The sequence below is a fragment of the Phocaeicola faecalis genome (assembly GCF_021730445.1).
In the GTDB taxonomy this organism is placed as follows: domain Bacteria; phylum Bacteroidota; class Bacteroidia; order Bacteroidales; family Bacteroidaceae; genus Phocaeicola; species Phocaeicola faecalis.
Genome location: NZ_JADNRM010000008.1, coordinates 1 through 57,671 on the forward strand (window position 1 = coordinate 1; position 57,671 = coordinate 57,671).

At 42.1% G+C, this 57,671-nt stretch carries 42 protein-coding genes, 5 tRNA genes and 2 pseudogenes; 29 read left to right on the top strand and 20 right to left on the bottom strand.

Annotated features, from left to right (window positions below; all coding sequences use genetic code 11):
* The first annotated feature begins 481 nt into the window (after positions 1 to 481).
* The 4 genes and pseudogenes from IR173_RS09475 to IR173_RS09490 all read left to right on the top strand — a co-directional run bounded on the left by IR173_RS09475 (position 482) and on the right by IR173_RS09490 (position 4,319).
* Entirely contained in the window at positions 482 to 721 is a 240-nt protein-coding gene (locus IR173_RS09475; protein ID WP_237039400.1) for a hypothetical protein, read from the top strand.
* A gap of 34 nt (positions 722 to 755) precedes the next feature.
* A pseudogene (locus IR173_RS09480) lies at positions 756 to 893 on the top strand (RagB/SusD family nutrient uptake outer membrane protein); the annotation flags it as partial.
* A gap of 162 nt (positions 894 to 1,055) precedes the next feature.
* Positions 1,056 to 2,840 carry a right-handed parallel beta-helix repeat-containing protein gene (locus tag IR173_RS09485; RefSeq protein WP_237039402.1) on the top strand — a complete coding sequence of 595 codons (1,785 nt, stop codon included), beginning with the start codon at positions 1,056 to 1,058 and terminating at the stop codon, positions 2,838 to 2,840.
* A 60-nt stretch (positions 2,841 to 2,900) separates the two neighbouring features.
* Entirely contained in the window at positions 2,901 to 4,319 is a 1,419-nt protein-coding gene (locus tag IR173_RS09490; RefSeq protein ID WP_237039403.1) for a Gfo/Idh/MocA family protein, read from the top strand.
* A gap of 105 nt (positions 4,320 to 4,424) precedes the next feature.
* On the opposite strand, the gene IR173_RS09495 is transcribed toward IR173_RS09490, so the two are convergent.
* The gene (locus tag IR173_RS09495; protein WP_237039404.1) at positions 4,425 to 5,864 is read right to left on the bottom strand and encodes a bifunctional metallophosphatase/5'-nucleotidase; all 1,440 of its coding nucleotides are present in this window, start codon (positions 5,862 to 5,864) and stop codon (positions 4,425 to 4,427) included.
* Positions 5,865 to 6,132: 268 nt separating this feature from the next.
* Here IR173_RS09495 and IR173_RS09500 point away from each other — a divergent pair, with 268 nt between their 5' ends.
* The 3 genes from IR173_RS09500 to IR173_RS09510 are packed head-to-tail and all read left to right on the top strand — an operon-like array spanning position 6,133 to position 11,054.
* Positions 6,133 to 8,529: a TonB-dependent receptor gene (locus IR173_RS09500; RefSeq protein WP_394800659.1), complete on the top strand. Its 2,397-nt coding sequence runs from the start codon at positions 6,133 to 6,135 to the stop codon at positions 8,527 to 8,529.
* Between the two features lie 30 nt (positions 8,530 to 8,559).
* On the top strand, positions 8,560 to 9,951 hold the full coding sequence (locus IR173_RS09505; RefSeq protein ID WP_237039518.1) for a DUF4374 domain-containing protein: 1,392 nt from the start codon (positions 8,560 to 8,562) through the stop codon (positions 9,949 to 9,951).
* Entirely contained in the window at positions 9,948 to 11,054 is a 1,107-nt protein-coding gene (locus IR173_RS09510; protein ID WP_237039405.1) for a PepSY-associated TM helix domain-containing protein, read from the top strand. Before IR173_RS09505 ends, IR173_RS09510 begins: the two co-directional genes overlap by 4 nt.
* 82 nt (positions 11,055 to 11,136) lie before the next feature.
* Here IR173_RS09510 and IR173_RS09515 read toward each other — a convergent pair whose 3' ends face one another.
* A complete protein-coding gene (locus IR173_RS09515) occupies positions 11,137 to 12,060 on the bottom strand; it encodes a magnesium transporter CorA family protein (protein WP_237039406.1) in 924 nt (307 codons plus the stop codon).
* Between the two features lie 317 nt (positions 12,061 to 12,377).
* Here IR173_RS09515 and ahpC point away from each other — a divergent pair, with 317 nt between their 5' ends.
* The 3 genes from ahpC (at position 12,378) to IR173_RS09530 (ending at position 16,299) form a co-directional block, all read left to right on the top strand.
* Positions 12,378 to 12,944 carry an alkyl hydroperoxide reductase subunit C gene (gene ahpC, locus IR173_RS09520; protein WP_237039407.1) on the top strand — a complete coding sequence of 189 codons (567 nt, stop codon included), beginning with the start codon at positions 12,378 to 12,380 and terminating at the stop codon, positions 12,942 to 12,944.
* 14 nt (positions 12,945 to 12,958) lie between these two features.
* Positions 12,959 to 14,509, top strand: coding sequence for an alkyl hydroperoxide reductase subunit F (ahpF, locus tag IR173_RS09525; protein ID WP_237039408.1), 1,551 nt, complete (start codon positions 12,959 to 12,961; stop codon positions 14,507 to 14,509).
* 242 nt (positions 14,510 to 14,751) lie between these two features.
* Positions 14,752 to 16,299: a sulfatase family protein gene (locus IR173_RS09530; protein WP_237039409.1), complete on the top strand. Its 1,548-nt coding sequence runs from the start codon at positions 14,752 to 14,754 to the stop codon at positions 16,297 to 16,299.
* A gap of 101 nt (positions 16,300 to 16,400) precedes the next feature.
* Here IR173_RS09530 and IR173_RS09535 read toward each other — a convergent pair.
* The 4 genes from IR173_RS09535 to IR173_RS09550 form a co-directional block, all read right to left on the bottom strand.
* Positions 16,401 to 16,474: transfer RNA gene (locus IR173_RS09535), tRNA-Asn, on the bottom strand.
* 21 nt (positions 16,475 to 16,495) lie between these two features.
* Positions 16,496 to 16,569, bottom strand: a tRNA-Asn gene (locus IR173_RS09540).
* 21 nt (positions 16,570 to 16,590) lie between these two features.
* A tRNA-Asn gene (locus IR173_RS09545) sits at positions 16,591 to 16,664 on the bottom strand.
* Between the two features lie 21 nt (positions 16,665 to 16,685).
* Positions 16,686 to 16,759: transfer RNA gene (locus IR173_RS09550), tRNA-Asn, on the bottom strand.
* An 80-nt stretch (positions 16,760 to 16,839) separates the two neighbouring features.
* Between IR173_RS09550 and IR173_RS09555 the strand changes: the two genes are divergently transcribed.
* The 6 genes from IR173_RS09555 to IR173_RS09580 all read left to right on the top strand — a co-directional run bounded on the left by IR173_RS09555 (position 16,840) and on the right by IR173_RS09580 (position 28,694).
* Positions 16,840 to 17,826 (top strand): adenosine kinase, encoded by a 987-nt coding sequence (locus tag IR173_RS09555; RefSeq protein ID WP_237039410.1) that lies wholly within the window; start codon positions 16,840 to 16,842, stop codon positions 17,824 to 17,826.
* Positions 17,827 to 17,869: 43 nt separating this feature from the next.
* A complete protein-coding gene (locus IR173_RS09560) occupies positions 17,870 to 19,570 on the top strand; it encodes a S41 family peptidase (RefSeq protein ID WP_237039411.1) in 1,701 nt (566 codons plus the stop codon).
* 416 nt (positions 19,571 to 19,986) lie between these two features.
* On the top strand, positions 19,987 to 20,484 hold the full coding sequence (locus IR173_RS09565; RefSeq protein WP_237039412.1) for a helix-turn-helix domain-containing protein: 498 nt from the start codon (positions 19,987 to 19,989) through the stop codon (positions 20,482 to 20,484).
* A 44-nt stretch (positions 20,485 to 20,528) separates the two neighbouring features.
* A complete protein-coding gene (locus IR173_RS09570) occupies positions 20,529 to 23,792 on the top strand; it encodes a coiled-coil domain-containing protein (protein ID WP_237039413.1) in 3,264 nt (1,087 codons plus the stop codon).
* 1,546 nt (positions 23,793 to 25,338) lie between these two features.
* A complete protein-coding gene (locus IR173_RS09575) occupies positions 25,339 to 25,839 on the top strand; it encodes a helix-turn-helix domain-containing protein (RefSeq protein ID WP_237039414.1) in 501 nt (166 codons plus the stop codon).
* A gap of 44 nt (positions 25,840 to 25,883) precedes the next feature.
* Positions 25,884 to 28,694, top strand: a complete 2,811-nt coding sequence (locus IR173_RS09580) for a hypothetical protein (protein ID WP_237039415.1) — start codon at positions 25,884 to 25,886, stop codon at positions 28,692 to 28,694.
* 68 nt (positions 28,695 to 28,762) lie between these two features.
* Here the strand turns inward: IR173_RS09580 and IR173_RS09585 are convergent, their stop codons facing one another.
* Positions 28,763 to 29,815 carry a putative phage abortive infection protein gene (locus IR173_RS09585; protein WP_237039416.1) on the bottom strand — a complete coding sequence of 351 codons (1,053 nt, stop codon included), beginning with the start codon at positions 29,813 to 29,815 and terminating at the stop codon, positions 28,763 to 28,765.
* A gap of 641 nt (positions 29,816 to 30,456) precedes the next feature.
* Between IR173_RS09585 and IR173_RS09590 the strand changes: the two genes are divergently transcribed.
* The 3 genes from IR173_RS09590 to IR173_RS09600 all read left to right on the top strand — a co-directional run bounded on the left by IR173_RS09590 (position 30,457) and on the right by IR173_RS09600 (position 34,601).
* On the top strand, positions 30,457 to 30,954 hold the full coding sequence (locus IR173_RS09590) for a helix-turn-helix domain-containing protein (RefSeq protein ID WP_237039417.1): 498 nt from the start codon (positions 30,457 to 30,459) through the stop codon (positions 30,952 to 30,954).
* A gap of 44 nt (positions 30,955 to 30,998) precedes the next feature.
* Entirely contained in the window at positions 30,999 to 33,950 is a 2,952-nt protein-coding gene (locus tag IR173_RS09595; protein ID WP_237039418.1) for a hypothetical protein, read from the top strand.
* A 180-nt stretch (positions 33,951 to 34,130) separates the two neighbouring features.
* A complete protein-coding gene (locus IR173_RS09600) occupies positions 34,131 to 34,601 on the top strand; it encodes a hypothetical protein (protein ID WP_237039419.1) in 471 nt (156 codons plus the stop codon).
* A gap of 105 nt (positions 34,602 to 34,706) precedes the next feature.
* On the opposite strand, the gene IR173_RS09605 is transcribed toward IR173_RS09600, so the two are convergent.
* From IR173_RS09605 to IR173_RS09635, 7 genes are all read right to left on the bottom strand, one after another.
* The gene (locus IR173_RS09605; protein WP_237039420.1) at positions 34,707 to 35,621 is read right to left on the bottom strand and encodes a glutaminase; all 915 of its coding nucleotides are present in this window, start codon (positions 35,619 to 35,621) and stop codon (positions 34,707 to 34,709) included.
* A gap of 12 nt (positions 35,622 to 35,633) precedes the next feature.
* On the bottom strand, positions 35,634 to 37,481 hold the full coding sequence (locus IR173_RS09610) for a 4-hydroxy-3-methylbut-2-en-1-yl diphosphate synthase (protein ID WP_237039421.1): 1,848 nt from the start codon (positions 37,479 to 37,481) through the stop codon (positions 35,634 to 35,636).
* Positions 37,482 to 37,624: 143 nt separating this feature from the next.
* Complete coding sequence (gene purE, locus IR173_RS09615) at positions 37,625 to 38,134, bottom strand: 5-(carboxyamino)imidazole ribonucleotide mutase (RefSeq protein ID WP_237039422.1); 510 nt, start codon at positions 38,132 to 38,134, stop codon at positions 37,625 to 37,627.
* Between the two features lie 18 nt (positions 38,135 to 38,152).
* Positions 38,153 to 38,533 (bottom strand): glycine cleavage system protein GcvH, encoded by a 381-nt coding sequence (gcvH, locus tag IR173_RS09620; protein WP_237039423.1) that lies wholly within the window; start codon positions 38,531 to 38,533, stop codon positions 38,153 to 38,155.
* Positions 38,534 to 38,572: 39 nt separating this feature from the next.
* Positions 38,573 to 39,229, bottom strand: coding sequence for a phosphatase PAP2 family protein (locus IR173_RS09625; protein WP_237039424.1), 657 nt, complete (start codon positions 39,227 to 39,229; stop codon positions 38,573 to 38,575).
* A 4-nt stretch (positions 39,230 to 39,233) separates the two neighbouring features.
* Positions 39,234 to 40,712 (bottom strand): RNA polymerase factor sigma-54, encoded by a 1,479-nt coding sequence (gene rpoN / locus IR173_RS09630; protein WP_237039425.1) that lies wholly within the window; start codon positions 40,710 to 40,712, stop codon positions 39,234 to 39,236.
* A 95-nt stretch (positions 40,713 to 40,807) separates the two neighbouring features.
* Positions 40,808 to 42,481 carry a nucleoside kinase gene (locus IR173_RS09635; protein ID WP_237039519.1) on the bottom strand — a complete coding sequence of 558 codons (1,674 nt, stop codon included), beginning with the start codon at positions 42,479 to 42,481 and terminating at the stop codon, positions 40,808 to 40,810.
* An 82-nt stretch (positions 42,482 to 42,563) separates the two neighbouring features.
* Between IR173_RS09635 and IR173_RS09640 the strand changes: the two genes are divergently transcribed.
* Positions 42,564 to 44,255, top strand: coding sequence for a Na/Pi cotransporter family protein (locus IR173_RS09640; RefSeq protein WP_237039520.1), 1,692 nt, complete (start codon positions 42,564 to 42,566; stop codon positions 44,253 to 44,255).
* A gap of 84 nt (positions 44,256 to 44,339) precedes the next feature.
* Complete coding sequence (locus IR173_RS09645) at positions 44,340 to 46,031, top strand: Na/Pi cotransporter family protein (RefSeq protein ID WP_237039426.1); 1,692 nt, start codon at positions 44,340 to 44,342, stop codon at positions 46,029 to 46,031.
* Positions 46,032 to 46,126: 95 nt separating this feature from the next.
* Here IR173_RS09645 and IR173_RS09650 read toward each other — a convergent pair whose 3' ends face one another.
* Entirely contained in the window at positions 46,127 to 46,987 is an 861-nt protein-coding gene (locus tag IR173_RS09650) for an FKBP-type peptidyl-prolyl cis-trans isomerase (RefSeq protein WP_237039427.1), read from the bottom strand.
* 20 nt (positions 46,988 to 47,007) lie between these two features.
* Positions 47,008 to 47,592, bottom strand: a complete 585-nt coding sequence (locus IR173_RS09655) for an FKBP-type peptidyl-prolyl cis-trans isomerase (RefSeq protein WP_237039428.1) — start codon at positions 47,590 to 47,592, stop codon at positions 47,008 to 47,010.
* A 128-nt stretch (positions 47,593 to 47,720) separates the two neighbouring features.
* Between IR173_RS09655 and IR173_RS09660 the strand changes: the two genes are divergently transcribed.
* Positions 47,721 to 48,419: an SIR2 family NAD-dependent protein deacylase gene (locus tag IR173_RS09660; protein ID WP_237039429.1), complete on the top strand. Its 699-nt coding sequence runs from the start codon at positions 47,721 to 47,723 to the stop codon at positions 48,417 to 48,419.
* A gap of 75 nt (positions 48,420 to 48,494) precedes the next feature.
* Entirely contained in the window at positions 48,495 to 48,659 is a 165-nt protein-coding gene (rd, locus tag IR173_RS09665; protein ID WP_005944308.1) for a rubredoxin, read from the top strand.
* Between the two features lie 175 nt (positions 48,660 to 48,834).
* Here rd and pnp read toward each other — a convergent pair whose 3' ends face one another.
* Complete coding sequence (gene pnp, locus IR173_RS09670; RefSeq protein WP_237039430.1) at positions 48,835 to 50,970, bottom strand: polyribonucleotide nucleotidyltransferase; 2,136 nt, start codon at positions 50,968 to 50,970, stop codon at positions 48,835 to 48,837.
* 214 nt (positions 50,971 to 51,184) lie between these two features.
* On the opposite strand from pnp, the gene IR173_RS09675 reads away from it, so the two are divergent.
* From IR173_RS09675 to IR173_RS09685, 3 genes are all read left to right on the top strand, one after another.
* Positions 51,185 to 52,333: a DUF4369 domain-containing protein gene (locus tag IR173_RS09675; RefSeq protein WP_237039431.1), complete on the top strand. Its 1,149-nt coding sequence runs from the start codon at positions 51,185 to 51,187 to the stop codon at positions 52,331 to 52,333.
* A 204-nt stretch (positions 52,334 to 52,537) separates the two neighbouring features.
* Positions 52,538 to 53,002: a transcription elongation factor GreA gene (greA, locus tag IR173_RS09680; protein ID WP_237039432.1), complete on the top strand. Its 465-nt coding sequence runs from the start codon at positions 52,538 to 52,540 to the stop codon at positions 53,000 to 53,002.
* Between the two features lie 53 nt (positions 53,003 to 53,055).
* Complete coding sequence (locus IR173_RS09685; protein WP_237039433.1) at positions 53,056 to 53,460, top strand: HIT family protein; 405 nt, start codon at positions 53,056 to 53,058, stop codon at positions 53,458 to 53,460.
* A gap of 94 nt (positions 53,461 to 53,554) precedes the next feature.
* On the opposite strand, the gene IR173_RS09690 is transcribed toward IR173_RS09685, so the two are convergent.
* The gene (locus IR173_RS09690) at positions 53,555 to 54,598 is read right to left on the bottom strand and encodes a mannose-1-phosphate guanylyltransferase (protein ID WP_237039434.1); all 1,044 of its coding nucleotides are present in this window, start codon (positions 54,596 to 54,598) and stop codon (positions 53,555 to 53,557) included.
* Positions 54,599 to 54,782: 184 nt separating this feature from the next.
* Between IR173_RS09690 and IR173_RS09695 the strand changes: the two genes are divergently transcribed.
* The 3 genes from IR173_RS09695 to IR173_RS09705 all read left to right on the top strand — a co-directional run bounded on the left by IR173_RS09695 (position 54,783) and on the right by IR173_RS09705 (position 56,107).
* Positions 54,783 to 54,866, top strand: a tRNA-Leu gene (locus tag IR173_RS09695).
* A 164-nt stretch (positions 54,867 to 55,030) separates the two neighbouring features.
* Positions 55,031 to 55,840, top strand: coding sequence for a Fic family protein (locus IR173_RS09700; RefSeq protein WP_237039435.1), 810 nt, complete (start codon positions 55,031 to 55,033; stop codon positions 55,838 to 55,840).
* A 90-nt stretch (positions 55,841 to 55,930) separates the two neighbouring features.
* The gene (locus IR173_RS09705) at positions 55,931 to 56,107 is read left to right on the top strand and encodes a hypothetical protein (protein WP_237039436.1); all 177 of its coding nucleotides are present in this window, start codon (positions 55,931 to 55,933) and stop codon (positions 56,105 to 56,107) included.
* A 90-nt stretch (positions 56,108 to 56,197) separates the two neighbouring features.
* On the opposite strand, the gene IR173_RS09710 is transcribed toward IR173_RS09705, so the two are convergent.
* Both IR173_RS09710 and IR173_RS09715 read right to left on the bottom strand, forming a co-directional pair.
* On the bottom strand, positions 56,198 to 56,788 hold the full coding sequence (locus tag IR173_RS09710) for an ORF6N domain-containing protein (protein ID WP_237039437.1): 591 nt from the start codon (positions 56,786 to 56,788) through the stop codon (positions 56,198 to 56,200).
* Positions 56,789 to 57,056: 268 nt separating this feature from the next.
* Positions 57,057 to 57,581: pseudogene (locus IR173_RS09715) on the bottom strand (site-specific integrase); the annotation flags it as partial.
* Between the last annotated feature and the right edge of the window lie 90 nt (positions 57,582 to 57,671).

The window sequence follows — 57,671 nt, forward strand, 5'->3', positions numbered from 1 at the left end:
CTTCTTTTCCGTTCATCCTTACATTTTAATTAAAACACTCACATAATCAGTCGGTTAAGAATGACAGCACATCCCCTCATCCTCCCTTCAGCCGCGCTTTCCGAGTCCCTTCACAATCTGCCGTCAGTAATTCCCTTATGTACTCATCTTTTTAGCCTGCCGTTTTCTGTAGGGGCAGACCCGTGTGTCTGCCCGAGAACAGTTCACTTTAAGTTATTGGGGTCATTGGGCGGACACATGGGTCCGCCCCTACCGTAAAGCGCTATTGAAAAAGTTCAAAAGCCGGAAGAAACTTCACAAAATGAAAGGAGGCTGAAGGGGCGGTGACGGGATGCCCGTTCACTACCGGAACCCCCATCAACAGGGAGTTTCAATGGCTTATGAAAGGAGGAAGGGAGAAACAACGCAATCATTGGTAGATGTCGGGATTCGGGTAAATGTCTTTTAGTCTGGTTATTTGGAAGAAAAATAAAATGTAAAAATGAGCAAAAATCGGGATGATGTAATAAAGAAACTGTTTGAACGTTCTCTGGAACCCAAGGAAAGAGGGGAATTGAATAATTATGAGTTTATTAATGATGCTCTTCGCAAACAATGGGAAGAGGTACCTGCTACTATTGATTCGGTAAGAGAAGAACGTATTTTGCATAGTGTATTGAAGAGTATTAGAAGAAAGAAAAATCATTTCACTTATTCTGAAAGAATATGCCTATATGGATGAGTTCCGTAATCGTGACAGTCGTCTTTATGTTTCGCCGTCTAAGGAGGCTGCTTTGGATTTTGTGCGTAACGAACGTCGTATAGAACTGGCTGCTGAAGGACAACGTTATGATGATATACGTCGTTATGGAGCTGCATATTGCAACAAGGTAATGAATCGAGATGAATTTTAGGTGTTAGGATTATGCACGGGATGTGTATGACATTTGTCTTCACATCCCGTTTTTTATCATTAATGTGTTAAAAAAACATAAGCAAATACAGAGTATATAAGGGAAACTTCCTTTCTTTGTACTTTAATACAGCGATTGGTTAATTCATTAAATCTAATAAGTATGAAATTACTTTCGATTTTAGCGTTAAGTGCGGTCTTTGCGCTCACTTCAATAAATTTGTATGCTCAAAAAGTATATGATATTTCCACGTTTGGCTTAAAACCCAATACTCATAAAAATGCTTCTCCTGTTTTACAAAAGGCATTGTCGAAAATAAAGGCGGAGTGTAAGGATGGTGAGGCGGTTATTCTTCGTTTTCCTGAAGGCCGTTATGACTTTCATGAAAAAGGGGCTGCCGTACGCGAATATTATATTTCGAACCACGACCAGGACAATCCCAAGAAAGTAGGTATTGCACTGGAGGATATGAAGAATCTCACTCTTGACGGACAAGGGGCACAGTTTGTCTTTCATGGGAGAATGTTACCGGTATCACTCCTTCGTTCGGAGAACTGTAGTTTGAAGAATTTCAGTATTGATTTTGAAAACCCTCATATTGCACAAATAAAGATATTGGAGAATACTCCTCAAGAAGGAATCGTTTTTGAACCGGCTTCATGGGTGAAATATCGTATAGCCAAAGACTCAATCTTTGAAGCTTATGGAGAAGGGTGGACTTTAAAACATTCTTGGGGTATTGCTTTTGATGGGGATACCAAACATTTGGTATACAATACCAGCGATATTGCTTGCCCGACGAAAGGGGCAAGTGAGATTGCGCCGCGCCGCATCCGTGCTCCTCATTGGAAAGATGCACGTCTTGTTCCCGGAACTGTTGTTGCCATGCGTGGCTGGGGACGTCCCACTCCCGGTATCTTTCTTTCACATGATTTAAATACGGCCTTGGAAAACATAAAAGTCCATTATGCCGAAGGAATGGGATTACTGGCACAATTCAGTGACAATATTACGCTAGAGAAGTTCTGTGTTTGTTTGAAGGGGGAGGATGATCCGCGTTATTTTACCACACAGGCAGATGCAACTCACTTTTCCGGTTGCAAAGGAAAGATTACTTCGTGCAACGGACTGTATGAGGGCATGATGGATGATGCCATTAATGTGCATGGAACGTATCTAAAAGTGGTGAAAAGGGTAGATGACCGTACATTGGTCGGACGTTATATGCACGGTCAGTCATGGGGATTTGAATGGGGACGCGCCGGAGATGAGGTGCAGTTCGTACAATCCGCTACTATGGAATTGATTGGCAAGCAGAATAAGATTGCAAGCATTCGTCCGTATGATAAAGAACAAATAGATGGAGCACGTGAGTTCATCATTGCTTTTGATGAGGCTATAGATTCGGCTATCAATGAACAGAGTGGATTTGGTATTGAGAATCTTACTTGGACTCCGGAAGTCTTGTTTGCCGGAAATACGATTCGCAATAATCGGGCGAGAGGTACGTTGTTCAGTACTCCGCGTAAAACAGTTGTCGAGAATAACTTATTCGACCATACTTCAGGGGCTGCTATTTTATTGTGTGGAGACTGTAACGGTTGGTTTGAAACCGGAGCGTGCCGTAATGTAATTATTCGCAAGAATCGTTTTGTGAATGCACTTACCAATTTATTTCAGTTTACGAATGCTGTGATTTCGATTTATCCGGAAATACCCGACCTGAAGAATCAGCAGAAGTATTTTCATGGAGGACCGGAAGGGGGTATTGTGATAGAAGATAATGAATTCGATACTTTTGACGCTCCTATCCTGTATGCCAAATCTGTAGATGGATTGATATTCCGCAATAATGTTATAAAGAAGAACACGGACTATAAACCGTTCCATTTTAATCAGAACCGTTTTTGGTTGGAGCGGGTGACGAATGTGACGATTGCCGAATAAGGCGTTGGTTTATAAATGAATACTAACTATTATATTTTAAATATTTATTTTTGAAAAGACATGAAGATTAAGAATCTATTGACTGTGATGACCGGCTTGGCATTGTTCTGCTTGGTCGGATGCGCTTCTCCTCAGAAGGAAGCTGCTGCAAAGGAGTATGCTCCTATCGAAGTCGCTGTGCCCGAGCGTCCTGCCGGACAGCAAGATGTAATTCAACTGACCACTCCGAAACTGGATACGGTTCGTGTTGGTTTTATTGGCTTGGGTATGCGTGGTCCCGGTGCTGTTGCACGTTGGACTCATATTCCCGGTACAAAAATTGTAGCTTTGTGTGACCTTCGTCCCAAATGTGTAGAAAGAGCACAAGGTATTTTGGAAAAGGCCGGTCTTCCTAAAGCTGCCGAATATTCAGGTTCTGAAGATGCATGGAAGCAATTGTGTGAACGTGATGATATTGATGTGGTATATATTGCTTCAGACTGGAAACATCATGCCGAAATGGGTATTTACGCTATGGAACACGGCAAGCATGTTGCCATTGAAGTTCCGTCTGCTATGACACTGGATGAAATCTGGGCGTTAATCAATACTTCAGAAAAAACTCGCAAGCACTGTATGCAGTTGGAAAACTGTGTATACGACTTCTTCGAACTGACTACATTGAACATGGCTCAGCAGGGATTGTTCGGTGAAGTGCTGCACGTAGAAGGTTCTTATATCCACAACCTTGAAGAGTTCTGGGGTGAATATTGGAACAACTGGCGTTTGGATTACAACAACGAATTCCGTGGTGACGTTTATGCCACTCACGGCCTTGGCCCGGCCTGCCAATTGCTGGACATTCACCGTGGTGACCGCATGAAGACTTTGGTGGCTATGGATACTAAAGCTGTAACCGGTCCTGAACTGGGTAAGAGATATGGTTTGGCAAATGATTCTATTGAATTCCAAAACGGTGACCACACCATGACTTTCATCCGCACTGAAAACGGTAAAACTATCCACATTCAGCATGATGTAATGAATCCTCGTCCTTACAGCCGTATGTATCAGCTGACAGGTACGAATGGTTTCGCCAACAAATATCCTATCGAACAATACTGCTTGCGTCCCGACCAGGTTGACGCTAAAGAAGTGCCTAACCACGAAAACCTGAATATGCACGCTGCTGTTCCCGAAAACGTGAAAGAAGCCTTGATGCAGAAATACAAACACCCGATTCACCAGGAACTGGAAGAAACTGCCAAGAAGGTAGGTGGTCACGGTGGTATGGACTACATCATGGACTATCGTCTGGTTTACTGTCTGCGCAACGGTTTGCCTTTGGATATGGATGTATACGACTTGGCTGAATGGTGCTGTATGGCAGACCTTACCCGCCTTTCTATCGAAAACGGTAATGCTCCGGTAGCTGTACCCGACTTTACCCGCGGTAGCTGGAACAAGGTGAAAGGTTATCGCCACGCATTTGCCAAATAATTCTTAAAATCTCGTTTTTTAAACTGAGATAATTTCAACATAAAATGAAAGAAGAGGTTGTTACCGATACCGGTAACAACCTCTTTCTGATATATATATCCTGTTTTATTCTTCTACGATACTTGTACGCGGCCGTTGGGGTGTGATTTCCTTTTGCTGTTTCAGATATTCTATCAGAGCGTCTGATGAGGTGGCAGTCGTTTCATGTCCCGGGTCGGCATGGTCAAATCGGTAGCTGGAGGCGATGTAGCTGTTCATTCCTACTTTATACTGTTTATTCTCGTCCAGCGGGTTACCGTTCATATCTTTTAGGGTGACACTCACGGCTTTGCCGTCATGGGTATGAATGGTATAGGTCATGCCCGAAACCAATAAATCGGCACGTTTGCTGGCTTTGCGGTAGGAGTTCATTAATAAGGTGCGAATCTCTGCCGGAGTCATCCGGTAGATAACTACGCTGTTGCCGAAGGGATCCAGTTGATAAATCTCGGCCATGGTGATTTCTCCTTTGGCTATTTGTCCGATGCGCACGCCGCCGGCATTCTGGAAAGCAAAGTCGAGATTATGCACGCTGGTTACGGCATCCGTCATCAGTGAGCCGAGAGGTTCTTTACCGTTGAACTGTGCTGTGGCGTGTGCTATTACTTGGTCTAAGTGGCAATCCTCGCGGAATTTCTGAATCAGTTGCTTGATATCTGTATCTTCGTCTTTGAGTTTCGCGATATTAATCAGCTCGAATTTCTTATCTTTTACTTTATTGTCATCTAAGGTTATGGTGGTCTTGCCCAGATAATGGAGATTACTTTGTGCCTGATTAATCAGGACACCATTCACGATAATGGTGGAGTCAATGCGTGTATGTGAGTGCCCTCCAATGATAACGTCCAGCTCGGGCATCGCTTCGGCTATTTCACAGTCTTTGGTATAACCGGTATGGGTGAGACCGACAAACAAGTCACATTGAGTGCGTAAGTTCTTGTATTTAAGGGCTGTTGAGACTGGCTCTGTGAATGTGACACCTTTCAGGCGTGCAGGATGGGTGGCGGGAAGCAGTTCGCCTGTTCTTCGCTTACTCACTTCGATGAGGCTCAGGATGCATATCTTGGTGTCACCGATTTGGAGGAAAGCATAAGGTTGAGGTTGTTTGATTTTGGCTGTTTCTTCATCGACAATCATGTTGGCACACAGGAATTGGAAGTTGGCCTGCTCCATTCGTTGGTTCAACACTTCCTGTCCATAGTCGAATTCATGGTTCCCGAATATCTCATACCGATAGCCTATCCGGTTCATTAAGTCAATCATGGGGAAGCCTTTCTCGGGATATTGGTCTACTACCGGATTCCCCGAAAACATATCTCCTCCACTTAGAATCAAGATATTGGGGTTCTTGGCACGTTCTTTCTGTATATAGCTTGCTATTTTGGCAAAGTTATCAATACTGCCGTGCATGTCATTGGTAGAAAAGAGGATGATTTGCGTTTCTTTTGCTGACAGTGAGCAGCATAGAAAGACAAATAACAATAGAAAACTAGATAGCTTTTTCATTTATTACTGGTGTTTAATAGGTTGGTTTAATGCTGCAAAGATAGGTTATTAATATTTCAAATGCTTTGCAGCATACAGAAAAGTTTGTTTCCGGGCAATGGTATATTTGTCTTCTAATGGGGAGAATACTTATAAATGGTGATTGTAGGAAAGAAATGACTGCTGAGACGGCTTTCTAAATTACCTATAAAAAGCGATTGCGGCGCGTCGGTTTTATTAGGAATTTTGCATCCGAATAAAGAATGTAATTACTTAGCAAGAGAAAAACGTGAGAACAGCAATTCGGAAAGTGAGTATTTTAATTATCGTTTTATGGGCGGGCGTATCTGTATATGCACAGCCATATAAAACCATGATTTCGGGTAAAGTCGTATCGAAGGAGAAGGAAATCATAGATTTGGCAACTGTGTATCTGAAAGGGACCAACTATGGTTGTATGACCAATGAACAGGGAATATATCATCTGCATGCTCCGGCAGGAGAGTATACGCTGGTTGTTTCTGCCATCGGCTACGAAACGGTGGAGAAGCCGGTGAAACTCCTTCGGGATGAGAGAGTAAAAATGAATGTAGTGTTAGCTTCGTCTGTAACAGAGTTGGATGAGGTCGTTGTCGTATCCAATGGGGTAGGCCGTGTGAAGCGTTCGGCTTTTAATGCCGTGGCTGTGGATACGGAGGAGTTGCAGAACTCGACGAAGAATTTGAGTGACGCCTTGTCCAAACTTCCGGGTATGAAGTTGCGGGAAGCAGGAGGTGTAGGCTCTGACACCCAACTCATGTTGGACGGCTTTAGTGGAAAACATGTCAAAATCTTCATTGACGGAGTGCCACAGGAGGGGGTAGGCAGCTCGTTCGGGCTGAACAATATTCCTGTGAATTTTGCCGAGCGTATAGAAGTGTATAAAGGGGTTGTACCGGTAGGATTCGGCACCGATGCTTTAGGAGGTATCGTCAATATTGTGACGAACAAGAAGAAGAGAAAATGGTTTTTGGATACTTCTTATTCCTATGGCTCGTTTAATACGCACAAGTCGTATGTCAATTTCGGGCAGACTTTCAGAAACGGATGGATGTATGAGATAAATGCATTCCAAAACTATTCCGACAATGATTATTATGTGGATACTTATGTCACTCATTTTTCTCCTGATGGCAATACCACCGACAAAAAGAAGATTGAGCATGTAAAGCGTTTCAATGACACTTACCACAATGAGGCTGTCATCGGAAAGATTGGTTGGGTGGGAAAACCTTTTGCCGACCGTTTGCTCTTTGGCTTTACTTATTCCAATATGTACAAGGAGATTCAGACAGGAGTGCGTCAGGAAGCGGTATTTGGAGAGAAGCATCGCAAGGGACATTCGCTGATGCCCTCATTGGAGTATCGTAAGCGGGATTTGTTCACCAAAGGGCTGGATATCAGCTTGACGGCAAATTATAATTATAACCTGACCCAGAATGTTGATACTGTGCCTTATCAATACAACTGGTATGGCGAAAAGCAATATACCGGTTCAAAAGGAGAGCAATCTTATCAGGACAATGAATCGAAGAATAAGAACTGGAATGGAACGTTCAGGGCCGATTATCGCCTTAGTAGGGCGCAGACCTTTACATTGAGCCATGTGCTGACTGCTTTTGAGCGAAGTAACCGTTCGGATGTGAATTCCACTTCGGCCGTCTCCGACTTTACCGTTCCCAAGAAGACAAGGAAGAATATCACCGGGCTTTCTTATCGCCTGATGCCCACTGAGAAATGGAACTTCTCTGCTTTCGGGAAGTATTACAACCAGCATAGTTCGGGATTGGTCTCACAAAATGCCGACGGCATAGGAAACTATATCGATATGTCTAAGAACGTAAGCGCTTTGGGTTACGGTGTGGCAGGCACCTATTGGATAATAAAGGACCTGCAGGCGAAGCTCTCATACGAGAAAGCTTATCGGCTACCGTCCAATGAAGAACTGTTCGGTGACGAGGATTTGGAAGCGGGGAAGGCTGATTTGAATCCGGAGAACAGTGACAACATTAATCTGAACCTCAGTTATACACACCAGTTTGGCAAACATGGGCTTTATGTGGAAGGAAGTTTGATTTATCGTGATACGAAAGATTACATCGTCCGTACTATCAGTTCTTTTGGAGGCAAAAGCTATGGTTCCTATTATAACCATGGGCGTGTAAAGACGAAAGGCTTCAATGTATCCGCACGTTACAGTTATTCGCATTGGCTCAGTGTGGGAGCTACTTATAGCAGCATGGATACGCGTGACAATGAGAAATACTTGGAAGGGGGTTCCCTGCAGGAAAGCCTGAAGTATAAACTGCGTATACCCAACCAGCCTTACCGTTATGCCAGCCTGGATGCTTCTCTCTATTGGCATGACTTGTTTGCAAAAGGAAACCGCTTGTCGCTCACGTATGACAGCTATTACCAGCACGAGTTTCCCTTGAATTGGGAAACCATCGGAGAGGCTTCTTCCAAGAAACGCGTACCGGAACAGTTTTCACATAATCTAGGAGTTACGTATAGCATCAAGAACGGACGCTATAATCTTTCGTTTGAATGTAAGAACTTCACGGACGAGAAGCTATATGATAATTATAGTCTGCAGAAAGCCGGGCGTGCGTTCTATGGGAAGGTGAGAGTTTATTTCGGACAATAAATATGAATCGATAAATAAAATAGAAGAATGATGAATGGAAATTTTTTGTTTTGGTCTGTTGCCATGGCATTTTGTGCAGGCAGTGTGTTGACTTCATGCAGTGATGATACAGTGCCCGAGAATCCAACGCCGGATACTCCCGGTACCGATACCGGGACAGGAACATACGTGGTTGCCGCCACTGTTGATGGGGTGAATTATCTCCTGACCGCCGAGTCTTTGGACGAAGGAAGCGTCACAGTAAAAAATAATGGTCTTGAAACCGAGACCGGTACGTATTGGGTGTTTCATAACAATGATTACCTTTTTCGTCTCGTGTATAATAAAGGAGGAGACGGAACCGGCTCCTCTTATATCCTGAACAGTAATAATAAGCCCGAAGAGCATCTGTCGTATGCCTTTAAACGCATCACCACGTATGGCACATGGGGCGACAATGTCATTACCGCTTCTACCGGCGATACAGACCGGACGGATGCCAACGGATATGCGGAGCAAGGCATTCTGGTGAACTATCTGAATTCGCTGAACGGTACGACGAGTACCAAGACCTACCCGTGTGAGAACTATTTGGGTAACGGTGAGTATGTTACCTTTTCCGGATTTGTGCAGGCGAACGGCAAACTTTACACTTCAGTAATTCCGATGGGGATGAGCCAATATGGTGTAAAAGCGTTTCCGGACAAGGTGACCGACCCTCAACTTGTGGCAACCGTGGCGGGAGGCAGTGCCAGCAGTGCTTATAAAGAGGGTTCTATTCCTTCCACCCAGTATCCCGATTATGCATACGTGGCCATTTATAGCGGAAACGATTTCAGCACTACCCCAACGATTGTCGCCACGGACAAAATTGGTTTTGCCAGCGGACGTATGCGTTCGCAATATTACCAGACCATCTGGGCGGCCGATAATGGCGATTTGTACGTTTTCTCGCCGGGCTATGGACGGCTTACTACTTCTTCGGACGACTTGAAGCGTGTGCAGGGAACACTTCCTTCGGGAGTGATGCGAATCAAGGCAGGAGAAACTTCGTTCGACGCCACTTATTATGTCAATCTCGAAGAGCTTGGAAACAAACATCCGGTGTACAAATGCTGGCATATCACAGAAGATTATTTCCTGCTTCAGATGTATACTCGCGGATTACAGTCGAAAGGGGAGTATACCACCGAACTGGCTGTCTTTAAAGGTGAAGACCGGACACTGAAACCGGTGACCGGATTGCCGTCGGAAGATGTTCTGAGCGCTTATGGAAATATCCCTTATAATGAGAACGGTTACATATATATGCCGGTATCCACTACCGATGGCAGTGCTCCGGCACTTTACAAGATTGACCCTCGGACGGCTACTGCCACAAAGGGGCTGACTATCGTTGCGGAATCTGTTAGTACCGTAGGTAAACTTGTATCTCAAAAATGAAAAAGATATTTCGTACATTGCATCTTTGGCTTTCCGTGCCTTTCGGACTGCTTGTCAGTCTGATATGCTTTTCGGGTGCCATGCTGGTTTTCGAGAACGAAATAACGGAGTGGAGCCGCCCCGACCTTTATCATGTGAAGGAGGTAAAGGCGGAACCACTGCCTGTGGAAATGCTTCTCGAACGAGTGGCGGAGACATTGCCCGACAGTGTATCTGTCACCGGAGTGAGTATTCTTTCAGAGAAGGGGCGTACGTGGCAGGTAAATCTCTCTAAACCACGTCGTGCATCGGTTTATATTGACCCTTATACGGGTGAAGTGAAGGGAAAATACGAGCGTCCGGCCTTTTTTCTGACCATGTTTAAACTGCATCGCTGGCTGTTGGACAGTATGAAGCCCGGTGACAGTATCTTCTGGGGAAAGGTGATAGTGGGAGTGAGTACACTGATGTTTGTTCTTATTCTGCTGATAGGCATCATTATCTGGTGGCCGCGCACACTGCGGGCGTTGAAGAATAGTCTGAAGATAACGTTGCGGAGGGGATTCCGCCGGTTCTGTTACGATTTTCATGTGGCGGGCGGTTTGTATGCGTTGCTGTTTTTGCTGATGATGTCACTGACGGGACTGACTTGGTCTTTTGCTTGGTACCGGACTGGATTTTATAAAATTTTCGGAGTAGAAACCCGGCAGGGAAGCGGGCACGCAGCTCATGGGCAGGAGAAGAAGGAAAAGTCACAGGTTCCGTATGCACATTGGGAACAGGTCTATCGACAGTTGAAGGATGAGAATCCCGATTACCGACAGATTTCCATATCCCGGGGCACTGCCAATGTCTCTTTTGACCGGTTGGGCAATCAGCGTGCGAGTGACCGTTATGAGTTTGACCCTCGTTCGGGTGAGATAATGAATGTATCTTTATATCAGGACGCTGAGCCGTCGGGAAAGATTCGGGGGTGGATATATTCGGTGCATGTAGGGAGCTGGGGCGGTATCTTTACCAAGATACTTGCCTTTGCAGCGGCTCTCATCGGGGCTTGTCTGCCATTGACAGGCTATTACCTGTGGATAAAACGTAAGCTCGGACAAAGAAAACGAAGGTGCTAGCGGCGGGTGTGCCAAAAGCAAAAACAGCGTGACCGTTATGTCAGCTTTTGGCACACTTCTCTATTTCCCATACGGTTTGAGATTAAAACCACTTTATCTTTCTGAAGATAACGAAGGCCATGGCCGATAATACGATAGATATCAATATGATGAGGCTGAAAGCATGTGGCAACTCATCCACATGCACATCCACGTTCATTCCATAAAAGCTGGCAATCAATGTAGGTACCATCAGTATGATAGAGATACTGGTCATGCGCTTCATGATAGTATTCACATTATTTGAAATGATGGAGGCAAAAGCATCCATTGTGCCTGTCAGAATATCACTGTAGATATTCACTGTGTTGTATGCCTGTTTCAATTCGATGACCACATCTTCCACCAGGTCAGGGTTCTGATAATCTTTTTCCTGAAAGATACTTTGCAATTTGCCTACCATCACTTCATTTCCACGTATCGAGGTGTTGAAATAGACCAATGTCTTTTGCAGTTTCATCAACCGCAGTAAATCTTCATTGCGTATGCTTCTTTCTAATTCCTTTTCGGCCGCTGCCACATCATTGTTTATCTGCTTCAGGTATTTCAGGAACCATACTGCGGAAGAATAAATCAGCCGCAATATCAGTTCAAATTTATTGCGCACTACTATTCCTTTTCGGCGTGTGTGGTCGATAAAGTCAGGTATCATTTCGGTGGAATGATAGCAAATGGTGACAATAATCTCATTGTTTGTGATGATGCCGATGGGAATGGTTGTATATGGAATGCTTCCCTGCTGTTGCAAAGGGATGCGGATAATGGTCAGCAACCAGTTTTCTTCGGTATCGGTGCGCGGGCGTTCATCCACGTCAGCAATGTCTTCCAAAAAAGATTCGGGAACTTTTAAGTCTTTGGTCAGAAAGTCAAAATCGCTTTTATCAGGGCATTCTACATTTACCCAGCAGTTGGGCATCCACTGCGGCTTTTCCACAAAGCCGTTCTCACAATAAAGATATTTTCTCATCTTATTGCCTCCTTTCGTTTGTTTTAAGTCCGGGCAGAGGCATTGCAGGCATGCTGTTTAGAGCCCTGCCGGATAAGTTAATACTATACTGTACGTTCGTGGGTTGGAATCGTCCATTTTGGGTTGTTTTTAATAAATTGCGGGACAAAAGTACGTAAAAACTTTAAAAACACCTAATCTCGTGTACCTATTTATGGTGATTGTTGTTCTACATTATCCTAATAACTAGGTATTGCAGGGTGAAGTGTAGTACACTACCTTTGCAGATGTAATAATTACAATTTAAAAATTAATTTCAATTTTAAAATAGAAAGTATATGGAACCTATTATTAATTCACAAGTTCCTGAATTCAAAGTTCAGGCATTTCATAATGGAGAGTTTAAGACAGTGACTAACAAGGATATCGAAGGCAAATGGGCTATTTTCTTCTTTTATCCTGCCGATTTTACTTTCGTCTGTCCTACCGAGTTGGTAGATATTGCAGAGAAGTATGACCAGTTCAAGGAAATGGGTGTGGAGGTATATTCTGTCAGCACCGATTCGCATTTTGTTCACAAAGCATGGCATGATGCTTCCGAAAGCATTCGAAAAATCACTTATCCGATGTTGGCGGACCCCACGGGAGTTCTCTCGCGTGCATTCGGTGTGATGATTGAAGAAGACGGTATGGCTTATCGCGGTACTTTTGTGGTCAATCCCGAAGGTAAGATTAAGTTGGCTGAGATTCAGGACAACAGTATCGGACGTAATGCCGACGAATTGCTCCGTAAAGTGGAAGCAGCTCAGTTTGTTGCCAGTCACGATGGAGAAGTTTGTCCGGCGAAATGGAAAAAAGGAGCCGAGACTCTGAAACCGAGCATTGACCTGGTAGGTAAAATTTAAAATACCCGAAAAATATGTTGGATAGTGCAATAAAGGAACAGTTGAAGGGATTGTTTGCCCAACTGGATGCGCACTATACTTTCGACATCTTTGTCCACCCCCGGCACGAAAGTCGTGCCGAGTTGGTGGACTTGTTGGAAGAAGTGGCTTCCTGTTCCGAGAAACTCTCCTGCCGTTTGCAAGAGAGCGAGGGCTTGAAATTTATTCTTTTAAAGGAAGGGGAAGATACGGGAATTACTTTCCGTGCCGTACCCGGCGGGCATGAATTTACTTCCCTGCTGATGGCGGTACTCAACGCCGACGGCAAAGGCAAGAATTTCCCTGATGAGTTTATCACCCGGCGTATCCGTGCATTGCGCGGACCGATAAATCTTACTACCTATCTGTCACTGAGCTGTACAAACTGCCCTGATGTGGTTCAGGCATTGAACCTGATGGTGGTGCTCAATCCTCAGATACGCCATCAGGCCGTAGACGGTGCTGTGAACGAAGAGGAAGTGAACCGCATGAAGGTGCAGGCCGTTCCTACGGTGTTTGCCGATGGCGAGCAGATTCATGTGGGGCGCGGCAGTATCGGTGATTTGCTTGAAAAGCTTGAAGCGCGTTATGGCTCGGTGGAACCGGAGTCTTTTGAAACGAAAGAGTATGATGTATTGGTGGCGGGAGGCGGTCCTGCCGGTGCTGCGGCTGCCATTTATTCTGCCCGAAAAGGATTGCGGGTGGCTGTGGTGGCCGAACGTATTGGCGGTCAGGTGAATGAGACTATGGGTATTGAGAATCTGATATCCGTACCTCGGACTACCGGTAAGGAACTGGCACAGGACCTGAAGGACCATCTGGCTGCTTATCATATCGATGTGCTTGAGAATCGCCGGATAGAAAAAACTGAAGTAGTAGGGAGAATGAAAGTGCTGTCGGTCAAAGGCGGTGAGAGCTACAAGGCTCCTGTGCTGATTATTGCTACAGGTGCCAATTGGCGGAAGTTGAATGTTCCGGGCGAAGAGAAATACATTGGTCATGGAGTGGCATTCTGTCCGCATTGCGACGGGCCGTTTTATAAAGACAAGGAGGTGGCTGTCATCGGTGGCGGTAACTCTGGTGTGGAGGCGGCCATTGATTTGGCAGGCATTTGCTCTAAGGTGACAGTCTTCGAATTTATGGAGACTCTGAAAGCGGATACCGTCTTGCAAGAGAAAGTCAGGAGTCTGCCTAATGTAGATATCTTTACTCATACCCAGACGGTTGAGGTATTGGGCGATGGGGATAAGGTGGTCGGTCTGATTAAGAAGGATCGTTCTTCGGAAAAAGAAGAAATCTTTGCTTTGGACGGCATTTTCGTTCAGATTGGTCTGACTGCCAATAGCGCTTTATTCAAGGATTTGGTGGAAACGAACCGCATGGGAGAAATCCTGACCGACAAGAACGGCCGTACTTCTGTGAAGGGTGTTTATGCTGCGGGAGATGTAACGGACGTATCCTATAAGCAGATTATCATTGCTATGGGTGAAGGAGCAAAGGCCGCACTTGCCGCTTTCGAAGATCGCATGCGTGGTGAAGTGGGCTGAGATATAGACATTATTTCTTTCGGCAGAAGAACAAAGGAACTTTCCAGGTTTTTCTCTTTCCTTACTTGTTCTTCTGTCTGAAAATCATTCTTCTTTCCTTTAAAAGAAAGCAAATACACAATTTTCTCCCTATTATGGACGAAATGGAACTATGAAATAGAAAGAAATGGCCTATCTTCGCTATGCTGTAAAGCAATGAGACCGGATTTTTAAGCGAAAAACATTTCGAAAGATAAATTATTATGAAGAACCTGATTTTACCGTTACTGGGAGGAGTTGGCCTGTTGTCATGCGGCAATGCCGGCAAACAAGATTCTGCTGTCGTGGCAGAACGCCCGAACATTATTTATGTATTTCCGGACCAATACCGCAACATGGCTATGGGTTTCTGGAACGAAGAAGGATTCAGCCGACACGTTAATTTCAAGGCCGATCCTGTGCATACCCCTCATCTCAACAACTTTGCCCGAGAGTCGCTGGTACTCTCTTCCGCCATGAGTAATTGTCCGCTGAGTAGCCCTCACCGTGGTTGTCTGTTGACCGGAATGTATCCTAACAAGAGTGGTGTCCCTCTGAATTGTAATTCCAAACGCCCCATCAGTTCATTGCGTACGGATGTGGAATGTGTCAGTGACGTGTTCAGCAAAAATGGTTATGAATGTGCTTACTTTGGAAAACTGCACGCAGACTTCCCCACTCCCAATGATCCGGCACATCCCGGTGAGTATGTAGAAGAGCAGCGTCCGGTGTGGGATGCTTATACTCCGCCCGAGCGTCGTCACGGTTTTAATTACTGGTATTCTTACGGTACTTTTGACGTGCATAAGAATCCACATTATTGGGATACTGCCGGCAAACGCCATGAACCGAAAGAATGGTCGCCTTTGCACGAAGCCAAGCAAGTAATCGCTTATCTCAGGAACAAAGAAAAACAGCGTGATGCCGGAAAACCCTTCTTTATTATGGTGGGAATGAATCCGCCTCATAGTCCTTATCGCACACTGAATGACTGCATGGAGGAAGACTTCAATCTGTATAAGGATAAGCCTATCGACAGTCTGCTGATTCGTCCGAATGCCGACAGAAACCGTCCCAAGGCAGAATCGGCACGTTATTATTTTGCTTCGGTTACGGGAGTAGACCGTGCATTCGGTGAAATTCTTGATTGCCTGAAAGAACTGGGGTTGGACAAGAATACCATTGTGGTCTTTACTTCCGATCATGGCGAAACGATGTGTAGCCAGTCTACGGATGACCCGAAAAATTCTCCTTATGCAGAGTCGATGAATGTTCCGTTCATGGTTCGTTATCCGGGACATATCCGTCCGAGGGTGGATAGTTTGCTGTTGTCTTCACCAGACATTATGCCTACTTTGTTGGGCTTGAGTCATTTGGATAAGGATATTCCCGACAATGTGCAAGGAACCAACTATGCCTCTCTGTTTTATGGAGCAGATGATGTTGTTCCACGTCCTTCCGGTGCACTTTATATTCAGAATGTAGATGGAGACAAGGATAAAGACGGTTTGGTGGTCAGTTATTTTCCGAAGGCGAGAGGCATAAAGACAGCCCGCTATACATTGGCATTTTATGTAGACAAGAAGAATAAGGAACTTACGCAAAGCTTGCTTTTTGATGACTGGAACGATCCTTATCAACTTCATAACTTGCCGTTGGAAGAATATCCGGCAGTCGTAAAAGAACTGTGCGAAGAAATGGGCCGACAGTTGAAAACCATTGATGACCCATGGTATACACAAAAGATTTTGTCCAATCTTATACCTTATTGATATTATCGTAGGAGGTGCGTCAAAATTCCAAAGTTGGTGTTTTGGCACACCTCTTTAAGTTTATAAGAAACAAAAAAGGTTCGCATTTGCGAACCTTTGTGCTCTTCCTCTTGGACTTGAACCAAGGACCCTCTGATTAACAGTCAGATGCTCTAACCGACTGAGCTAAGGAAGAATTTGCAATTAATTCTTTGTGCTCTTCCTCTTGGACTTGAACCAAGGACCCTCTGATTAACAGTCAGATGCTCTAACCGACTGAGCTAAGGAAGAATTTGCAATTAATTCTTTGTGCTCTTCCTCTTGGACTTGAACCAAGGACCCTCTGATTAACAGTCAGATGCTCTAACCGACTGAGCTAAGGAAGAATTTGCAATTAATTCTTTGTGCTCTTCCTCTTGGACTTGAACCAAGGACCCTCTGATTAACAGTCAGATGCTCTAACCGACTGAGCTAAGGAAGAATGTTTTTTTCTTAATTGCGGTGCAAAGATAATAGGTTTTTTCGAAATATGCAATATCTTTGCAGAAAAATTTTAGGTAAATGGATAAAATAATTGGAATGGGCAATGCATTGGTTGACGTTCTTGTTACTTTGCAAGGCGATGCACTGTTGGATGAAATGAATTTGCCCAAAGGAAGTATGCAACTTATAGATGAAGCTAAGTTTCTGAAAATCAGAGGTGAAATTGCTGATATGAAGACTCATAAAGCAACGGGAGGCTCTGCCGGAAATACGGTTTTGGCGTTGGCTAACCTTGGAGCGCAGCCCGGTTTCATCGGCAAAATAGGAAAAGATGATTTTGGGCAATATTTTAAAAAGAATGGTTTGAAGCGTGGTATAGACATGAATTTGTTAGTCGGCGATTTGCCTACGGGGGTTGCTTCTACCTTTATATCTCCCGATGGGGAGCGTACTTTTGGTACTTATTTGGGGGCAGCGGCAACCATGAAAGCCGAAAATCTCACATTGGATATGTTTAAAGGATATGCCTATCTATATATAGAGGGTTATTTGGTGCAAGACCATGATTTGATTCTTCGTGCTATGCAGTTGGCTAAAGAAGCCGGTGCACAGATTTGTCTGGATATGGCCAGTTATAATATTGTGGCGGAGGAACTGGACTTCTTTACTACTTTGGTAAATAAGTATGTCGACATCGTTTTTGCCAATGAAGAAGAAGCGCGTGCCTATACGGGAAAAGATGCGTGGGAAGCCATCAATGAAATTTCTGCCATGTGCAGTGTGGTGGTTGTGAAACTTGGTGCGCAAGGTTCCTGTATCAAGAAAGGTACGGAATGTATCAAACTGGAGATTCCGCCGGTGAAGAAAGTGGTCGACACCACCGGAGCGGGCGATTATTATGCTGCCGGGTTCCTTTACGGACTCACGTGCGGCTATTCTTTGGAGAAATGTTCCATTATCGGTTCCATTTTGGCATCCAATGTGATACAAGTGGTGGGCACAACCTTATCAAAGAAAAAATGGGACGAAATAAAGTTAAATATAGAGGCGCTTCTGCAGTCCTGATTAGAATAATGTATTAATTTGCGGTTAACAAATACATAAAAGAATGAAGTGGAATACTAAGAGTTTATTATTTATAGCGTGTGTCGGCTTGGCAGGAAGTGCTCTTTTCAGTTTTAGCAAAGGCGATGACCGTAACTTTCAGATAGCTAAGAACCTGGATATCTTCAATGCGGTATTCAAGGAACTGGATATGTTCTATGTGGATACGATTGATCCCGAAAAGGTAATCAATTATAGCATCGAGGCGATGCTTGCACAGACCGACCCTTATACGGAGTATTATCCTGAAGAGGACAACACACTGAAAGAAATGACCAGTGGAAAGTTCGGCGGTATCGGTTCTATTATCCGTTATTACACTCCTCGCAAGCGTGTTGCCATTATCGAGCCTTCGGAAGGAAGTCCGGCAGCCGAAGCCGGTTTGCAGGCGGGAGATATTATTATGGAGATAAACGGCAAGGACATGGCACAGGGAGACAGAACGCCCAACGAACTGACTTCTTATGTCAGTGACAATCTGCGTGGCGAACCCGGCACTACTTGTGTGCTGAAGTTGGAACGCCCCACGGCAGACAGCACTTATGTGCCGTTGGAATTGAAGATTACGCGCGGAACCATCCGCACCAATCCTGTCCCTTACTATGGCATGGTAGATGAGAATATAGGCTATATTGCCATCAGTACTTTTGCTATCGAAGGATGTTCCAAGGATATAAAGAAAGCGTTGATTGAGTTGAAGCAGCAGGGAGCGGCTTCTATTGTTCTCGATTTGCGTGGAAATGGTGGAGGACTATTGGGCGAAGCTGTGAATGTGGTAAACTTCTTTGTGCCGAAAGGCAAAGAAATAGTAGTGACTAAGGGCAAGATTAAGCAAGCCGGCAGCATTTATAAGACATCCAATGAGCCGATAGATACGGAAATTCCTTTGGCCGTGCTGGTAGATGGTGCTACGGCATCGGCAGCCGAAATCGTTTCCGGTTCTTTGCAGGACCTTGACCGTGCTGTGATTGTGGGTAACCGCACCTATGGAAAGGGTTTGGTACAAGTTCTGCGTGAACTTCCTTATAATAGTAGCATGAAGGTGACAACTGCCAAATATTACATTCCCAGCGGACGCTGTATTCAGGCCATTGATTATGCCAAACGCAATGCCGACGGTTCGGTGGCACGCATTCCTGACAGTCTGACTACTGTATTTCATACGGCTGTGGGACGTGAGGTGCGCGATGGCGGTGGTATCCGTCCCGATGTAGAAGTCAAGGCAGAGCGTTTCCCCAATATCATGTTCTACTTGTTGAATGATGATATGATTTTTGATTACGCCACCCAGTACTGCATTAAGCATCCCGGCATTGGTGAAGTGAAAGACTTCTCAGTAACAGATGCCGACTATAATGATTTCAAGCAGATGTTGAAGAAGCGCAATTTTACTTATGACCGCCAAAGTGAGAAATCGCTGAAGAACTTGAAGGAGATTGCCGAGTTTGAAGGTTATATGGAAGGGGCATCCGAAGAATTTGCAGCTTTGGAAAAGAAACTGACGCATAATCTGGACCATGAGTTGAATCGTTTCTCCAAGCAGATAAGGAAAGCGATAGCCGAAGAAATCGTGAAACGTCATTATTTCCAGCGTGGTGTGATATTGGAACGCATGAAAGATGACGCTGACTTGACTCAGGCTATCAAAACATTAAAAGACAAAGAAGGATATATTAAAATCCTGTCTGTCCCGACAGATAAATAACAGATTTTCTTTCGGAAAACCCATAAACAGGGGTGAAAAAGGTGATGGCAGTACTTTCTTTCCTATTTGGAAAAGAGTGCTGCCATCACCTTTTTTCTTCTCCCCAATATCTGTTTCGATTAAAACTCCCCACGTTTTTGAAAAAGGCTTAAGTCTTTTTCGGAAACTCTTTGGTCTTTTCTCAAAACTTGCAGAATGCGCCATTATGATACGTTGACATCCGTTAAGATTTACGGAACAGAAGTAAAACAAACACTTGATGATGCTTAATCTATTGGGAACGTGGTGAATAAGGTTTTGGGAGAAAGAAGAAAAAAAGTGTATCTCTTACTAAGAGATGCACCGAACGCAACCCTTTTTTAAGGGTTTGAAAAATGTGTAATTATCTGAAATAGAGACGATAAAAAGAGAGTACAATGGACTACCTGTTCCTACATCGCGACAAGCGCACTTTTACTTCCGAAAGGCAGAAGAATCTGCTCTTCCGGGCTGCCCATCTTTACTGGGAGCAGCAGTTTGCAGGTCACGAAATGGAGAAAGCAAGAAAAGTCGATTGTGAGCTATATAAATATGTATTGTACTATTTGGAAGTTCGCCAGGTGTTCCTTGATCCGAAGCTCTCACTGAATAAGTTGAGCGATATGATTGAGACGAACCAGACTTATCTGTCCAATGTGGTGAACCGCTACTTCGGTTGCCACCTGAAGGATTTGCTGAACAAGTACCGGGTGGAATATGCCAAGGAACTGCTCCGTTCGGACACATATACGCTAGATGAGCTGCCCCAACATTGCGGATTCCTGTCACGAAGCACATTCTACGCCGCTTTTAAGAAGATGACGGGCGCCTCTCCAAAAAAATATATGAAACAAGAACAGAGGGCTGTGCCCTCAGAACTGATAGAATATGTATAACCAATTTTAGTTTTTTAAATTTATAAATTTAAAGTTTTTCTATTATGAACAAAAAGTTTTTAAGTGCAATCCTGTTCGGAGCCTTGATGGTTTCGTCAACAGGAACATTCGTGTCTTGTAAAGACTATGATGACGACATCAAGGACTTGCAGGAGCAAATCGACAAGCAGAAAACTGACCTGAGCGATAAGGTCACTGCCATTGAATCTTCTATCGCCAGCCTGCAAACGGCTCAGACCGGCTTGGAAGGCAAAATAGCAGAAGTGAAAGATGCCGCTGAAAAGGCTGCTTTGGAAGCTCAGAAGACTGCCATTGCTGCAGCTGCAGAAGAACTCGCCGGTGTAAAGGCAGAGTTGGAAGCTGCTATCACTAAATTGCAGACTGCAACCGATGAGGAAATTCAGGCTGTAAAAGGTGATATTACAGAAATCGAAGCTTCTATTGCTGAAGTAAATGGTAAAATCAATGCTTTGCAGGCATTTCAGACAACTACCGAAGAAACTTTAGCTGCTTTGGCTGATGCTGATACTAAATTGGCAGGCACACTGACTGCATTGGATGCTGAAGTGAAAGCCAATAAGGTAGCTATCGGTAAAAATGAAGCTGCTATCGATGCTCAGAAAAAGGCTTTGGAAGCCTATATCTTGTCAAACGATGAGGCTGTAGCTGCCAACAAGACTGCCATTGAAGGCATTCTGGTTACATTGGATGAACAACAGGAAATCTTGGATGGCCTGAAAGCATTCGATGTGAAAGAAACTCAAGATGCTATTGCAGCTATCCAGGCTACACTGGAAACTATGGCTACTGAACTGACAACCTTGTCTAATCAGATTTCAGCAATCAACTCCAACTTGGATTTGGTTTGGGCTGCTATTGCCAAAGGTGTAACTCACGTTTCTCTGTATGCTTCGGCTAACGGTGCTATCATTAATGGTGAAAATGTGACACTTGGTGCAGCCAACATTGAACTGCTTTCTGCTAAATCAATCGCTGACTGGACTTTCGGTGAAGGAATGCCGGGTGCTGTTAAATTCACTAAGGGTGAAAGAAGCAAACTGAGAGCTACCTTGGTTGTTCGCGTTTCTCCCGTTACTGCAACTTTAAATGCAGGAGACATTCACTTTATCAGTACTCAACTGGACGGTACTACTCCGGTAGACTTGGTTGAAAAAGGTTTGGTGAAAGTAACAGGTATAGAGGCTTACAAAGGTGAAGTATTGTCACGCGCCGGTATTTCAGCAACAGGATTGTGGACTGTAAACTTGGAAGTGGGTGATAAATATGATGAAACTGCTTATGACAAGGCTACAACCGTTGTTAAATCAGAAGAAGGATATGACTATAGTGGAAAAGCTGATATGACTTTAGACACTAAAGAAAAGTCTATTTTATTTGCGGTGAAGGTTGCTGATACAGACAATGCTGCCAGAGCTGCAGTATCTGAATATGCTTTAGCGTTTACAAAAGACAATTCTGAAGCGAAGGCAGAACTTGAATTCAATGTATGGGCCGGAACTGATGGTTGGAAAGTTGCTAGTTTGCACAACCGCTATGAACGTAGTGAAGAAGATGCTACTACTACTGCTCCTGCAGAATATAAGTGGATAGACACTCCTGCTGCCATTCCTGTATTTGAAGGTGCATTGGCTAATGTAGAAAAAGATGCTTCAGACAACCGCCAGTCTAAATGCTTGAATACAGCTAAGACAGCAGTTGAAAAACCGGTTGTGTCTTCTACTGCAAATTCATTCAAAGTGAAATTGACAGACGATATGTTGGCATCAGCTACTCATTTCTATGTGGTATTGGATAAAGAACGTGCTTTGTCTTCAGACGATTCTGAAATCAAGACTTGGACAAAACTTTATGAACCGAACATTACCGGTATCAATACTGTATATGATGTGAAGACTACAGGTGGCGAGGCAACAATCGGTTTCACTATCAATGACATCAATGACGTTATCGGTTTCCGTGTTTACGCTGTAAACTCTAACGGTACTTTGGTTGACCCGGATGGTCGTGCATTCTATGTACGCGTAGGTGCTGTTACAGATGTAATCTCTGCTAAGACAACTATCATTGCAGATGCTAATGTCGCTTACGATAAGAACTTATCTGGTAAGGTTGACGTTGCAGCTGAAATGAAGGAGAAGTATGCTGAGGCAAAAGGTACAATTGCCGGTGTTGACTTTGTAACTGATAAAGTTTATATCGCTTCTTACCCAAATTCTAAATCACCAGCATTTGATGTTAAATTTGAAATGCAGGATGGTACTGTTAAGAGCATTGCTGACTTTAAGGGTAAGGAGTTGAAAGAACTTGCTAAGGTTAAGAGTATTTATACTACTCGTGTAGATGGAATAAATGTTACAGAATATGTTGACGACCAAGTTTATAACGGTACTATCAGCTTTAAGAATGATAAAGATGTAGCTATTGCTACTCTGAATGTTTCTATGACTAAGGTTGTTCCGACTACTTTGCCTGCAGGTACTGCATGGAAGGAAAATCAATTGCAAGCTGACAAGAAGACATACTTGTGCTATGTTATTCCTAATGCATTTACTCCTGTAACTGCTACCGAAGCTACAATGAAGACCAATGAAATGTTCAATGTTGATGCCACTATCAGTGCTGTCAATAAGTACACATTCTTCTTCACTACCAACAATCCGATTGTAAATAGAAAGGTTGAAGGTTTCGGTAATACTGTTTTGAGCCTTGATAAATCTAAGGATGAATTTGCAATGATTGATGATGTAACTCCTTATGATGTAGTCGTTAAGTACAACTATGGTAAGGTTTCATCTAAGACTCCTACTCAGGATATTGTAATAGATAATGAAGCAGATGGCTGGAAGGCTATTTATAGCAATATTTATGGCAAGTCTTATACATTCGATTGGGCAGGTGATACCTATAAAGCACTCGCACAAAATATAAAATATGGTGTAGACTTCAAGTACATGAATGGTAAGGATGTTGTCACTTTGGATAATGTAATCAAAGGCAAGAGCTCTTATTACGCCATCTATGATGCAGTATTGGCTGAGGCAAAAGGCTTGAAGATTATACCTGAGAAATGTTCTTTCGTAACAGTTTCAACAGGCGAAATTTCTGAATACTTCGGAATTAGTTGGAGTGCTGATGGTAAAACACCTGAATATTTGGAAGCTCTTAAGAAGGATTCTAATATTGGTGCCAATGTTCCTTCTATATTGAAGATTACAGTTCAGGATTGCTTTGGTAACGAACGTGTAATTGAAATGAACATGACAGTTGTTCCTAACGTTGCAAAATAATAGTTTTTAGAGCAGGTTTTAAAAACTATTCCTAATAAAGCTTACCCTCGTCGCAAATAATTGTGGCGGGGGTAATTTTTTTAGGAGCTCCTTTATGGAAAGACTTATGATAAGCTTGCTTAATATTTCCTCGATAATAATCTTATAGGTGCCCATTTGATATTACGGAACCTGACACTTCAGGCATATATATGTAGGCTTACGCGTACGTACGTGTAGGCCTATACGTATATACGTGTGGCCCGATGCGTACGTACGTGCAGGCCTATGCCACCGTATGTGTAGCCCGATGCGTACACTACAGTGGATAATGCTGTCGTTTCGTGCGTAGGGGCGAGGTTTGCTCGCCCGAAAACAGTTTGTTTTGTGTCTTCGGGCAGGCGAACCCTGCCCCTACAGCTGACGATGGGATAGCCCGGTTTAGTTTTGACACACTCCCATGCTGCAAAAAAGACCTTGAAGTTTTCAAAAAAGCTCGGTATGTTTCTTAAAAACTTCAGCACCTTTTTTTAAAAGCCCGGCATGTTTTTCATGTAGGGGCAGATGGGAGTTTCCCCTCATGAAGCCGGTCATTCCCTCTTCTCCCTTCATCCCTACATTTTAATGAATGCACACTGGCTATCAGATGGTTAAAGATGACAGCACATCCCCTCATCCTCCCTTCAGCCGCGCTTTCCAGGTCCTTTCACAATCTGCCTTCAGTATTTGTCCCGTCGGAAGAAATTCTACAAATGAAGGGAGGCTGAAAGGGTGATGACGAGACGTCCCTTCACTACCGGAGCCCCATCAACAGGGCGTTTCAGCAACGAATGAAAGGTGTAAGGAAGAAGCAGATTTCTGCTTGTAGGGTGAAAAAACACAGTTAGTTTATCACTGCTATCGCAAATGGGTGGCTTTGTTGGATATTGACTGGTTATTAGCCCCATCCAAAGGCGATGGATTGTAGAAAGATTATCCTCGTGGATGGATTATACAATAGAAGACTCTGCCGAAATCAGGAACAAATATTCGATTCGGCAGAGGGAATGGTCAAATTAGCAACTATATGATTTTTCAAATGCTTCGGCTTTTGCGAAAAGTTCTATGTCTTTTTGAAAAAGACTTAAGTCTTTTTCGGAAACTCTTTGGTCTTTTCCAAAAACTTCAAGGTCTTTCCATTATGATACGTTGACATCCGTTAAGATTTACAGAGCAGGACTAAAACAAACATTTGATGATGCTTAATCTATTGGGAATGTGATGAATAAAATTGGGGGAGGAAGAAGAAAAAAAGTGCATCTCTTAGTAAGAGATACACTTTTCGCTGCAAATTTACACAAAGTTTTGATAATTAAAACTTTTTGAGAAGAAAAATCACAGGCCAAATGCAAAAATATCTTTAGTCTTAAGTTGTAGGACAGTTTTTTATCGGCTTAAACAATTAATAATAAAGCGGTTATGTGCGTTCGGTGTATCTCTTACTAAGAGATGCACTGAACGCAACCCTTTTTTAAGGGTTTGGAAAATGTGTATTTATCTGAAAAAGAGACGATAAAAAGAGAGTACAATGGACTACCTGTTTCTACACCGCGACAAGCGCACCTTTACTTCCGAAAGGCAGAAGAACCTGCTTTTCCGGGCTGCCCATCTTTATTGGGAACAGAAGTATGCGGGCAATGCAGTGTTTCCGAAAAGGAAGGTCGATTGTGAGCTATATAAATATGTATTGTACTATTTGGAAGTGCGCCAGGTGTACCTTGACCCGAAGCTTTCTTTGAAGAAGCTTAGCGAAATGATTGAAACGAATCAGACCTATCTGTCGAACGTGGTAAACCGCTATTTCGGTTGCCACCTGAAAGATTTGGTGAACACATACCGCGTGGAATATGCCAAAGAACTGCTCCGCTCAGGCAAATGTCCGTTGGAGGAGCTGCCCCAACGCTGCGGGTTTCTGTCGCGAAGTACATTTTATACCTCCTTTAAAAAGGTGACGGGTGTCTCTCCCAAAAGATATATGAAACAAGAACAGAGGGCGATACAGTCCTCAGAACCAATAGAATATGTATAACCAATTTTAGTTTTTTAAATTTATAAATTTAAAGTTTTTCTATTATGAACAAAAAATTTTTAAGTGCAATCCTGTTCGGTGCCTTGATGGTTTCGTCAACAGGAACATTTGTGTCTTGTAAAGATTACGACGATGACATCAAGGACTTGCAGGGACAAATTGATGCTAACAAAGCAGGCATCGAAGAACTGAAAAAGTTAATCGGTGAGGGTGACTATGTTACCAATGTAGCCAAAGATGGCGATAATATTGTTGTCTCTTTCAAAAACGCCGGAAACAAGACTATTGAACTGAAAGATGAAGTAGGCTCAATCTGTAAGGTGGAAAACGGTGAACTTTACATTGACAACAAGGCAACAGGCATTAAAGTGTCTGCTGACGCTCCTGTTACTGAATTCAAGCCGGCTGTTAAGGTTGAAGACGGCAAATGGGCTGTGTTGCAAGAAGACGGCACTTACAAGACAACCGGTATTCCCGCATCAGGCGTAACAGTTACCGGTTCTCAGACTGACGGCTTTACTTTGACTATTTATGATAAAGACGGTAAAGCAACTGAAGTGAAATTGCCGACTGCCACTTCCAGAATTACAGGCTTGTCTTTGGGTGATAACAGGACATTGACGCTTGCAGCTGCCACCCCCTGGAATTTGGCGCAAGACAAGAATGTCATTACAAAGGCATCAGACTGGAAAGGTCCCAAAACTTTGCCGAACGCCGGTGATGTGGTATATTCCAATGTTGCTGAGGCCCCTATTGACTTGCGCATTGACCCTGTGGATATCGATGCTACCGGCATCACATTTACGCTGACTAACAGCAAGAACGAAACATTGAACTATGTTGAGCTCACTGCTAAGGAATATAAAGAATATCAGACTGTTTCCGTACAGTCAAAAGCTGCTTATGGCAATGGACTGTATTCGTTGGTGCTGGATAACTTTGTAGTAGCCAAGGCGAATGCTGATGACTTCGCGGAAGAATTGGAAGCTATTGAAATAACAGATGAGGCTGCCGGCGCTGCTGCTGAGAGCGAGAGCACTAAAACCTATAAAGGCTATGCTGTAAATGCAAATTCTTCGTATCGCACAGCCTATCAGGTTGTAGTGAATACAGGTGAGGCAGAAAAGTTGACTAAATATAATATCAACGCGGACGAAGCTAAAGACCTTGGTGCTGAAACAGCCGGAGAGTTCACCGAAATAGAAGTGGGTAAGGCATACGAAGTAACATTTGATAAGCCTGCTGCTCTGTATGATATGTTCTTTGATGTGAAAGATACCTATAAGAATGCATTCGGTGTAACTTGGGATAATGCTACTCATAAGTTTACTGTAGGCAAGAATCCGGATGAAGCTTCTCTTCAGGGAGAGTTTCCGATGGATATCTATACTGTGGATAATGCCGGTAAGACTCAAAAGACTTCTGTCAAAATCTCATTGTCAACCGTAATTGCTCCTACTAAGGATTATCAACTGATAACCAAGAATATTGCTGATAAAGACAACTACTTCAATATTGATTTGGCATTGATGAAGAGCAATTTAGGTGCTAAGTTGCAAACTTGGGCATTGAATGCTGATATTAGCGAGACAACTTATGCGCTGTATGAAAAATATGAAGATGGTGTATTGAATGATGAAGTCACAGTTGGTGAGGGAGAATCTGCAACCAGTGTGATTGCTGCCGATGAAGCCTTGTTCACTCCTTCTATTCTGAAAGAATCTAAGAAAGATGCCGCTGTAGCAGCTGCTGCTGATGAAGCCAACTATATTCGTCTGACTATTGACAACAGAAAGGCTAAGAATGCTGGAATGAAGTTGAACACAACTTATTATGTAAGTATCACATTCAAAGACAATACTCCGTCAGTATTGAACCGCATCGTAGTTCCTGTTAAGTTCGTGGCTCCGGCATTGTCTGAAGCATTTGAAATAGAACCGGCATTCCAAGACAAGACTACTAACGCAATCAATGCTTATTTCTATCTTGGTAATGGAATTGGCAGCAATGGCACGGTTGCTGAAAAATCAGTTCTGTTGACTAAGTACTTCAAGAAGTATTTGGATACTACTATCGCATTCAAGGATGATGATAAACTGGGTGAAGATGAAAAGGCTTCTACGGAAATTGCAATCTTCAAAGAGAAGAGTAAAAAAGAGTCAGCAGACACCCCAAGTGCAACAGCATCTGAAGGTGAGGACGATGACGAAACATCATCAGAAGGCAAAGATGAATTTGAATATAAGGCGAAAACAGAAAACGTAACATTTGAAAACATCTATGTCGGTTTGAATGAAGAGGTTACTAAGAGTAAAACAGATAAGCGTGAGTATGGTTATGGTGAAGCATTGACAGTAATTGCTTCTGCTGATGATTATGAAGGTTGGAAATATACTGAAACTGCAGAAAAAGAATACTCATTCCAGATTAAATTGATGAGTCCGATTTATGAAGGTACAGTATCAGGTGTAGATGGTAAACCGATTGAGGTAAATCGTAATGACCTGAAAACAGGTGCTTCCATTACTTCTGCAATGATTAAGGGTTATGACTATACTAACAAAACAACCAATGCATACAATGTAGTTCCTGATGCAGTTGGCGAAAACGGCGCATTGGCATGGGCTGATCCTCAAATCGAGAAAGTTGAAGCAAAAGAATCAGAAAATGATAAACCGGCTTTGCTTACTGAAGTTAAAATGACTGCGGCTACCGGAGCTACGGCAGACAAGCATGGTAAGATTGTAGTGAAAGGTGAATCAACTACAGGAGAATCTAATCCGAAATTGACTGTTACGGTTACCGATATCTGGGGCTATGTTAAAGCATGTGACGTAACTCTTACATTGAAATAATAGTTATTGACTACTGTTTCATTTAGAATAAAAAGAGGAGGAGAGGTTTATACTCTTCTCCTTTTTTATTATACATCAATAAACCGATCAGAATCGCAGTTCATGGTTTCGGAGACAATGTATTGAGATAATGTCTTGCTAAAGAAACAATCTACCAATTGCTCATATTCGCTAAGGATAAACTTAACATTTTGTAGTTTGTCAAACTTATATATTATTTTAAGCAATGCAATTTCATGTTCCGACAACTGAGATAATAAGATATTTCTATAAACGTTTTTCTCTTCTTCCTTTATTGATTGGTTTTGAATGTTTTGATATACATATTGGACAATAGTACAAACAGTGCGATAATAGGATATTAACCTTAATCGATGACCGTCAAACAGTTTAATGTTGGCGTCTCCATAATCTTTTAGATATTTGGGCTTACCGCCATTTATAAGGAATGATTCCTGTAATAATAAGAGTACGTTATTCAGTTCTTTTATTTTTTTCTGTAACTTGTCTGAACAGGTTTCCGATAATCTTGAAATTGATGATTTGCTTACTCCATTCAGAAATAAATAGTATGATTGTTCTAGCTCATATTTTTTTCTATCATGACATCCTTTATATACATTTGAGATGTGTACTAAATAGTAGATAGCCTTGAATTCATAAAACATAAAATGGAATACCTGTTTTGCATCTCCTACATTAGTCATGTGGATACCTGCTTCTTGGTTGTGTAGTAAGTCCAAAAAGCGGAAGAACTTGTTTTCAAAGCGCTCTTTCTTTATATCCATGCGTTGTTTTGCTGCCTCGGCTTCTTGCTTTAAGCTAATTTCTTCTTGGTTTTGGCTAATCTCTATCTGATGTTGGTTGGACTCATATTGAACCCAAAAAGCTTCAAATGTGAGCCAAATAGCAAGTAGAGTTAAAAAAGGGCTTGTAATGCCGCCAATAATGCTTCCTACATCTTTAGGCTCTCCCAAATGGATGACACAGATATCTAATTGTGTAAGGAGAATAGGAGTTATTAATGCTCCTATGGCAAAAATGAGTGCTCCGGTAAAATACAATTTTCTTTTGCGTTTCATTAATACAATCTTTTTCTTCGTATCTTTTTGTGTTCCCATATATAAGTAGATTTACGTTGTACTTCACAAACATAGTAAAATAAATTAGCTCATCTTGTTTATGGACAAAGAAATTTGAGATAAATGTTTAAAAGGGTTTGCTCAAATGGTTCGTCTAAAATTGCATTGGTTATGCTACCTTAGGTTTGGGCTAACATACTCATCTCTGAAAGTGATGGAGCCTTTTTGAAAAAGCCTTAGTTCTTTTTCAGAAACTATTAAGTATTCGGAGAAAATCTATAAGTTCCTTAGAATGTGTGTTTTTACATTTTTAAACACTGCCTAAAGTGATAGGAAATAGGTGCGGGAATAAGGCTAATATGCTGATTATGTGTTGAATAGCTCTAGGAGAGAAACTTGAAAAAATGTATATCTCTTAGTAAGAGATATACATTTCGCTGCAAATTTACACAAAGTTTTGATAATTAAAACTTTTTGAGAAGAAAAATCACGAGTCAAGTGCAAAAATATCTTTAGTTATAAGTTTTAGGACAATTTTTTATTGCCTTAAATAATTAATAATAAGGTGATTATGTATGTTCGGCATATCTCTTACTAAGAGATACACCGATTCTGGCTCTTTAAAATGGGCTGAAAGTATGTGTATTTATTTAGTATTAGAATAGTAAAAATGGAATACAATGGACTATCTGTTCTTACACCGTGACAAGCGCACTTTTACTTCCGAAAGGCAGAAGAAACTGCTTTTTCGGGCTGCCCATATTTATTGGGAACAGAAGTTCACAGGTCATGGAATGGAAAAAGCAAGAAAAGTTGATTGTGAGCTATATAAATATGTATTATACTATTTGGAAGTACGTCAGGTGTTTCTTGACCCGAGGCTCTCACTGAATAAGTTGAGCGATATGATTGAAACGAACCAAACCTATTTGTCGAACGTGGTAAACCGCTATTTCGGTTGCCACCTGAAAGATTTGGTGAACACATACCGCGTGGAATATGCCAAAGAACTGCTCCGCTCAGGTAAGTGTTCGTTGGAAGAGCTTCCCGGACGGTGTGGTTTTCTGTCGCGAAGTACATTTTATGCTGCTTTCAGTAAACTGGTGGGGGTATCTCCCAAACGTTACCTTTTGTATGAACAGAGGACAGACCTCTCAGAACCAATAGATTATGTATAACCAATTTTAGTTTTTTAAATTTATAAATTTAAAGTTTTTCTATTATGAACAAAAAGTTTTTAAGTGCAATCCTGTTCGGAGCCTTAATGGTTACCTCGACAGGAACATTTGTATCTTGTAAGGACTACGATGATGACATCGATAATTTGCAAGGACAAATTGACAAGCTTGTTACTCCCGAGACGCTGAGTACTCAGATCGCCCAGTTGCAGGCTAATATTGATGCAGCTAAGCAGAGCGCAACTTCTGAACTGGCGACAGCTAAGGCTGCTTTGGAAGCTGCGATAGCAGGTAAGGCTGATGCTGCTGTTATAACAAGCTTGACAGAGAAAGTGACTGCTGCTCAGACTAAAGTTGACAACTTGGAAGATAAGTTAGGTACTATTGAGTCTACTTTAAATTCAGTTAAGTCGGATGTTGATAACCTGAAACAAAATGCGGGTAAAACTGAAATGGCTGAAATTGACCGTAGAATTAAAGAACTTAGAAATGAATTGCTAGCTATTATCGGTGATAAGCTGAGTAGTTTGGTGTTCGTTCCTGCTTTGTATGAAAATGGTATCGAAGCGACTCGTTATCCTTATGCTCAAGGTATTTATAAAGCATTTACAGGAAAAAGCGAAGGCGAGAAAAATGCCGAGGGAGCTGAGTTTACTATCGCTGAAAAAAATACCTTTATAGATGTTGCTGCTGAAGGTGATTATACAATTGGCTCTTTAGCTAAAGCTGTTTATCATGTAAATCCTACCACAGCAAATTTGACCAATGTCGCTTGGGGATTCTTATATAGTGAACCTGAATATGTGGATGCATCTGTACGTGCTGCTGTAACTCCTAAACCGGTATACAGTACTAGCCAACAATTGGCTAATGGTGATTTGGAAGTGGTTTATAAAGTAGAAAACCCTGCTGAACTGAAAATTGTAGCTGACAAGAATGTGTCTGTAATGGCTTTGACCGGTACTTATCAGAACGAAGAAGCCAAAGATACAACAGTTACTTCTGATTATGCTGCTATTTTGCCGGCTGTAGTTACTTTTAAAGCGATTGCATTCAATACATTGGAAACAGAAAATCCTGCTTGTGCTTTGGGCGCTAAACAGCATGAACTGTATATCACAGGTGGAGATGCAGCTAAAGAAGATGCAACTATCGACGTTAAGTATAATGGCGGAACTCTTGACTTGACTCAGTATCTGAATGTACATTATACTCAGGCTGATATTAAGGCTGCTGCTGATGATGCTGAACACCAGATTATGGCGTATGCTGATGTAGCTGATTATGGCTTGCATTTTGAATATGAAATGTTAGGTTATAAGACAGGTGCTAATAATACAGAAGAAAATAAGTATGGTACAGTAAATAACAATGGTATCTTTACTCCTTGCTATGTAAATGCAAATGGCAATACTACTCCATGTAGCACGAACGAAGACGGTATTTCTGCTGTAGGTAGAACCCCTATCGTATTGGTTAAGTTGATGGATGGCGAAAACATTGTCCTTGCAGGTTATGTTAAGTTGCATATCGTTAAGGATTTGGGTATTCAAACTTTGCCTGAGGTATTTAATGCAACTAAACCTTATGTATGTGATGGCTTCGAAGATGGCATTACATGGGATGATATGTCCGGTAAGATTATTGAAGCGTTGAAGATGACTAAGGCTGAATTTGTTAATTCATTCAATTTTGTAGCTGGAAAGACTTACATCACCAATGACAGTCAGAAGACATTTGCTGAGGTTGAAAATAACGTATACGGTGAGTTGACAATCTCTAGTGACTTTACAAATGTAACAACTACGAATGATATTATTACATGGACAGCAGACTTTGATGAAATGGATGCCATTTCTAAATTAGAAGGCCGCACTGTAACATTGTATGCTTGCTTCCAGTCTAAGACTGATACAAAATTCTTTGTATATGTACCGTTTACTGTGACTATAGCAAAACAGCCGGAAGTAACATTCGGAGATAAGATCAAGGCTTACTGGTATCCTACTACAGAGTCTACTGTAGCTAAGAGAGATACTGTGCGTATGAATGTTCCGAGACCTGCTACTAATGATAAGACCGTAGAGGATTATTCTAAGGATTTGGATGATAATTTTGAAGGCAATGTGGTTAAAGTAGCTAAGACTTCTGCAACTCAAAACCAGTATTATGATTTGGAAGTTTTGGGCACAGCTTATTCTTATGAATTTGCGGCTACACAACCTGAAATTGCAGATCCTAACCAGAATGGTGTTAAGTACCAGCTTGTTCGTGGTACCGATCACACTAAATTGTATGTAGGTACAGCAGATGTTGCAGATAATCTTGTAGCTTCTATTGCTGCTGATGGAACCCTGACTTATGCAACTACCGACAGTGCTAAGAAACTTTTGAACTTATACGGTCACTTGATTCCCAAGCATTTTGCAAATGTTGAAATTGTTGCTACTTATGATGAGTGTAAGTTGGCTTTAGGCACAGAAAACTTCAAGGTACGTTTCTTGCGTCCGGTTGATGTTCTTGATGGTGACCAAGCTAAATTTATTGATGCTCAGGCAAATGGTTCTTCTATTGTTTTAGGTGATTTGTTTGACCTGAAGGACTGGCGTGAAGAAGCATTAATCGTTAAGAATGCTGCCGGTGTGTACGAAAGCGCTGTAGAGAATGGTGTTTCTTTGTATCCTTATTATGAATTCGAGACTATTAAAGTTGATATTGCCAATGCAGAATGTGACTTGACCGGAACTAGAAAGAAAGTTTCTGAAGTTACAGATAAATTGCAGTTGTCCGTTACAGAAGATGGAGCAGAAAGTGCTACTAATACTGTAAATATTGCAGATGTTGCAGCATTGAATACTACTAAGATTGTTTACAAGAATAATGAAGGTAATGTTCAGAAATTCACATTGTGGATTCCGGTGGAAATTACTTATTATTGGGGTACTTTGAAAGCTGTAGCCAAGTGTGATGTTGAATCAACGAAAGCAAACCAGTAATAGAACAGGTATTGCATTATTAGCAATTGAATAGATGGAAGGTGCGTTGTTGTCAGCGCACCTTTTATTATTGGTGGACTAATCTTAATTGTATTGCAAATGAAAATAGATAAAATCGTTTTTATTTTATTATTAAGTTGCTTGTCGTTTTCATGTGGACGAAAAGAAACAAAAGAGCGTATGAGGACTTATGCTGATGCAGAAAAAGAATTCGTCGGCTCATTGACAAAGACGGATTCCATTACGGTTCTCGAAATGTCTCAGAAGTGTATGGATAGCTTGAAGGCCGGCAATATAGAAGCAGCGTTAGGAATGCTTTATGTGGTTAAAGATGGTGAAGCGGTAAGACTTACAAATGAGAATGCGGAAAATCTTAAAAAGCATTTCAGTACCTTCCCGGTTGTGGATTATCATTTGGAGCATTTTAGTTTTTCCACTCAGGGATGTAATGATCTTAAATATAAGATTGAATTTGCAAAGAAAGATGTGGATGGAAATGCTCCGACGATGGCTTTTATGTTTAATCCTGTGAAGATTGATGGCATTTGGTATTTATGCATTAAGCATCGAAATCAATCCAGTAAGGAAATGCTAAATCCGCGGGAAAGTAATTCTCCGGCTCCCGGTGAGGTAGTACTACGCAAGTCATAAAATGGCTGGTTAAAATAGGAAGAGAGAGTGATTATTGTTTTACGATAGATGAAGAGAGAACTGATTCCGATAGAATGGATATCGTTCTCTCTTCACTTTTATTTTCTAGAAGATAGATTCCTGCGTTTGCGTTGTCAATAATTCCAATGCTTTAATTCCCATTACCGAGTTTCCTTTCTGGTTCAATCTCGGGCTCCATACTGCTACCGAATAGCGCAATGGATAGACAGCTGCTATGCCACCGCCCACACCACTCTTTCCGGGTAGCCCCACAAGGTAAGAAAACTCTCCCGCTTCATCGTAAAAACCGCATGTCTGCATAATGGCATTAATACGCTTCACTTGCGATGCGGTAAGATTGGTATTCCCAAATGCGAATGGCTGTTTGTGATTGGCAAAAGCCAGAAAAGCCTTGGATAAGTCATAACAGCTCATTTCAACAGAACATTGGAGGAAGTAGAAATGAAGAATGCGCTCGATGTCATTCTCTATGTTATGATGATACTTCAGCAGATTGGCGATGGCTGCGTTCAGATAACCTTTTTCACGTTCGGATATCGCTACCTCTTTATTGTAATCAATAGTATCATTGCCACAGATACTACGGATAAAGTGGAGGAAATCTTCTTCGGGATGCGCTGAGTGCTTTAAAAGTATATCTGCCAATACAATGGCACCGGCATTGATGAACGGATTGCGGGGAATTCCTTTCTCAACTTCCAATTGTACGAGGGAGTTGAAGGCAGTGCCCGACGGTTCTTTCCCCACTCTTTTCCACAATTCATCTCCCTCAAGACTGAGGCATACGGCAAGTGAAAATACTTTCGAAATACTCTGGATGGAGAAACGAGTGTCAGCTTGTCCCAGCATGAAAGTTTCTCCTTGAATGGTATTGATGCAAATGCCAAACTGATCCGGGTCTACTTTTGCCAATGCAGGAATATAGTCAGCCTGTTTGCCGATGCCGGCAAAAGGCTGTATCTCCTGATAAATATTTTCGAGTATCTGCTGATAATTCATGGCACAGATATTTTATATTTCAATATAATCGCCGTTCAGCTTAATCAGTTCAATTAATTTCTCTACGGCCTGTTCTTCAGGGATGTTCTTTTCAATGCATTCTTTTTTCTTATAAAGGCTGATTTTACCTCGTCCGGCTCCTACATAACCGTAATCGGCATCTGCCATTTCACCCGGTCCGTTGACGATACAGCCCATGATGCCTATCTTTAAGCCTTTTAAATGAGAGGTGGCGGCTTTGATTCGGGCAATAGTCGATTCTAAATCATATAAAGTACGACCGCAACCGGGGCATGAGATGTATTCTGTCTTGCTGGTGCGGATACGTCCGGCTTGCAGGATACCGAAAGCAGTAGTATCTACTACGGTGTGTGGCAGTGAGCCTTGATTATAAATGAAGATACCGTCACAGAAACCATCAAAAATCAATGCACCCATATCGGCGGCTGCCTTAATCTGTAAGTTCTCCGCTTCTTCTTCCTGATAGTATTGGAAGAATACAACAGGATTTTCCAGTCCTTCCGTCATCAGTTCATGTACCATGGCGCGATATTCGCCTAACCGGTTGGGGTGATTGCTTTGTGCAATGATAACCACTTCCGGGTGTAACTTAAGGGCGGCAATCACTTCTTCATTCATTGCCATGTAAGGCAGGAACAGAAATTTTAAATCGGCCTGGGTGTGGTGCAGTTCTATCATTTGCTGATAGTTGAAGGCGGGATACACATTTTCTTTTTCAGGATTCCAGGCACCGGCATCTACCAAATAGGCTGTTCCCTTATCGCGTGATTCGGGAATTGTTTGTCCGCAATAAATGTAATCGGGCTTGAATTGGGGATTTATTTCGTCCTCTCCTTCCAAACGTTCGGCGATTACTACCGGAAGGTTATCGCCGCCAATATTGCGCACGGCTTTTGTCTTACGGCGTGAAGGGGAGAGGTAATTGAATTCAGGCGCTTCTTTTCCGGGGATGAAGGGATGATTTTCACGCGTCAGTATATAGTCGACCAGTTTACGTGCTACCGGAATCTCTGCTTCCGGGGCTTCGCTCAATGATACGCGGATGGTATCTCCTAAGCCGTCGGACAATAATGCGCCGATGCCTAAAGCCGACTTGATACGTCCGTCTTCACCGTCGCCGGCTTCGGTCACACCCAGATGGAGGGGGAATGCCATGCCTTCCTTTTCCATTTCTGCTACTAGCAAGCGGACTGTTTTTACCATGACTACCGTGTTGGAGGCTTTGATGGAAATAACGACGTCGGTGAAATGTTCTTCCACACAGATGCGGAGGAATTCCATGCACGATTCTACCATGCCTTCGGGGGTATCACCATACCGTGACATGATGCGATCTGACAAAGAACCGTGGTTTACACCGATGCGGATGGCGGTATGATTCTCTTTACAGATATTCAGAAAAGGGATGAAGCGGGTGCGTATCTTTTCTATTTCTTGTGCATACTCTTCATCGGTGTATTCCAACTTCTTGAAAGTGCGTCCAGGGTCTACATAGTTGCCCGGATTGATGCGTACCTTTTCTGCATATTGTGCCGCTACATCGGCTACCTTGGGGTTGAAATGCACATCGGCTACCAAGGGGGTGTCATAGCCTTGTGAACGTAATCCGATATTTATATTTTTCAGGTTTTCGGCTTCGCGCACACCTTGTGTGGTGAGACGCACGTATTCACCGCCTGCGTCGATAATCCGTTTGGCTTGTTCTATGCAAGCGTCGGTATCCATTGTTACGGTATTGGTCATACTTTGGATGCGGATGGGATTAGCACCGCCCATTGGAGTAGCTCCAATGTTTACTTCGGAGGCTTCCCGGCGTGAATAGTTGAATAAATCGGTCATGGTTAATTCCTTATCTTTAAAGGGGTTGTAAATGTTCGTTTTAAATTTTCGGGCAGAAAATATCCTATCCTGATTAGAAGGAAAGAATATTTTCTGCCCGTGTTTTTTATAGCGCAGCTTTTCAGCAATGCTTGTTTAAAGAATCAATTCGTCTTATATTCGAACTTTACTTCTTTCAATTCTTCATTGGCTTTCACTATTTTCTTTTTCAAGCCGGTTTTGTAGTCTGCAAATTTAGCTGCGAGCTCTGTATCACTCAAAGCCAACATCTGTACGGCCAGAATAGCGGCATTCATTGCACCATTGATGGCAACTGTTGCAACCGGAATTCCGGGAGGCATCTGGATGATGGAATAGAGTGCGTCTACACCGTCGAGAACAGACCCTTTCACGGGTACACCAATGACAGGCAGTGTAGTGTTGGCAGCAATTACACCGGGCAATGCTGCGGCCATACCTGCAGCAGCGATAATGACTTTAATGCCACGGCTTGCAGCGTTCTTGGCAAACTCTTCCACTGCTTCGGGAGTGCGGTGTGCCGATAAAGCATTCATCTCGAAAGGTACGTGCATCTCGTCCAGTAGCTTGGCGGCCTTCTCCATGACGGGGAGGTCGGAGGTGCTGCCCATGATAATACTTACAATAGGTTTCATGTATATTTTTTCTGTAGTTTATTCGTTTACTAAAGCTTTGTAGGCTTCGGCATCCATCAAATCATTGACGTCACTTGCGTCATTAGGTTTGATTTTAACCAACCAGCCTTTGCCATAAGGGTCTTGGTTGACCAGCTCGGGGTTGTCTGCCAATGATTCGTTTTGTTCCAAAACTTCTCCTGCAACCGGAAGGAACAGGTCTGAGATGGTCTTTACTACTTCAATAGTACCAAAAACTTCTCCTTTTTCCAAGGTCTCGCCTTCAGTAGTAATGTCTACGAAAACGATGTCACCCAGTTGTTCCTGTGCATAATCGGTAATGCCTACATAAGCGATATCACCTTCTACGCGTATCCATTCGTGTTCCTCGGTATACTTTACATTGCTTGGGAAATTCATAATGCTTCTAATTTATAAGGTTAATACTAAAATTTTTCTTCAAATAAACAAAATTCCTATGACACCGCAAAACAATCCGACAATAAATCCTGCCAAAACCTCTAATAAAGTGTGTTGCTTTACGATGATGCGGGCTGTCCCCAGCATTCCTGATAGCAAAATGAAAAAACAGAGCCAAGACACAGGATTGAAATTGAATATCAGACTGTATGACAACAGGCCGCCCACCATCATGCCGCTGCTGGCAACATGGGTGCTGATTTTCCATTTAAAGTTTATCACAATGCAGATGACCATGCAGATGAGTGTGGCTACAATGATGCCCGACATATAGCGCGGCAAGTGTATCTTGTACATTGTGAGCAGGCAAGCTACATAGCTGACAATGGTCAGGGCATAAGGTACAAAACGTTTCTCACGATGTCCCAGTTCATGAATGCCCCAGCCGTTGATTTTCTGAAAAAGATAAATGGCAAGCATCGGCATTAAGATGGTAAAACAATAGACGATGCCCAGTACCACCAATTTATATTGGAGGGGCATGATGCGCAAATAGGTGAAAAAGAATAATAAGAAAAAGGCAAGAAATGGAACCATAAAAGGCGTGAATATACCTGATATGATGCGTGAGCCTATCTCTAACGGGTCACTTTTCCTGATTTCTTTCAGAGAACCGGTGGTTTCGTTTGCTTCCATATTTTTATCTTCTTAATCGTGCAACGGGAATGTTTAACTGCTGGCGGTATTTGGCTACGGTGCGGCGTGCAATGGGATAACCTTTGCCTTTCAGCATGTCGGCCAGTTCGTCGTCAGTATAGGGTTTCTCTTTGTCTTCGTTGTCTACACATTCTTTTAATATGCGTTTTATCTCGCGAACGGATAATTCCTCACCGTCTTCGGTGGTGTAGCCGTCGCTAAAGAAGAACTTCAACGAATAGATGCCATAGTTTGTTTGCACATATTTGCTGTTGCTGACGCGTGAGATGGTGGAGATGTCGAGTTTGGCACGTTCTGCCACATCCTTTAGTATCATCGGTTTCAGCAGCGATTCGTCTCCTTCGAGGAAAAACGGACGTTGGATGTCGATGATGGTCTGCATGGTGGTGAGCAAAGTGTGCTGCCGTTGTTTTACGGCATTGATAAAGCCTTGTGCGGCATCTACTTTTTGTTTTAGGAACATCAAGGCATCTTTCGATTCTTTGCTTTGGTTTTCTTTATTCCGTGTATGCTCGTCCAATAGCTCGGTAAACTCCCGGCTGAGGCGCAGTTCGGGAACATTATGATTGTTCAGATTGAGGGTAATGGTGCCGTCTTCCAACGTCTCTACAATAAAGTCGGGAATAATCTGTTGGAAGTTCCGTCCCATCGCTTCGCCCAATGAACTTCCCGGACGCGGGTTTAATTTGGTGAGCTCGGCCAATGCTTCGTTGTATTGTTCTTCGGTGATGCCCAGTTTCTGAATTATTTTGTCTTTGTTCTTGCGGGTAAACTCATCACAGCATTTTCCGATAATATCCAGTTCTATCTGTTTTAGCGGGGAATCTGCTTTACGGTTGATTTGAATGAGCAGGCACTCTTGGAGACTGCGTGCACCGATGCCGGCCGGGTCGAAATCCTGAATGATTTCGAGTATCTTGTTCAGTTCATTCTCAGTGGTGTAGATTCCACGATAAATGGCAAGCTCGTCCATGATGGATTCTATGCTTTTGCGCAGGAGTCCGTCATCATCCAACGAGCCAATCAGGTATTCGGCTATGTCGCGTTGTTCATCAGTCAGGTCTTGCATGGCAAGCTGCTCTTTTAATATCTCGTAGAAGGAAACAGCGTCCGAGAAGGGTATCTCTTCGGCTACCCCCTCACGGCTGCGGTTGTGTTCCTGCAATTTATAATCGGGGATGTCATCTTCGGTACGGTAATCTCCCAACGAGATGTCATCGTTGGAGTAATCAGGGTTATCGTTATTATCTTCGTTTCCCTCAAAGTCAGTACTCTCTTCCCCGTTTTCGGGTGTTTCTCTCCCTTCCTCCAGGGCCGGATTGTCCAGTATCTCAGAATGAATACGTTCCTCCAGCTCCACGGTGGGCAATTCCAACAACTTCACAACAAGAATTTGTTGTGGCGACAGTGTCTGTACTTGTTGTTGGGCTTGTGTTTGTACTTGACGTGAGCCTTGTGCCATAATCTCTTTACTCTTTTTGAGGGCAAAAGTAGCGATTTGTATCGTAATAATCTTCCTTTTTGCCGGGATAATTTTAGGAGTTCACCCTAATATTACTAATAATTGAAGCTACTTCCGCCCAAGAATTCTCTTAATAAAGAGGTTGGAGGCAATTCTTTGTCTTGTACGGATACAAAATATTCGAGGAACTTACGGAGGCGGTAGGCTTCCGAGTATTCCGGTCGGTTATTGGGCACTTTCCGCAGAATAGGTTCCAGATAATCCTTTAAAACGGCCAGTTCGAACAGTAATGCCGAGTTGAACATGGCATCTGCATTCTCCTGATAGGGGAAAATCCATTTGTCTTCTCCGGCACGCACGCTGGGCCAGCGGCTGATGGTATCTTCCGCCGAATATCCACGGTATTTGTAGTCACGGACAATGCGGCGCAGCAGACGATTGTCGGTGGTAGGGATATAGTTGTGGTTGTCCAACAGGATGGTGGTCAGGGCGGATACATATATTTTATATTTATTTTCAGCCGGAATATGCGGTGTCAGTTCTGGATTCAATGCATGAATGCCTTCCAAAATCAGTATCATATTATCATCTATCTTCAGATAGTCTCCCTTGAATTCACGTCGGCCGGTGGAGAAATTAAAACGGGGCAGTTCTATTTGCTCTCCACGCAGCAAGGCTTCCAGTTGTTGGTTAAAAAACTCCAAGTCCAAGGCATAAAGGGATTCATAGTCATAGTTGCCGTTCTCATCTTTGGGTGTATCTTCCCGGTTCACGAAATAATCATCCAACGAAATAGGATAAGGTCTCAGTCCGTTGGCCATAAGCTGGATGCTGAGTCGTTTACTGAATGTTGTTTTTCCTGATGAGGAGGGGCCGGATATCAGAATCAGTTTGACACCCCGGCCGTTCTTTCCGCGATTATAGATTTCATCGGCTATGTTTGAAATCTTTTTTTCCTGCAGTGCTTCGGATACATTGATTAAGTCAGTGGCATGACCATTGTTGCAGGCTACATTGAAGTCGCCTACAGTGCCTATACCCAGAATCTGGTTCCAACGGCGGTGTTCCTTAAATACTTCCAACATTTTTTCCTGCTTCACGACTTCTTCCAGCTTGTCGGGGTTTTGTCGGTTGGGAACACGAAGTAACAGCCCGTCATAGTATTTCACTATATCGAACAGACGAATGTATCCGGTACTGGGCAGTAGACTACCGTAATAATAGTCTATGGTGTCGCCCAGCGTATAATAAAAGGAGTAAAGATTGCCCGAAGTTTCAAGCAATTTCACTTTATCCATCATCCCTTTTTGGCGGAATAGCTCTACCACTTCGGTGGTCTGACATTCAAAGCGGTGGAAGGGAATATCTTCTTCGATAATTTCCTGCATACGCTTCTTGATGCGTTGTACATCGTCCAATCCTATCTCTCTGCCGATATGCAAATCGCAATAATATCCTTTGGAGACAGGATGTTCCAGCATGATGCTTCCGTCAGGATAGAGGTCTTCGACGGCTTTGCACAACACAAAGCATAGTGAGCGGACATAAGTGCGCATACCCGAAGAACTCAATATATTCAGGAACTCTACATCCTTGTTGTTATAGGCCCTGTAGTTGAGCCCTTCTACTTTATTATTGACCTTGGCACTGACGGGCCCATAGGGAATATCTAAATTAAATCCATTATAAATATCCAAAAGTGAGCTTCCGATTGGGAAACTTTTAATAATATTGTTATTTTTGCAACATATTTGTAACATAATCGTAATGTTTATTACTAACGTAGTGAAATTGGCTGTTAATTTACCGAATTAAAGGGAGATAAGCCAATTCCTACCAAATTAATTGATGATGGAATATTCTTTTTATGATTTCTTAAAGCTGCTGGGTTCACTGGCGCTATTCCTTTACGGAATGAAAATCATGAGTGAGGGCCTGCAAAAGTTTGCGGGTGACAGGCTTCGTAAAATCCTCACAGCGATGACCACCAACCGGGTAACCGGAGTTCTAACAGGCGTGCTGATTACGGCATTAATCCAATCTTCTTCTGCCACTACCGTCATGGTAGTCAGCTTTGTGAATGCGGGGCTGTTGACATTGTCACAATCCATTGGAGTAATCATGGGAGCCAATATCGGTACTACTGTAACTGCGTGGATTATATCAGCGTTGGGCTTTAAGGTAGATATCGCTGCAATGGCTCTCCCGCTTTTAGCTGTTGGGGTGCCATTATTATTTTCAGGAAAGAGTAACCGTAAATCCATAGGGGAGTTTATTTTCGGTTTCTCTTTTTTGTTTATGGGGCTTTCGTTGCTCAAAGCAAATGCACCGGATTTGGGTAAAAACCCGGAAATGTTATCTTTCGTACAGAATTATACAGACATGGGCTTTGGCTCTGTGATGTTGTTTGTGCTGATAGGTACAATCCTGACGATGATTGTGCAGGCATCGGCTGCAACAATGGCTATTACACTCATTATGTGTGCCAATGGATGGATTAGTTTTGAACTTGGTGCTGCTTTGGTATTGGGTGAGAATATCGGTACCACCATTACAGCTAATCTGGCTGCATTGACTGCAAATACGCAGGCTAGGAGGGCTGCCTTGGCTCACTTGGTGTTTAATGTCTTCGGAGTTATCTGGGTGTTATGTCTGTTTAAACCGTTCACAATGGGGGTATCATGGTTTGTGGAAGATATAATGAAAACACCGGATCCTGCTGTGGCTGTTTCTTTTAAATTATCGGCTTTCCATACGACATTTAATATATGCAATGTGCTGATTCTTATTTGGTTTGTGAAGCTGATTGAAAAAACAGTTTGCAAGATTATCCCTCAAAGAGAACAGGACGAGGAATATCGCTTGCGTTTCATTACGGGCGGTATGCTTTCTACTGCAGAACTCTCTATATTGCAGGCACGGAAGGAAATCAATCTGTTTGCAGAACGTACCCATCGTATGTTTGGTATGGTGCGTGATTTGCTGCATACGACGAATGAGAACGATTTCAATAAGTTGTTCAGCCGTATAGAGAAGTATGAGAATATCAGTGATAGCATGGAGGTGGAGATAGCCAATTATCTGAATCAGGTTTCGGAAGGACGTTTGAGTTCTGAAAGTAAACTTCAGATTCGCTCAATGCTTCGCGAGGTGACAGAAATAGAAAGTATAGGTGACAGTTGTTATAATTTGGCTCGTACTATCAACCGTAAGTATCGCAGTGAAATGGATTTTACACAGAAACAGTATGATCATATCGAGCAGATGTTTAAACTGACGGATGATGCATTGAATCAAATGATTGCGCTGGTGGAAGACGAACATCATACGATTGATGTGAATAAGTCTTTCAATATCGAACACGAAATCAATAACTATCGCAACCAGCTGAAGAATCAGAATGTGCTGGATGTGAATAATAAGGAGTATGATTATCAGATGGGGGTACACTATATGGATATTATTACCGAATGCGAAAAATTGGGTGACTATGTAGTCAATGTAGTGGAAGCCGGTAGTAATGTGAAGGAAAAGAAAGCATAAGTCCGGATTGATGTCCATGATAGGAAAGATTGAATATGAGTGCACGACAGATAAAATAGAGAGTTATATAATAAAAGTGAGATAATGTCTATATTTATTTTTTTGAAACTGATAGGGTCGCTGGCTCTTCTTATGTATGGTATGAAGACCATGAGCGAAGCCTTGCAGAAACTGACGGGTGGGCAGCTTCGTCATTTTCTTGGAGCAATGACAACCAACAGGTTCACAGGACTGCTGACAGGAGCATTTGTAACGGCTTCCGTACAGTCTTCTACTGCTACTACGGTGATGACCGTTAGTTTTGTTAATGCCGGATTGCTGACCTTGGGTCAAGCTATTTCTGTCATTATGGGAGCTAATATCGGTACTACGGTGACTGCATGGATTATGTCCGTATTTGGTTTTCAGATAGACATGAATAATCTCATTTTCCCTCTTTTTGCTTTAGCCGTTCCTCTTATTTTTTCCAGTAAAAGCCAGAAAAAGTCTTTTGGAGAATTCATCTTTGGTTTTGCATTTATGTTCTTGGGTTTGACTACATTGCGTGAAAACGCTATGCACATGGATCTGGAGCACAATGCGGCTATCCTTAGTTTCATTACTTCTTGCAAGGAGTGGGGATTCCTGTCTATTTTGCTGTTTCTTTTGATTGGCGGTGTCATTACTATGTGTGCCCAATCATCGGCGGCAGTAATGGCTATTACTTTGATTCTTTGCTCTAGTGGTGTACTTGACTTGTATCTGGGTATAGCTTTGGTGATGGGCGAGAATATCGGTACGACTGTGACTTCGAATATTGCTGCATTGACGGCAAATGCTCAGGCTAGGCGCGCGGCATTGGCACACTTTATCTTTAACACATTTGGTGTGATATGGATATTGTGTATATTCCATCCGTTTGTCAATATGGTAAGTGATGTGGTCAATAGTCTTTTTCCCGGGGTGAGCCCTGAGGTGGCTATTACTTATAAACTATCTGCTTTTCACACTGCATTCAATATTTGTAATGTGCTGATTCTTATTTGGTTTATTAAACCGATAGAAAAGGTGGTATGTTGGGTCATCAAGCCTAAGGAGGATGAAGAAGAATTCAGACTGCGTTTTATTACCGGTGGATTGTTGTCGACGGCTGAGCTTTCTATTGTCCAGGCTCGCAAAGAGATAAATTTATTTGCCGAACGTACCCGCCGTATGTTTGGCATGGTATGTGATTTGCTTCATACATCGAATGAAAATGATTTCAATAAGCTTTTCAGTCGTATTGAGAAGTATGAGAACATAAGTGACAACATGGAGTTGGAGATTGCCAATTATTTGAATCAGGTGTCTGAAGGACGTTTGAGCTCTGAAAGTAAGTTGAAGATTCGTGCCATGTTGCGCGAAGTGACGGAGATAGAAAGTATTGGTGACAGTTGTTATAACCTTGCACGTACCATTAATCATAAATATCGGGGTAATGAAGACTTTACAGAGAAACAGTATAGCCATATTCACCAAATGTTTCAGTTGACTGATGATGCTTTGAAGCAAATGGTGTCTTTAGTGGAGGATGAGGATCATCAGGTGGATGTGAATAAGTCTTTTAATATTGAGAATGAGATAAACAATTATCGTAGCCAGTTGAAGAATCAGAATGTGCTGGATGTGAACAACAAGGAGTATGATTATCAGATGGGTGTACACTATATGGACCTTATCGGTGAGTGCGAAAAATTGGGGGACTATGTGGTTAATGTAGTTGAGGCGCGAACAGATATGAAAGAAAAGAAACAGTAGTGTTTGTTGTATCTCATTATAATGATATAAAAAAGAGAAGCGTGAGCCCATTATCGGGACTCACGCTTTCTTATAATAGAATCATTTTTGAATGATTATTTTTCGATATCAATCAATTCAACTTCGAAAATCAAAGTAGAGAAAGGTTTGATTTGACCGGCATCGCGTGAACCGTAAGCCAAATCCTGCGGGATATAAAGTTCCCATTTTGAACCGACAGGCATCATGGTCAATGCTTCTGTCCATCCTTTGATTACTTGGTTGGCACGAGTGACAAAGGGCTCTTTACGGTCGTATGAGCTATCGAACTGAGTACCGTCAATTAAAGTACCTTTATAGTTTACTTTTACAGTTGAAGAATCGGTAGGGATGGCACCTTTACCTTCTTTGATAACTTTGTATTGAAGACCGCTGGGAGTAGTCTTTACACCTTCTTTTTTTGCATTTTCAGCCAAGAATTTTTCTCCTGCAGCTTTGTTGTCTGCATATTTGGCTTCTGTTGCTTTTGCCTGAATAGCTTCTGCTTTAGTCTGAACAAACATGTTGGCTTCTTCTACAGACATAATGTTCTGCTTCTTCAGAGTTGCGACAAAACCTGCCAAGAAGTTTGCTTTGTCCAAGCTTTGAGTAGAATCGTTGCCAAATAAACGTTGGCTCATCATGTCAAACATACGGCCGCCCACTTGTTGTCCGACCTGCAGACCTACCATGTATGCAACGTCTTTGGGGCTTGTCTTGTTGGCTCCGTCTGTAACACCTTTAAGGAACTCTGCCATATAAGTGCTGTCAACGCCTTGCTGTTGAAGATACATATCCAATCCCTGTGTGTTGGCAACACCCATCATATAAGAAAGTGAATCTACATCACTCTTCATGTTTGCTTTTGGTGCCTGAGCTGTACAAGAAGCTAAGCTGGCAGCAGCAGCGATAGCTACAAAAAAACTAATTTTTTTCATTTGCCTTAAATACTTTAATATTATAATACTTCAATTAATTCTACATCGAAAATCAATGTGCTGTGAGGAGGAATCATTTCACCTGCTTGCTGTGCGCCATAAGCCAGTTCAGAAGGGATGAATAATCTCCATTTAGAGCCTTCTGTCATTAGTTGCAAAGCTTCTACCCATCCTTTAATAACTTGGTTAACACCGAATACAGCCGGTTCACCGCGTTTGATAGAACTATCAAACAATGTTCCGTCAATCAGGGTACCTTCGTAATGACACTTCACACGGTCGGTAGCTCCCGGCTTTTTACCATTACCTTCTTTGATTATTTCATATTGCAAGCCGCTGGGGAGTGTTATAACTTCAGGTCTTTTGGCATTCTCTTCCAAGAAAGATTTGCCCTTTTCGATATTTGCTGCATTCATTTTAGTTTCCAGCTCTTCGAAATATTTGTTCACGATTTCGCGTGCCTCATTGTGACTGATAGCTGTTTCTTTTCCATCTAATACGTCTTTAATTGCCTGAGCAAAGTCATTCACGTTGATACCTTGAGCACCCATGCTCAGCAAATTTTGGCCGATTCCCAGGCCGATAGCGTAACTAAATTTATCCATAACTGTTTATTTTATAAGATGTTTTTCTACAAAACGCACAAAGGTAGGTCTTTTATTTGAATGATTATGATTTTAACAATTTAATTTTTCTTATTTTTGTGTGTCTAGTTTAAAGAGGAGGCCTAAAAATGAAGAATTTAGTGATTCTGACCGGTGCCGGAATGAGTGCCGAAAGTGGTATTAGTACCTTTCGTGATGCGGGAGGACTATGGGATCGATATCCTGTGGAGCAGGTGGCTACTCCGGAAGGTTATATTGCGAATCCTCAGTTGGTGATTCAGTTTTATAATGAACGGCGTAAACAGTTGTTGCAGGTTAAGCCGAACCGGGGACATGAACTGGTGGCTGAACTGGAGAAGTTTTTTAATGTAACTGTGATTACTCAGAATATTGATAATCTGCACGAACGGGCCGGTAGTGGTCATGTTATCCATTTGCATGGTGAGTTGACAAAAGTTACTTCTACTTTGCAACCCAATAATCCTAGCTATATAAAAGAATTAAAGCCGGAGGAATTTGAGGTGAAGGTGGGAGACCTTGCTGCTGACGGTTCGCAATTACGTCCTTTTATTGTATGGTTCGGTGAGTCTGTACCCATGATTGAGAAGGCCATTGAATATGTCGAAAGTGCTGATATCTTTTTAATAATAGGAACTTCCTTGAATGTATATCCGGCAGCCGGATTGTTGAATTATGTGGCTCGTGATGTTCCTGTCTATTTAATAGATCCCAAAGAAGTACCTATAGCTTCAGGCCGAAAAGTGTATGTCATACGCAAAGGGGCTTCGGACGGTATGGAGGAATTGAAAAAAATATTGGTGGGATAGCTTGTACATGAACAAATTCATAGTATATTTGTTATGTATTTAAAAGAACATTTAAAACATAAAACTGAAACAATTATGAAAAAGTACGTTTGCGTAGTATGTGGTTGGGTATACGACCCAGAAGTAGGAGATCCGGAAGGTGGAATCGCTCCGGGAACAGCATTTGAAGATATCCCAGATGATTGGGTTTGCCCTCTTTGTGGAGTTGGTAAAGATGACTTTGAAGTGCAGGAAGATTAATTCCGGTCTATAGGTAGCATGTCAATTAAGTGGAAGGTTTCCACAGGATATATTAGATAGCGCAGCTAGTTATTAGTTGCGCTTTTTTATTGTTGTTCTTTTATTATGGTTAGTGGTAAAAAGAAAAGCACAACCTGCGATGCAGATTGTGCTTTTATATAAGAGTTGAATAGTCTTATTTCTTTTCTTGTCTTTCGGGACGCGGCAACAATACTTTGCGGGAAAGTTTGAATTTACCAGTCTTCGGGTCAATATCAAGTAATTTGACTTCGATTTCGTCACCTTCTTTCAGACCGGCTTCTTCGATAGTCTCGAGGCGTTTCCAGTCGATTTCAGAAATGTGCAACAAACCGTCTTTACCCGGCAAGAACTCAACAAAAGCACCGTAAGGCATGATAGAACGAATCTTACCTACATATACTTCGCCGACTTCGGGAACTGCAACAATACCTTTAATGATACGCATAGCATCATCAATGCATTTCTTGTTAGTTCCGGCAATCTCGATACGGCCTACACCGTCTACTTCTTCGATAGTGATGGTTGCGCCGGTTTCTTCCTGCATACCTTGGATAATCTTTCCGCCCGGGCCGATGATAGCTCCAATGAATTCTTTAGGAATAGTCATTGTCTCGATGCGCGGAGCATGAGGCTTCAGTTCTGCGCGAGGTTCAGCAATGCATTCGGTAATCTTGCCGAGAATGTGCATGCGTCCTTCTTTAGCCTGATTCAACGCTTTTTCCAGAATATCGTATGATAAACCATCTACCTTGATATCCATCTGTGTAGCGGTAATACCATCACGAGTACCGGTAACCTTGAAGTCCATATCTCCCAAGTGATCTTCGTCACCAAGGATATCAGACAATACTGCATATTTTTCTTCACCGACATTCTTAATCAATCCCATTGCAATACCTGAGACAGGCTTCTTCATCGGTACACCTGCATCCATCAATGCCAGAGTTCCGGCACATACGGTAGCCATTGAAGATGAACCGTTTGACTCAAGGATATCAGAAACGACACGTACAGAGTACGGATAGTTGGCAGGCACTTGTCCTTTTAAAGCACGCCATGCCAAATGGCCGTGGCCGATTTCACGACGGCCTACACCACGTTGAGCTTTTGCTTCACCGGTTGAGTAGGGAGGGAAGTTATAATGTAACAGGAAACGCTCTTTGTGCTGATCCAATACATCGTCCACCATCTTTTCATCCAGTTTTGTACCTAATGTGACAGAGCTCAAAGACTGAGTTTCACCGCGAGTGAAAATAGCAGAACCGTGAGGACCGGGCAGATAGCCGACTTCACACCAGATTGGACGGATTTCTGTAGTTTGGCGTCCGTCAAGACGTTTGCCTTCATCGAGGATACAACGACGCATAGCCTCTTTTTCCACATCGTGATAGTAACGGTCAATCAACGGAGCTTTTTCTTCCAGTTCTTCTTCTGTATATTGAGCTTTGAACTCTTCGCGAATAGCATCGAATGCATCTTGGCGTTCGTGCTTGTTTCTGTTTCCTGATGCAGCGATAGCATAAGCTTTTTCGTAGCAGGCGTCATGTACAGCTTTACGGAGTTCTTCGTCATTTTCTTCGTGGCAATATTCGCGTTTGACAGTAGAGCCAACTTCTTCCATCAATTCCATCTGAGCTTTACAGTGGATTTTGATAGCATCGTGAGCGACTTTCATGGCAGCCAGCAAATCTTGTTCGCTTACTTCATCCATTTCGCCTTCTACCATCATGATGTTGTCATAAGTAGCAGCTACCATTAAGTCCATGTCAGCTTTTTCCAGTTGCTCGAAAGTCGGGTCAATAACAAACTGACCGTCAATACGTGCGACACGTACTTCTGAAATCGGGCCTCCGAATGGGATGTCAGAAACAGCCAAAGCAGCTGAAGCAGCCAATCCTGCCAATGCATCCGGCATATCTACTCCATCTGCCGAGAACAAGACAATGTTTACATATACCTCTGCGTGAAAGTTATCGGGAAATAAAGGACGCAAGGCGCGGTCTACCAAACGGCAAGTCAGAATTTCATAATCCGAAGCTTTGCCTTCTCTCTTGGTAAAACCACCGGGAAAACGTCCGAATGCTGAATATTTTTCTTTGTACTCTACCTGAAGGGGCATGAAATCTGTACCGGGAACTGCATCTTTTGCTGCACAAACAGTAGCTAGCAACATGGTGTTACCCATGCGGAGCATTACAGAACCGTCTGCCTGTTTTGCCAGCTTTCCCGTTTCGAGCGTAATGGTTCTACCATCGGGAAGCTCGATCGTCTTAACAATTGGATTAATCATAAAAAATGTTTTAATATAATTTTCGTCTAAAATTCATGCAAAGATAGGTATTTATTCTTCTAATCGGGTGAAAATGAGCTAAAAAGTTACACAGATTACTGTTTTTTTTCATTTTAATGTGTAAGAAGCTAAATAAATGCTTTGACAAACCGTGAAAAGACGTATCTTTGCAGCGGAAATTTATTAGAAAACACACATTATATTAATTTTAGCGATGAAAAAGAATGTATATTTTTTGCTCGCACTTCTGTTGATGGTACTGAGCGCTTGCGATAATGAACCGAAATTTAAAGTCTCAGGTGAGATTAGCGGTGCCGATAATAAGACTTTGTATTTTGAAGCGTCGGGACTGGATGGTATTGTGGCGCTTGATTCTACGAAATTGGGAAGTAATGGAAGTTTCAGCTTTAGCGGAAAACGTCCTGAATCGCCGGAGTTTTATCGTTTGCGCCTAGATAATAAGGTGATTAATTTTTCGGTTGACTCTATTGAGGCACTGACAGTGAAGGCTGGAGCTAATGACTTTGCAACAGGATATTCTATTGAAGGTTCGGAAAATAATACGAAGATTAAAGAATTGGTATTATTGCTGGCTGATTTGCAGAAACGCGTAGATCAATTGGCCCATAACCGTAACATTCCGGCCGGAGTTGCTCAGGACAGTTTGGTGTCAATGGTCAATAACTATAAGAATAAAGTGAAACGTGAATATATCTTTGCGGCTCCTAATATGACTTATGCATATTTTGCCTTGTTTCAGGCTTTGAATGGGTATATGCTTTTTGATCCATTGACCAATAAGGATGATGTTAAGTGCTTTGCAGCTGTGGCAACCAGTCTGAATAATACTTATCCGCACGCAGACCGTTCTCGAAACCTTTATAATATGGTTATTAAAGGTATGAAGAACACACGCACTCCCCGCCAGACAGAACTGGATATTCCGCAAGACAAGATAAAAGAGGCTACCATCATTGATATTGAGTTGAAAGATATCAAAGGCAATGTACGTCGTTTGACTGACTTGAAAGGGAAGGTGATATTGATTGATTTTACGGTTTACAACAATGCTATGTCGGCGGTTCATAATCTGGCTTTGCGCGAGTTATATAATAAGTATGCCTCTCAAGGACTGGAAATTTTCCAGATTTCGTTGGATGCCGATGAACATTTTTGGAAGACCTCTTCCGACAATTTGCCGTGGATTTGTGTGCGTGATGCTAATGGGGCATATTCTCAGTATGTTACATTGTATAGTGTGACTAATCTGCCAGCTGTTTTCTTGGTGAACCGAGCTAACGAATTAAGCGCACGTGGTGAAACGATTACTGATTTGGAAGAATCTATCAAAAAACTCTTGTAAAAACATAATAATGAGTCTGATTTGTTTAAACATGTTACATAGCATGGCTTTGGACTTGACTTGTATTGCTTAAAAAGCTATCTTTGCAAAACTTAAAATAATAGAGAGGGTTCCGACATCTTCAGTGTCGGAATTCTTTTTGTTTTTATAGGACCGAGTATAAACAATGAAAAATATATAATAATTAAAAAGGAGGAAAACATTATGGCTTATATGTCAGAAGAGGGTTACAAACAACTGGTGGAAGAGTTGAGATACTTGGAATCAGTAGAACGTCCCAAAATTGTATCGGCTATTGCGGAAGCTCGTGACAAAGGTGATTTGTCGGAGAATGCAGAGTATGATGCTGCAAAGGAAGCACAGGGCTTGTTGGAAATGAAGATTAATCAGTTGAAAACTACTATCGGTGATGCTAAGATTATCGATACGTCAAAACTGAAAAACGACACAGTCCAGATTTTGAGTAAAGTAGAGTTGAAGAACGCTAAAACAGGCATGAAGATGGCTTACACTATCGTGGCTGAAAGCGAAGCAAACTTGAAACTGGGTAAGATTTCTGTTAACACACCGATTGCGCAAGGTTTATTAGGCAAAAAGGTAGGTGATGTGGCTGAAATCACTATCCCTCAGGGAAAAATCAGTTTGGAAGTAGTAAACATTTCGTTTTAATGTATAAGGCAGGGTCGTTTCGTGCGGTTCTGCCTTTTTAAATACTCATTGATATGGCAACAATATTTAGTAAGATTATCGCAGGTGAGATTCCCAGCTACAAGGTGGCCGAGAATGAAGAATTTTACGCTTTTCTGGATATCAATCCGTTAGCAAAAGGACATACGTTGGTAGTGCCTAAGCGTGAAGTGGATTATATCTTCGATTTGACAGATGATGAATTGGCTTCTATGCATGTATTTGCAAAGAAAGTGGCATTGGCCATACAGAAATCCTTCCCGTGTAAGAAGGTGGGAGAAGCTGTTATTGGTCTTGAAGTACCCCATGCTCATATTCATTTAATCCCAATTCAAAAGGAATCGGATATGATTTTCTCAAATCCTAAATTAAAACTTGCTGACGAAGAGTTTATTGAGATAGCTAGAGCAATTAATGAAGCCTGGGAAGGTCTGAAATAAGTAATCCTCTTTTTCTATATATTATAAAAAGGGCGTATCTTGGTTGAAAGATGCGCCCTCTGTTTTTTATATGAATCCGGAACGGTCTTGTCTGTTACACGAACCTGTCTCCTAGTTTAATCTGGACATCGTTGACAAACTTACGGATGGCACTTTCGTCATCTTTTTTGCAGATAAGCAGCACATTGTCGGTTGCAGCCACCAGATAACCTTCTAGGTCTTGGATCACTGCTAACTTTCCTTCCGGTACCACAACCACATTCTGTTTGCAATTATATAATAAGGAATTGCCGTTAATTGCTACATTCTCATTCTCGTCTTTTGGCGCGACATCATAAAGAGAACTCCAGGTTCCCAAATCAGCCCATCCGAAGTCACATAGTTGTACAAAGACATTGTTTGCTTTTTCCATGATGCCGTAATCAATAGATATGTTAGGACATGAAGCAAAGTCTTCTTCGCCTTCGGATAATTTGGAGCACACTTCCGGCATTATTTCGTTGAATGCATTGATAATTGTGTTGATATTCCAAAGGAAAATTCCGGAATTCCAATAGAACTCCCCGCTTTCAACGAATACTTTGGCAAAGTCCAGTTGCGGTTTCTCGATAAAGGTTTTGACTTTAAAGAAATCCCCTTGTTTCTCTTCATCTATCTGTATGTAGCCATAACCGGTTTCCGGGCGGTTGGGCTTAATCCCTAGAGTAAGCAATTGTGGAGACTGTGAAACAAATTCCAGTCCTTTTATGATGGCCTCTTTAAATTCATCTTCTTTCAGAATCAGATGGTCAGACGGTGCAACGATGACATTTGCATTGGGGTTTATTTCTTTAATATGATAGGAAGCCCATGCAATGCACGGTGCCGTGCTTCTTCTTGTCGGTTCCAATAAAATTTGTTCTTCTTTTAATTCAGGAAGTTGCTCTTGGACTAATTCCTTATATAGCACATTGGTTGTTACGAATATATTCTCTAATGGGACGATTTTCTTGTATCTGTCGAATGTCTGTTGGATAAGAGAACGTCCTGTACCAAAGAAATCAAGGAATTGCTTAGGGAGATTTTTACGGCTATATGGCCAAAATCGGCTTCCGATACCTCCCCCCATGATTACACAATAATTATTGCTGTTCGTCATGATATTGAATCGTTTTAAAGTTTGTGCTAATATAGGGCTTATTTTTATATTTCCCTTGTTCAATCTACCATAAATGATGGTATATTTATCTTTTTTTGAAAAAAAACGCCGAAAAGTTTGCAGGTATGAAAAAAAGTCGTACCTTTGCAACCGCAATCGAGAAACAAACAATGTTTCAAGAGATGCCCAGATGGCGGAATCGGTAGACGCGCTGGTCTCAAACACCAGTGGATTCACTTCCATCCCGGTTCGACCCCGGGTCTGGGTACAAGAATGAAAGCTAAGTAATTGATAATTCATTACTTAGCTTTTTCTTTTGCTTGAATTTTCCCCACACGTGCAAAAAATATAGCAGTAAGTTATTGTTTCCTTTGGTTGAACGTAGTAAATAAGTTACCTTTGAAAAGAAATAAAGCCTATTAAATAAAAGTAATGGAACAAGGTGTTTGGCAAGAGATAGAACTGTTGTACCAGAAGTTTCAAAAACTTGGTATCAGTGAAGCGGTGGACTATGATAAGTACTACCTTTATTCTCTCATTACCCATTCCACAGCCATAGAAGGCTCAACATTGACCGAACTTGATACGCAGCTTCTCTTTGACGAGGGAGTAACAGCGAAAGGGAAACCGCTTGTTCATCATCTGATGAATGAGGATTTGAAGCAAGCGTATGAACTTGCCAAAACTGAATCAGACGGTCTTGTAACGATAACTCCTGCTTTTCTACAAAGGTTAAATGCTGCGTTGATGCGTACCACAGGCAGCGTTCACAGTGTGATGGGTGGCTCTTTTGATTCTTCTAAAGGAGAGTTTCGCTTATGTGGTGTTACGGCTGGTGTTGGCGGACATTCTTATATGAACTATTTGAAAGTTCCTGCTAAGGTGGATGAACTTTGCGTTCTACTGCAAGAGAAGCAAAAGACCGTGGGAACATTTCGGGAACAATATGAATTGAGTTTTAATGCCCACCTTAATTTAGTAACCATACATCCATGGGTGGATGGTAACGGCAGAACAGCTAGATTGCTGATGAACTATATCCAGTTTTGCTATCACCTTTTCCCTACCAAGATATTCAAAGAGGATAGAGAAGAATATATCCTTTCCCTACGGCAATGTCAGGACGAAGAAACCAACCTGCCTTTCTTGGACTTTATGGCAGAACAGTTGAAAAAATCGCTTTCTTTGGAGATTGAAAGGTTTAAAGTTTCGCAGAAGAAAGGATTCAGTTTTATGTTTTGATATGTATATCGGTACCTTTAATATTATATTAAGACAAGAATTGCTATTTATGGATTAGAGTAACTTTGTGTAGAATTAAAAAAGTTTAATATGGACTTAGTGCAAATTTATCATAAAGCAAATATTTTGATTGCTCAAACTTACGGTATAACAGGTGTACCGGAAAAAGGATATGTTATCGTTATTGTTAATAATGTTAGATATATTGTATATTTCTACAAAATAGAAAGTGGTTGGAATATTGAGAAAGTAGAAGAATGCTTATAACTGCCTTCAAAATGGTGGACAGTGCCCCTTTTTTATTTATTAGTTGAATCCAATTTTTATGTTTATCTTCTATATAGTTTATTTGAGTGCCTACTTATTGTTATTTTCTTTATAGTGAGCAAACCCAATAGGTCTACGTTCTGTTTGTTTATTAATATGCTTTTGTTTCTCTGCTAATTGTGATAGTGCCAAGTAAATATCATCAAGCTTTTTTCGGGTATCTTCGCTAAGGTCATTGACTGCTGCTATTGTGTCTTCATTGTCTTCTTCCAACATTTTCATGCGTTGTTTTAGTTCTTCGATTTCCTTAGTTGTGCTATTTAAGGAAGACAAGTATTGGCGTACTGTAACGAAAGCACGCATGATAGATATGTTTATTTCGATGGCAGATTCGCTGTTTAGTACAGATGAAAGCATAGCAACGCCTTGCTCAGTAAAAGCGAAAGGCATATATCGTGTACCACCTCTTTTGTTTGAGGACGCAATTTGCGACCTCAAACTTTCAAACTCTTCCTTTGTCAATTCGAACATGAAATCGCTGGGGAAGCGTTTGAGGTTTCTTCTTACTGCTTCTTTCAGTCGTTTAGTTTCACTCCCATAAAGTTCAGCTAAATCAAAGTCGAGCATTATCTTTTGACCTCTGACTTCGTATATTTTATTCTGAATAACCTGTAATTCCATAATTTATAAGCTGTTTATATAAAGAACTATTCAAACTTTAGTATAAGAGAACGCCTATTTTTAAGCATTATGAATTTGGCACACAGCGTGTGCCGAATCTTGCTTTTCTAATTCGGCGAATGGCATCCGTCAATTTGGTATAGTGAATTTGGCGGTTGCTGACCGCCGAATCTCTAATCCAAACATATCATAGTCTAATATTGGCATGATTCACTAACGATTCAAAGTTCATCTTTTTACTTTTTGTGCAAAGTTACTATTTTTATTTTCAAAGCTTTAATTCAGGTAGACTATTAATAGCCCCTTCCTTCAACTTATCCACTGCACGGGTCTATTTCTCCGTATGTTTCAACCCACTATGTCCGAGCAAACTGGCTACCGTTTTAATATTAGCACCATTGTTAAGGATATTCACTGCAAATGAGTGGGGGGCGCAATGCCAGCTAATGTGCTTATCAATTCCTGCCCTCTTTACCCAACGTCTTAGTGACTTGGAGTAACTTTCATAAGTCGGCAAGTCGAAAATAAGTACATCTTTGTTTCCATCCGCAGGGGCTTCACCGATGATAGAGAGTAAACCATCATTCAAAGGGATGACTACACCACTGGCAGAAGAATGACCTTTCGTCTTATTCTGTTCAAACTTCAACAATTTGTTCGAGTAGTTTATATTTTTATAAGTAAGGTCTTTCACATCACAAAAGCGCAAGCCACAATACAGGCAGAAGATAAACGCACGTCTTACCATCGGATTTTCATTCTTATAGTGGCAATTGATGAGAACCTGTCTCTCCGCAATAAACGCTGAAAATCAGTAAATTGCAAAATAAACACCCAGTTTTACACCCAAGAATGTAAATTGGGCGTTTTTTGTATATTCTTA

Excerpts from the sequence above, each read along its gene's own strand:
- IR173_RS09475 (WP_237039400.1), top strand. The coding sequence starts at position 482 with ATGAGCAAAAATCGGGATGATGTAATAAAGAAACTGTTTGAACGTTCT.
- pnp (WP_237039430.1), bottom strand. The coding sequence starts at position 50,970 with ATGATTAATCCAATTGTTAAGACGATCGAGCTTCCCGATGGTAGAACC.
- IR173_RS09530 (WP_237039409.1), top strand. The coding sequence starts at position 14,752 with ATGAAGAACCTGATTTTACCGTTACTGGGAGGAGTTGGCCTGTTGTCA.
- IR173_RS09515 (WP_237039406.1), bottom strand. The coding sequence starts at position 12,060 with ATGAGAAAATATCTTTATTGTGAGAACGGCTTTGTGGAAAAGCCGCAG.
- IR173_RS09660 (WP_237039429.1), top strand. The coding sequence starts at position 47,721 with ATGAAGAATTTAGTGATTCTGACCGGTGCCGGAATGAGTGCCGAAAGT.
- IR173_RS09675 (WP_237039431.1), top strand. The coding sequence starts at position 51,185 with ATGAAAAAGAATGTATATTTTTTGCTCGCACTTCTGTTGATGGTACTG.
- IR173_RS09610 (WP_237039421.1), bottom strand. The coding sequence starts at position 37,481 with ATGACCGATTTATTCAACTATTCACGCCGGGAAGCCTCCGAAGTAAAC.
- IR173_RS09510 (WP_237039405.1), top strand. The coding sequence starts at position 9,948 with ATGAAAAAGATATTTCGTACATTGCATCTTTGGCTTTCCGTGCCTTTC.
- IR173_RS09655 (WP_237039428.1), bottom strand. The coding sequence starts at position 47,592 with ATGGATAAATTTAGTTACGCTATCGGCCTGGGAATCGGCCAAAATTTG.
- IR173_RS09485 (WP_237039402.1), top strand. The coding sequence starts at position 1,056 with ATGAAATTACTTTCGATTTTAGCGTTAAGTGCGGTCTTTGCGCTCACT.
- IR173_RS09565 (WP_237039412.1), top strand. The coding sequence starts at position 19,987 with ATGGACTACCTGTTCCTACATCGCGACAAGCGCACTTTTACTTCCGAA.
- gcvH (WP_237039423.1), bottom strand. The coding sequence starts at position 38,533 with ATGAATTTCCCAAGCAATGTAAAGTATACCGAGGAACACGAATGGATA.
- IR173_RS09490 (WP_237039403.1), top strand. The coding sequence starts at position 2,901 with ATGAAGATTAAGAATCTATTGACTGTGATGACCGGCTTGGCATTGTTC.
- IR173_RS09575 (WP_237039414.1), top strand. The coding sequence starts at position 25,339 with ATGGACTACCTGTTTCTACACCGCGACAAGCGCACCTTTACTTCCGAA.
- IR173_RS09710 (WP_237039437.1), bottom strand. The coding sequence starts at position 56,788 with ATGGAATTACAGGTTATTCAGAATAAAATATACGAAGTCAGAGGTCAA.
- IR173_RS09645 (WP_237039426.1), top strand. The coding sequence starts at position 44,340 with ATGTCTATATTTATTTTTTTGAAACTGATAGGGTCGCTGGCTCTTCTT.
- IR173_RS09495 (WP_237039404.1), bottom strand. The coding sequence starts at position 5,864 with ATGAAAAAGCTATCTAGTTTTCTATTGTTATTTGTCTTTCTATGCTGC.
- greA (WP_237039432.1), top strand. The coding sequence starts at position 52,538 with ATGGCTTATATGTCAGAAGAGGGTTACAAACAACTGGTGGAAGAGTTG.
- IR173_RS09560 (WP_237039411.1), top strand. The coding sequence starts at position 17,870 with ATGAAGTGGAATACTAAGAGTTTATTATTTATAGCGTGTGTCGGCTTG.
- IR173_RS09690 (WP_237039434.1), bottom strand. The coding sequence starts at position 54,598 with ATGACGAACAGCAATAATTATTGTGTAATCATGGGGGGAGGTATCGGA.
- purE (WP_237039422.1), bottom strand. The coding sequence starts at position 38,134 with ATGAAACCTATTGTAAGTATTATCATGGGCAGCACCTCCGACCTCCCC.
- IR173_RS09590 (WP_237039417.1), top strand. The coding sequence starts at position 30,457 with ATGGACTATCTGTTCTTACACCGTGACAAGCGCACTTTTACTTCCGAA.
- IR173_RS09605 (WP_237039420.1), bottom strand. The coding sequence starts at position 35,621 with ATGAATTATCAGCAGATACTCGAAAATATTTATCAGGAGATACAGCCT.
- IR173_RS09595 (WP_237039418.1), top strand. The coding sequence starts at position 30,999 with ATGAACAAAAAGTTTTTAAGTGCAATCCTGTTCGGAGCCTTAATGGTT.
- rd (WP_005944308.1), top strand. The coding sequence starts at position 48,495 with ATGAAAAAGTACGTTTGCGTAGTATGTGGTTGGGTATACGACCCAGAA.
- IR173_RS09650 (WP_237039427.1), bottom strand. The coding sequence starts at position 46,987 with ATGAAAAAAATTAGTTTTTTTGTAGCTATCGCTGCTGCTGCCAGCTTA.
- IR173_RS09685 (WP_237039433.1), top strand. The coding sequence starts at position 53,056 with ATGGCAACAATATTTAGTAAGATTATCGCAGGTGAGATTCCCAGCTAC.
- rpoN (WP_237039425.1), bottom strand. The coding sequence starts at position 40,712 with ATGGCACAAGGCTCACGTCAAGTACAAACACAAGCCCAACAACAAGTA.
- IR173_RS09585 (WP_237039416.1), bottom strand. The coding sequence starts at position 29,815 with ATGGGAACACAAAAAGATACGAAGAAAAAGATTGTATTAATGAAACGC.
- IR173_RS09705 (WP_237039436.1), top strand. The coding sequence starts at position 55,931 with ATGGACTTAGTGCAAATTTATCATAAAGCAAATATTTTGATTGCTCAA.
- IR173_RS09580 (WP_237039415.1), top strand. The coding sequence starts at position 25,884 with ATGAACAAAAAATTTTTAAGTGCAATCCTGTTCGGTGCCTTGATGGTT.
- ahpF (WP_237039408.1), top strand. The coding sequence starts at position 12,959 with ATGTTGGATAGTGCAATAAAGGAACAGTTGAAGGGATTGTTTGCCCAA.
- IR173_RS09570 (WP_237039413.1), top strand. The coding sequence starts at position 20,529 with ATGAACAAAAAGTTTTTAAGTGCAATCCTGTTCGGAGCCTTGATGGTT.
- ahpC (WP_237039407.1), top strand. The coding sequence starts at position 12,378 with ATGGAACCTATTATTAATTCACAAGTTCCTGAATTCAAAGTTCAGGCA.
- IR173_RS09600 (WP_237039419.1), top strand. The coding sequence starts at position 34,131 with ATGAGGACTTATGCTGATGCAGAAAAAGAATTCGTCGGCTCATTGACA.
- IR173_RS09625 (WP_237039424.1), bottom strand. The coding sequence starts at position 39,229 with ATGGAAGCAAACGAAACCACCGGTTCTCTGAAAGAAATCAGGAAAAGT.
- IR173_RS09555 (WP_237039410.1), top strand. The coding sequence starts at position 16,840 with ATGGATAAAATAATTGGAATGGGCAATGCATTGGTTGACGTTCTTGTT.
- IR173_RS09505 (WP_237039518.1), top strand. The coding sequence starts at position 8,560 with ATGAATGGAAATTTTTTGTTTTGGTCTGTTGCCATGGCATTTTGTGCA.
- IR173_RS09700 (WP_237039435.1), top strand. The coding sequence starts at position 55,031 with ATGGAACAAGGTGTTTGGCAAGAGATAGAACTGTTGTACCAGAAGTTT.
- IR173_RS09640 (WP_237039520.1), top strand. The coding sequence starts at position 42,564 with ATGGAATATTCTTTTTATGATTTCTTAAAGCTGCTGGGTTCACTGGCG.